The organism is Sphingopyxis sp. P1IMeth2 (genome assembly GCF_900185685.1).
Classification (GTDB): domain Bacteria; phylum Pseudomonadota; class Alphaproteobacteria; order Sphingomonadales; family Sphingomonadaceae; genus Sphingopyxis; species Sphingopyxis terrae_A.
In genome coordinates, this window is record NZ_FYAT01000012.1 from 226,826 (window position 1) to 283,707 (window position 56,882).

The window sequence follows — 56,882 nt, forward strand, 5'->3', positions numbered from 1 at the left end:
CAAGAACATCGACGAGGCGGTGCGCTTCGTCGGCTTCGACGATTGATCGCAAGCGCCCCGCCTTTCGAGAGCCCTCTGTAACGTTGGAGCCGCAGGCGCCGAATGACGGCCATGCGCATCCTGATCGTCCACGCCCACCCTGAACCCCGCAGCTTCAACGGCGCGCTAACCGATAGCGCCCGCGCATTATTGCCGACAATCGGTCACGAACTGGTCGTGTCCGACCTCTATGCCATGGAGTGGGATCCGGTATCGGATCGACGCAATTTCAGGATACGCGCCAATCCGGAGCGATACGATCAGCAGGCCGAAGAGCGTTTCGCCGCATCCGCCGGCAGTTTCTCAAGCGACCTGCGCGCAGAGATGGACAAATTGCTGTGGGCCGACACGGTAATCTTTCAATTCCCCATCTGGTGGCTGGGAATGCCGGCAATCATGAAAGGGTGGATCGACCGCGTGTTCGCCGTGGGCGTCGCCTATGGCGGCGGCAAATGGCTTGACCAAGGGCGCCTGGCGCCGCGGCGAGCGATGCTGTCGGTTACGACCGGCGGCGGGGCGGCACCCTATTCGGATGACGGACTCTACGGCCCGATCGATCCCATACTCTATCCGATCCATCACGGAATTTTGCGGTTCTCGGGTTTTCAGGTGATCGAACCATTTATCGTATACGGTCCATCGCGAATGACCGAGCTTCAGCGCGCGGCGACGCTTGCCCAGTATCGGTTGCGACTGATGAACCTCGCGTCGGCGCCCACACTCCCTGTCATACACGCCGCCGACTATGAGAATTTCGTCCGACGCCAGGGCTAGGTCAGGACCGGTTGCCGCATCATGCCCCAGAAATGGGGGCCGCCGCCCGCAACGTCCCATTCGGCCTCGATCACGAAGCCAAGCCGCTCGTACAGCGGCACATTCTCGGGCGTCGCCGTTTCCAGCCAGCAAGGAAGGCCATCGGCATCGGCCACCGCCGTCTGCGCCCGGATGATCCGCCCGCCGTGCCCCTTTCCCTGATGATCGGGGCGCACGCCAACATAATGGAGATACCAGAAGCGCCGCCCTTTGGGCCGGTGCGCGTCGATGCTGCCCTGAACCTTCAGTCCGCGCGGGAGCGCCGTGCCGAAGGTTGCGATGAGTGGCAGCACGGTGCGCAAGAATTCCAGCCCGCCGCTGTGCGCTCGTCCCGGCCCACGCCACAGCGCCGCCGCCTCGCCCGCATCGGATCGCAGCGCTACGCCCGCGCGCATATCTGCGGGGACGAGCGTGCGGAACAGTCCGCGCAAGGCCCGCGCGCGATGGGCGGGGTCCGGCAGTATCCACGACAAGGCGGGATCGGTCTGGAATGCCTGCGCCAGCGTTTCGCCCACAACCGCTGCATCGCCGAGCCGCGCCGTCACGATTGCCTGCTCCATCGCCCACTCTCCCCCTGTTGCGCGCATGGGGATAGCAGTTTTTCAGCGCCGCGCGAGGCCCGCGCGGATCGCATATCCACGATAGAGCCGATCGCAGTTGACCCGTGCGGCGTCGGCCTCCCCCGCCAGGTTCGCGACCGCGATCGGCAGATCGGCGCGCGGCGCGACGTGAAAATGCGACAGCCAGCCGAACAGCAATCGGCGCCACAGGCCGGGCAATTCGTCCTGCTGGCCGAAATCGACAATCTCAAGCCGTCCACCCGGTGCGACGCAGCGCGCCGCTTGGGCGAGTGCCGCCCGCCAGTCGGGGATCATCGAAAGCGCATAGCTGATGAAGACGCGGTCGAAGGTAAGACGACCGAACAGCGCCACCGGGTCGAAATCGCACGCGTCGCCCCGAACGAGCGATGCCGCAATCCCGGCCTTTGCAAGCGATGCGTTGGCCTTTTCCAACATGGCCGCCGATATATCGATCCCGAACAGCTCGGCCTCGGGCCATGCCCGTCCGACGGCGATCAGATTGCGGCCCGTCCCGCAACCGATCTCGAGCACGCTGCCACCCGCCGGCGGCGCCAGATCGGCGATCAGCGCATCGCGGCCGAGCAGATAATATTTGCGCGTAGCATCATAGATGTGGCGCTGACCGCGATAGACGCGGTCCATCAACGCCCCATGGCCGCTCATATGCCGGCGTCCCGAAGCACATAGAGATGCACGCCGCCATATATCGCCGAGCGATCGCGGCGCGTGAAGCCCGCCGAGTCCTCGGCCCGATAGTCCCAGCGGCGCAGCAGATCGTCGGGCAGGCGCCCCGGCAGCAGGCTGGGTTCGGCCGCGGTGCGGAACAGCACGCGCGCGCCCGGCCGCGCGGTGCGCGTAACCTCGGTCCACAACGCCGCAAGCTGCGCGTTGCTCATCCAGTCCTGCGCGTCGAGGAAGACATAACGATCGAAGCTCGCGGCGTCCGACGCTGCCAGCATGTCGGTCATATTCGCGTGGAGCATCCCCACGCGCCCCGCCCGCGCCTTGACCGCATCATAATGGCGGGCCTGAAGATAGGGCGGCAGCGGCGCCCTATCATCCTTGGCGTAGCCGCGCCCGAACGCCTGCCAGGCGAAATAATTTTCGGCGAGCGGGAAATCGCAGGCCAGCTTTTCGAGCCGCGCGCGCAGGACGTCGGCCATCGGCTTGCCGCCCGCCAGGGCATCATATTGCGCCGGCGGAATGCCGAGCCCGAAAAGAGATGACCGCTGTGCCGTGACCCAGCGAATGAAGCCGCGGTCGAAAAAGGGCGCGAATTTCGCGTCGAAGATTGCCCGCTGTTCGGCGACGCTTTCCGCGGTCAGCAACACACGCGGATCAACGCCGTTCAGCCGCGCCGCCAGATGCGCAAGGCCGATGAAACTGCCGAGCAGGCCGCGCCGATAGACCCCGCGTGCGAAGCCCCCGATCCGGCGCCGTCCCGCGAGATCGCGCCCCTCCCAATAAGCCCGGCTGACCGCGTCGAGATGCGGCGCGATATAATGCTGGTAGTCGGCGATATTCAGCTTGCTGTCGGCATCGCCGAAAAAGCGGCGAAGGCTGGCATGATCAGGCAGACGCTCGACCGCCGTGCGCTTCAGATGATTGAGCGCGACATGCGCGGTGTTGAGATCGACCGCGACGATCTCGCCGGGGTCGGCGGTCAGATAGGAGAAGACGTTACAACCGCCGCTTGCGATCGTCGCGATCCGGTTGCCCGGTTCGATCGCAAGCGCCTCCATGTCGACCACCGGGTCTTCCCATATCTGGGCATAGACAAGGCCCTTGAAGGCCAGCGCAAAGGCGCGGTCGAGCAGGCGCTGTTTCTGGTCGGCATCCTCGCGCACGACGGCGGTGGCGATCTTGAGGTTTGCTTGGCTGGCCATCGGTCATGGTCTCCCGGAAAAGCAATGCATCCGGGGCCGCGCATGGCAGCCTATGTTGCGATTCCCGCGTCGTTTCGATGACAAATCGGCGACACGGACGAAAATTATGATCCTATCCCGACATCCCGGCAGAGGTCGGGCTGCCGGGATGGAGGCCAATTAGTCGCGGCAATAGCCCTCGCCGCTTTTCACGATCAGGCATTCCTTCTTGCCCGCCAGATATTTGAGGCCGGTATCGTCGCCGTTGCCGCGATGCAGGCTCAATTCCTCGTCGCCGCGCTTGAACTTGATGCCATGCTCGCTGTCCCAACCGTCATATGTGCCCTTGGTGTCGAGATCGGATTGCATCTCCAGCTTGTAATGCTCGGGTTCGGTCGGGGTGATGGTGACGTACATGCCCTCTACCCCCGTCCACTTTCCAGCCCAACTGGCAAAGCGGTGCGGTGCAGTAGCCGGATCGCTCCCGGCTGCGGTGTCAGCAGCATCGGCCGGCATTGCGGTTTCGACCGGAACCTCGGTCGTTTCGGTCTGTGTCGGGGCGGGCGCTTCGGCCTTCTGACAACCCGCGAGCAGGGCCATCGCCGCGGCGCTGGCCAGAACCATGGTCTTCGTCATCTTGCGTCTCCTTCGCCTTCGTAAACGCGCCAGCGCCGACAAATATCCTTGATGGCTCAGCCGGCAATGATCTCGGCATATTTTTGCGGATCGACATTGCCGCCCGACAGTGTCACCAGCGTCGCCTCGCCCGGCTCGACCTTTCCCGCAAGGACCGCCGCCAGCGCCGCCGCGCCGCCGGGTTCGACGACGAGATGAAGCTTTTCGAACGCAACGCGCATCGCGCGGCGCACTTCATCGCGCGTCACGACCACGCCGCGCACGCCCCGCGCCTGCAGCACCGCAAAATTGATCGGCCACGTCTGCGGCGTCTGCAACGCGTCGCATTCGGTCGGCGCCGCCAGATCCTCGACCGACAAGATTTTGCCGGCGGCGAGGCTGCGGGTTACATCGTCCCATCCTTCGGGTTCGACAGCGACGATCTCGGCATCGGGACAGGCGAGCGCCAGTCCCGCCGACAAACCGCCGCCGCCGCAGCAGGCGACGACCTTGTCGGGCCCCACAATGCCGCGCGTGGCCAGCTGAGCGCGCGCCTCGATCCCCACGCTCCCCTGCCCTTCGATGATCCACGGGTCCCCATAGGCATGGACGAGCGTGCCGCCGCGCTCGTCGAGCAACCTTGCGGCGACCGCATCGCGCGATTCGGTAACGCGGTCATAAAGCACGACGTCCGCGCCGAGCGCGCGTGTTGCCGCGAGCTTCATCTGCGGCGCGTTGTTTGGCATCACAATCGTCGCCTTGATCCCCAGCCGCTTCGCCGCCCAGGCGACACCCTGGGCATGGTTGCCGCTCGATACGCCAACCACACCTGCCGCCGCCTGATCTGGGGTCAGGTCGGTCAGCCGGTGCCACGCGCCGCGAATCTTGAACGCGCCGACCGGTTGCAGGCATTCGGCCTTGCACCATATCGTTCGGCCGCCAACATCGAGCGGCAGGAGCGGCGTTTGCGGCAGGAGTGCAGCGACTTTCGCCGCCGCGCGTTCCACTCCGGCGAGGCTCGGCGCGCGGTCAGGGCTGGGCAAGGGATCGGGGCTTTGCTGTGTCATGGCTTCGTCCTATAGGGCGCGGCATACAAGACAAGCGGCGATGATCGCCGCGACAGGAGATTTTCGAATGACCAAGGTTCTGGTGATCGGCGCCGGTGGCGTCGGATCGGTTGCGGTTCACAAGATGGCGATGAACCCCGATATCTTTCCCGACATCACCCTTGCCAGCCGCCGCAAGTTCAAATGCGATGCGATCGCCGAATCGGTCAAGGAACGCACCGGCGTAACGATCAAGACCGCCGAGGTCGACGCCGACCATATCGACGCGACCGCCGCGCTGATCCGCTCGGTGGGGGCGACGCATGTCGTCAACCTTGCCCTTCCCTATCAGGATCTCACGATCATGGAGGCGTGCCTGTCGACCGGCGCGCACTATCTCGACACTGCCAACTACGAGCCGCGCGACGAGGCGAAGTTCGAATATCACTGGCAGTGGGCCTATGACGACCGGTTCAAGGACGCCGGCCTGATGGCGCTGCTCGGCTCGGGCTTTGACCCGGGGGTGACGAGTGTGTTCACGACCTGGCTTCGCAAGCATCATTTCGACCGCATCGACACGCTCGACATTCTCGACTGCAACGGCGGCGACCATGGTCAGCATTTCGCGACCAACTTCAATCCGGAGATCAACATCCGCGAAGTGACCGCGGTCGCGCGCCACTGGGAAAATGGCGACTGGGTCGAAACACCGCCGATGTCGGTGAAGCAGCAATTCGACTTCGAGGCGGTCGGCCCGAAGAATATGTACCTCATGTATCATGAGGAAATCGAAAGCCTCAAAACCCATCTGCCCGAGATCAAGCGCATCCGTTTCTGGATGACCTTCGGCGATGCCTATATCCAGCACCTGACCGTGCTTCAGAATGTCGGCATGACGCGGATCGACCCGGTGATGTATGAAGGCAAGGAAATCATCCCGCTGCAGTTCCTGAAGGCCGTTCTCCCCGAACCGTCGAGCCTCGGCGAGACGACGAAGGGCAAGACCAATATCGGCGTCATCGCAACCGGCCTTGGCAAGGACGGCAAGGAAAAGACGCTCTATCTCTACAATATCTGCGATCATGAAGACGCCTATGCCGAGACGGGCAATCAGGCGGTCAGCTATACGACCGGTGTCCCCGCGATGATCGGCGCGGCGATGATGGTCACCGGCACCTGGTCCGGCAAGGGGGTGTTCAACATGGAACAGATGGACCCCGACCCCTTCATGGACATGCTGATGAAGCACGGCCTGCCCTGGCAGGTGAAGGAACTCGACGCGCCGCTGGATTTCTGACGCCACGTCTTTCAATTTCGTCATTCCCGCGACAGCGGGAACCCGGTAGCAACGTCTGAACTGGGTTCCCGCTTTCGCGGGAACGACGAGGGTTGGATCATCGATGAGACTTCGAATAGCCGCACTTGCTCTGCTCGCGGCCTGCGTCGCCCCCGCTGCCGCCCAAACCGACGACGCCTATGCTCCCGCGCGCGCCATTGTTGCCGACATCGGCAAGATCGTCACGCCGAACGGTGTGCAGGAGACGTTCGAAGCGACGCTGGGCGGCGCGCGGCAGGTTGTGAACGTGCGCGGCGCGGACCGCGACAACCCGATTCTCGTTTTCGTTCACGGTGGCCCCGGCGCCGTCGAAATGCCTTTTGCATGGGCATTCCAGCGGCCGTGGGAGGACGTTTTCACGGTCGTCCAGTACGACCAGCGCGGCGCCGGGCGCAGCTATCCGCTGAACGATCCGGTGGCGCTCGCGCCGACGATGACGCCCGAGCGTTACCGCGACGACGCCATCGAATTGATCGAACTGCTGAAGACACGCTATGGCAAGCGCAAGGTCGTCCTGATGGGCCACAGTTGGGGCTCGATCGTCGGCCTGTCGGTTGCGGTCAAACGCCCCGATCTGCTCTACGCCTATGTCGGCGTCGGCCAAGGCATAGATTTTCGCGAGGGCGAGAAAGCCGGCATGGCCTGGACACGTGCAAAGGCGCTGGCCGCCGGGAACAAGGAGGCCGTTGCAGCGATCGACGGCCTCGCGCCCTATCCGCAGGGCAACTTCACGATCGAGAAAGCCGATGGCTGGCGCAAATATGCGATCCCCTACGGCTCGCTGATCTACAACAAGCCCGATCTGAAATATTATTTCCAGACCCCACGGCTTTCGCCCGAATATTCCGCCGCCGACGTTCAGGCGTGGGGCAAGGGCAGCGAATTTTCGGTAAAGACGCTGTGGCCGCGTCTTGCCGATGTGAGCTTCCGGGGTGTGCACAGGATGGACGTCCCGGTGATCTTCCTGCTCGGCCGCCACGACTATACCGTTCCTTCACCGGTCGCCGCCGACTGGTTCGCGCAGGTCAAGGCGCCGTCGAAGACGCTCGTGTGGCTCGAACATTCTGCGCATATGCCGATGGTCGAAGAGCCGGGACATTTCTTTGCCGCATTGCTGAACGACGTGCTGCCGCTGACGAAAGAGAAGAAATGATCGCCTATCTTCTGCCGATCGGCCTGCTGTTCGTCTCGAACATCTTCATGACCTTCGCCTGGTACGGCCACCTCGGCGACATGTCGCGGCCGATCTGGCTCGCGGTGCTGCTCGCCTGGGGGCTGGCCTTCTTCGAATATTGCCTGGCCGTTCCGGCGAACCGGATCGGCTATAGCGTCTACACCGCCGCCGAACTCAAGACCTTGCAGGAAGTGATCACGCTCATCATCTTTGCGGGCTTCGCGGTCTTCTGGCTCGGCGAGAAGCTGACGGTGAATCATCTCGTCGGCTTTTCACTGATCGCGGCGGGCGCCTTTTTCATCTTCAAGGGGCCGATCGCGGCCTGACAGGAACGATATCATGGAAACCCGTGCCGGCGACCCCGGAGCCTTCGCCCATTTTGACCTAAACCGCGTCCCTTCACCGGCCTTCGTCGTCGATGCGGCGAAGGTTCGCGCGAACCTGTCGGTCCTCCGCCACATCGGCGACGCGTCGGGCGCGCGGGTGCTTGCCGCGCTCAAGGCCTTTTCGATGTGGCCGCTCGGCCCGACGGTTGCGCACTATCTCGACGGGGTGTGCGCCTCGGGGCTTTACGAAGCCAAGCTCGGCCGCGAGGAATATGGCGGCGAGGTTGCAACCTATTGCGCAGGCTACAAGGAAGTGGATCTGCCCGAAATAGCGGCGCTGTCCGATCATCTGATCTTCAATTCGCCGGGACAGATTGCACGCTTCCGTCCGCTGCTCGCCGAATTGCGCGCCAAGGGTGTGACCTTCGATGTCGGGCTGCGCATCAATCCGCAGCATAGCGAAGGCGATGTCCCCAAATATGACCCCGCGGCGCCGTGCAGCCGGCTCGGTTTTCCGATCAGCCAGCTTTTGCCCGAACATATGGACGGTGTGGATGGCGTGCATATGCACACGCTGTGCGAGCAGGATTTCCCTCCGCTCGCGCGCACCTGGGCGGCGGTCGAACCGATGCTGCGTCCCTTTTTCCGCCAGCTCAAATGGATCAATTTCGGTGGCGGCCACCATGTGACGCGCGCCGACTATCAAACGGATGACCTAATCGCCTTCCTGAAGCAGGTGCGCGCATCGACCGACTGCGACGTGATGATCGAACCCGGCGAAGCCGTCGCGCTTGATGCGGGCATCCTCGTCGGAGAAGTCCTTGACCTGTTCGACAATGGGATGGCGATCGGCATCACAGACATTTCCGCAACCTGCCACATGCCCGACGTCATCGAGGCGCCCTATCGCCCGGCGATGCTGGGGGAGGAAAGCACGGGCAAGCCGGTTCGGCTCGGCGGCCCGTCCTGTCTCGCCGGCGATGTGATCGGCGATTACCGGCTGCCCGGTGGCGCGCGCATCGGCCAGCGCTTCGCCTTCCTCGATCAGGCGCATTATTCGATGGTGAAGACGAACAGCTTCAACGGCGTCCCGCTGCCATCTATCTGGCTGTGGGATAGCGAGAGCGACGAACTGACGGAGATACGGCGCTTTTCCTATGAGGATTTCAAAGCGCGGCTCGGCTGAACGCCAGAAGTTAACGCGCGGTCCGATATGGGTCTTTACAGGGGGGACCCCCCGCCATATATGCGCACCCCGCTGCCCCAGGGGGACTTCCAATAACCGCAAGGCAGCCTTTGATGTTTAACGTTAATTTTGGGGGTCCCTTGAGTTGCACCAGCATCATAGCGCCCACGGGCTGATTCAGGCACTTTCGCCGGTCGAACCTGTTACGCTTGTCCGCCCGCACGCCGCGCGGCGCGCAGCGCGTTTCTTCATCGAGCGATTTCCCGGCACGACCATGTATGCGGTCAAGGCGAATCCGTCGCCCGATCTGCTGCGCGTGCTGTGGGATTCGGGCGTCACCCATTTTGACGTCGCCTCGATCGCGGAAGTGCGTCTCGTTGCCCGCACGCTGCCCGGCGCCACCTTGTGTTTCATGCACCCGGTCAAGGCCGAAGAAGCCGTCCACGAAGCCTATTTCAAATATGGCGTGCGCACCTTCTCGCTCGACACGATGGACGAACTTCAAAAGATCGTCCGCGCGACCGAGGGCGCGCAGGATCTCAACCTGCTCGTCCGTCTGCGCGTCTCGTCCGATCATTCGAAGCTGAGCCTCGCCGCCAAATTCGGTGCCGAGCCCGAAGATGTCGCCGAACTGCTGATGGCGACCCGTCAGGCGGCCGATGCTCTGGGCATCTGCTTCCACGTCGGCAGCCAGGCGATGACGCCGCACGCCTATGCGCAGGCGATGGAACGTGTGCGCGCGGCAATCGTGGCGGCCGCGGTGACGGTCGATATCATCGATGTCGGCGGCGGCTTTCCGTCGTCCTATCCGGGCATGGAGCCTCCGCCGCTCGACGCCTATTTCGACACGATCCACCGCAGCTTCGAGAGTCTGCCGATCAGCTATTCGGCCGAGCTGTGGTGCGAACCGGGCCGCGCGCTGTCGGCTGAATATAGCTCGCTGATCGTGCGCGTGGAAAAACGCCGCGGCGAAGAGCTTTATATCAACGACGGTGCCTATGGCGCGCTGTTCGATGCCGCGCATGTCGGTTGGCGCTTCCCCGTTTCGCTGATCCGCGAGACGGCGAGCGACGAGATGACGGCGTTCAGCTTCTATGGTCCGACGTGCGACGACCTCGACCATATGGCGGGCCCCTTCTATCTCCCGGCCGATGTGAAGGCCGGCGATTTCATCGAGATCGGCATTCTCGGCGCCTATGGCTGCGCGATGCGGACGCGGTTCAATGGCTTCGGTGCCGAGGAAACCCACGTCGTCAGCGACGAACCGATGGTGAGCCTCTACACCGGCGAAGTCGAGCAGGAACGCCGCAGCGCGACGGTGACCAAGCTCTTCTGAGCCAGCGGAAAAAGCCAAACGAAAAAGGGCTGGCGCAGCGATGCGCCAGCCCTTTTTTCCATTGCGCCCGCAGGTCGGGCTACCGCGCTTTCGCCTTTTGCCCCAACGCCTGCAGTTCGGCCTTGCTGACCTGATTGTCGCGGTTGCTGTCGGCGGCATCGAACATCGGCATCGGCCCGCCGACGAACTCGGCGCGCGAGATGCGACCGTCGCGATTCTTGTCGAAATCGCGGCGCAGCTGCGTCATGCGGTCGCCATCCCAGCGCGACCGCGCCAGCGCGGGCAAGTCGTCCCTGCTGAAATAGCCATCGCCGTTGCGATCCATCTTCGCCCAGCGGCCGACGCGATAGTGCTGAAACTCTGCGCGGCTTACGGCGCCGTCGCCATTGCGGTCGGCGTCGCGCAATTCCTGCGCAGCGCGTTCGAAATCGCCGCCGGGCGCGGCCAGCGCACCCATTGCCGGAAGAAACGCCGCAAAGGCGGCAAGCGGCAAGACAGTCCTGATTCGCATAAATATCCTGATAGCGTCTCGATGCCGTTACGGGAGGGGCGATGGGGACGCCCCTCCCAACCGGGGTGGGTCTGGAGGGGGGAGGCCCCGGTTAACGGCAGGGGATGACGGCGCCCGACGCGTCGGTGCAAGTTCCGCTGTGAACAGGCTTGCCCGTCGCGGGATCGATCGTCGTCGATCCCGAATAGCTGGTGCCGGTTGCCGAATTGGTGGCGCTCGTCGAACGACCGCCCGACCAGCTTCCGTCGGCTGCGCGCGCGACGGCGCCGCTGCTGTCGAAGGTGCCGCGCGCGCCGGTGGCCGACGCGCTGCCGCTGTGGGTCAGCGAACCGTCGGGTTTTACCGTCGTCGTCGACTGGCGCCTGCCCTTGCTTCCATTGGCACCGCGGAACGCACCGCCCGAGCGCGTGGTCACCGATCCATCGCCGTTCTGTACAGCGCCGCGGCCGCGGATCACGCCGCCCTTCGGCCCTGCGCTGCCGGCGACGACGCCGTTCGAACCGCGGGCGCGGAACGAACCCTGCCGAGCATCGGCGGTGGTAACGGCGGCAAGCGCAGCGGTCGCGACGAAGGCGGTCAAAATGCGGGAGGGGGTGTTCATCGGTTTCATCCTTCCTGATGGTGAAGACCAGCGTCCAATGCCCCTGCCCTGTATCGCGGCGATGTCGGCCAAACGCGACTGTGCGGCAAAATGCGACACAGGTGCCGCTTCGACATGCTTTGTCACATCTTTGGTTCTGGCGACGGTGCCACCGGGCTGGCATGTCGGGTCCATGGACGCCAAGCCACCCCGCATCCTGATTGTCGACGACGATCCCGAACTGCGCGCATTGCTCCAGCGCTTTCTGGCCGAGCATGGTTTTGCCGTACGCGCGGCCGACGGCGGCAAGGCGATGGATATCAGCCTGACGCGCGATCCGGCCGATCTGATCGTGCTTGATCTGATGATGCCGGGCGAAGACGGGCTGGCGATCGTGCGCCGGCTGCGCGAGCGCGACGAGACGATCCCGATCATCATGCTGACCGCGCGCGGCGATCCGGTCGATCGCGTGCTCGGCCTGGAAATGGGCGCCGACGATTATCTCGGCAAACCCTTTCTCCCGCGCGAACTGGTCGCGCGCATCAATGCGCTGCTTCGCCGTCTTTCGACTGACCGGGCAACGCTGCGCGACGAGGTGGTGACCATCGGGCCCTTCGTCATCAACTTTTCCGCCATGTCGGTGCGCCGCGAAGATCAGGCGCTGACGCTCTCGTCGCGCGAATTCGCACTGCTCGCCGCGCTCGCGCGGAGCGCCGGACGGCCGCTCAGCCGCGCGCAGTTGATCGACCGCGCGCTCGGGCGCGACGCCGAAGTGACCGACCGGGCGATCGACGTGCAGATCGGCCGTCTCCGCAAGGCGATTGGCGATGATGCCGCCAATCCCCGCTTCATCCGGACAATATGGGGCGTCGGCTATGTGCTGGCGCCGGGCACCGATGCTTAGGCGGCTGTTCAGTCGCAACGTCGCGATGCTGATCGGCGTCGTGCTCGCGGGGCAACTGCTCGCCGGGCTGCTGGTGCAGATATGGGTGATCGGCCCGCAAACGACACGCGTCGCCGACGTGACCGCCGACATGATCCATGCGCTGTCGACGACAGTGGGAAATCTGCCAGCCGATCGCCGCGCAGCCGTGATCGCCGACCTCAGCGACGGATCGCATTTGCTGATCCGCCCCGTTTCCGCTCCCCCGACCGACGGGCAGCGTTTTCCCACCTTCATCGAATATAGGTTCATGCGGGCGCTCGCCGCGCGCCTGACGACACAGCACAAGCTCGACTGGATTACCGACACGCGCGGGCGGCTGTGGATCAGGCTTGCGCTCGGCCCCGATGATTATTGGGTGAGCGTGACACCGCCGCGTCGGCGCAGCGCGATGACCAGCCTGCTCGCCGCGCTTGCGGCGGCCTTCCTCGTCGCGACAATCGCCGGCCTGTTCCTGCAGCGCCGGCTCGATCGCCCGCTGCGCCGTCTCGCCGCTTCGGTCGACGCCTATGACCCCGAACGCCTGTCGCCGCTCGTTGCGACCGACGGCCCGGCCGAGGTCGCGGCGGTTGCGACCGCCTTCAACCGGCTGACCCAGCGCCTGGCCCGCAACGATGCCGACCGCGCGTTGATGCTGGGCGGCGTCAGTCACGACCTGCGCACCCCGCTTACCCGTCTTCGCCTGTCGCTCGAGATGATCCGCGGCGACGACGAGCTCAAAAATGTCGCGGTGCGGCAGGTCGACCGCATCGAAGCCATGCTCGGCCAATTTCTCGATTTCGCGCGGGGGTTCGAATCCGAAACGATCGCGCGCACCGATCTCGCGCCGCTGCTGCGCCAGATCGTCGCCGATTGCGGGGCAACGGACGGCGCGACAATATCGCTCGGCGACAATATCGTCATCCGTACGCGCCCGCACGCGCTGGCCCGTGCTGTCGCCAACCTGCTCGGCAACGCGCTGCGCCACGGCGCCGCACCGATATCACTTACCGCCCGGATCGCGGGCGACCGGCTGCGCATCGTGGTCCGCGATGCCGGGCCGGGGCTGTCCGCCGGCCAGGCCGAAGCGATGCTGCGCCCCTTCGCCCGCGGCGATAGCGCACGCGGCGGCGACGGTGCGGGGCTCGGGCTGGCGATCACCGACCGCGCGGTCCGGGCGATCGGCGGACGCTTGCACTTTGCCCGCGACAGTGAGGGCTTCGCCGCGACCATCGACCTTCCGCTCGCAATAGACAATTGATCCGCTGGCGGATTTGCCCTTCCGTTTTGTTCCGCAACCATTCTATCGTGGCGGCGCAAAGCAGATGGGAGGACAAGCAATGCGGACGTCATCAGCACGATCGAGATGGCGGCGTGCGCAGGCAGGGCGCGCGCGGGCATGACCATGTTGTCAGGCATCCGCATCATCGACCTGACCACGGTCATCTTCGGCCCCTATGCCACGCAGATGCTCGCCGATCTTGGAGCGGAGGTCATCAAGGTCGAGGCCCCGGGCCTCGGCGACGTATCGCGCTATCTGGGGTCCGCGCGCAGCGACCCGACGATGGGATCGATCCATCTGACCGTCAATCGCGGCAAGCGCTCGATCGCGCTCGATCTCAAGCAGCCCGCCGATGCCGCCGTGCTGCGCGATCTGATCGCCGGGGCTGACGTCTTCTTCCACAACGTCCGCAGCAAGGCGATCGAGCGGCTCGGTTTCGACTATGCGAGTTGCAAGGCGCTGAAGGACGATATCATCTACGTCCATGGCACCGGCTTCGGCCAGAATGGCCCCTATGCCGACCTCCAGGCTTATGACGACGTCATCCAGGCGGCGACGGGGACGACCAGCCTCTTGCCGCGCGTCGATGGCGACCCGCGGCCCCGCTATTTTCCCTCGCTGATCGCCGACAAGATCGCAGGCCAGTTCGGCGCGCAGGCGATTCTCGCCGCGCTGGTCCACAAATTGCGCACTGGCGAAGGCCAGGCCGTCGAAGTCCCGATGTTTGAATGTTTCGCGGCCTTCATGCTCACCGAACATCTGCGCGATGCCGCGCTCGACCCGCCGATCGGACCTGCCGGCTATCCGCGCCAGCTCGATCCGAGCCGCCAGCCCTTCCCCACCGCCGACGGCTATCTGGCGATCGTACCCTATACGCCCGAATCGACCGCGCGGCTGATGACCTTGCTGGGCAGCGAGGCGCTGCTCGTAAGTCCGGCGTTCGAGGCGGCGCGCGCCGCCGGAACCCATATGTCGCTCGTCTATGCCGAAATCGCGCGCAAGACGCCGGCGAAGACCAGTGCCGAATGGCTGGAAATCTTTGCCGCCAACGATATCCCGGCGATGGTGGCGCGCGATCTCGACGATGTGATCGACGATCCGCATTTGCGCGCCTCGGGCTTCTTCCACCGGCGCGAGCATCCCGACGTCGGCTCCTTTTTCGAGATGCGCTCGCCCGTGCGCTATGGCTCCGCGCCGCATGTCGAACCCCGCTTCGCGCCGCGGATCGACGGCGACGGAGCCGCGATCCGCGACGAATTGGCGCGCGGCGCTCCCTGACATCAGTTTCCGTTGCATATTGCGACGCACGCCCTAGCATCGCGCGCAGGCGGCCAGGTCGTGAACGAGCCGCGAGGACAAGGGGGACTTTATGCCAGGAAATCTGCTGGCGGCCGGCGCGGTGCTCGTGCTCTGGACGCTCATCATGCTCGTCTGGGTTGCGGCAACGCGCTTCCCGGCGATGGCGAAGGCCGGAATCGACGTCAAAACGGCGCAGCCCGGCGGTCGCGGCGCCGATCTGGAGCCGGTGTTGCCGCCCGGCGTGAACTGGAAATCGCACAATTACACGCATCTGCTCGAACAGCCGACGCTCTTCTATGCGGTGATCGTCTTTCTGCACCTGTCGGGTGGTGACACGGCGCTGACGCAGGGCTTCGCCTGGGCTTATGTCGTGCTGCGCATCGTGCACAGCCTGTGGCAGGCGACGGTCAACCGGGTTCCGGTGCGTTTCGCGCTGTTTGCACTATCGACATTCTGCCTGCTCGCGCTGTCGGTGCTGGCCGTTATCGCAACCTTGGGCTGAGGGGGATATCATGGACACGAATGCAATATTGGGGCCGGTCGCGACGCTCGCGCTCTGGTCGATGGCCATGTGGGTGTGGATGTATGCGACGCGCATCCCCGCGATGAACCGCGCCAAGATCGACGCGAAGAATCTGGTCGGTACGACCGGGCGCGGGCTCGACGAGGTGCTTCCGCCCGAGGTGCAGTGGAAAGCCCATAATTATAACCATCTGATGGAACAGCCGACGGTCTTCTATGCCGTCGCGCTAGCGCTCGCGGTCGGCGGCATGGGCGGCGGGCTGAATGCCCAGATCGCCTGGGCCTATGTCGGCCTGCGTATCGTCCACAGCATTGTGCAGGCGACGGTCAACCGCGTGATGTGGCGCTTTGCCATCTTCGCGCTCGCCAGTCTCGCGCTGATCGCGCTATGTCTGCATGCCTTCATGGGTTTCGTGCTGCATTGATCAGCGACTGAACCGCGCGGCCAGTTCCACATGGGTCGACCAGCGGAACTGGCCGACGGGTTGCACCCAGTCGAGTCGATAGCCGCCCGCGACAAGCAACTTCGCGTCGCGGGCAAAGCTCGCCGGATTGCAGCTGACATAAGCGATCACGGGCGTCGCCGCGGCGGCAAGCTGCTTCACCTGCTCCTCGGCGCCGGCGCGCGGCGGGTCGAGGATCACGGCGCCGAAGCGGTCGAGCTCCGCAGGCACCAGCGGCCGCCGGAACAGGTCGCGATGCTCGGTCGCGACCAGCGCCCGCGCGCGGTTTGCGGCCCCCGTCAGCGCAGCGATCGCATCGCGCGCGCCCTCGGCGGCGTAGACTTTCCGTCCCGCCTGCACCGATAGCGCGAAGGTGCCCACGCCCGCGAACAGATCGGCCACCGCAGGCGCATCGCCGATTGCCTCGCGCACCGCGCCGAGCAGAGCCGCTTCGCCCGCAGTCGTCGCCTGCAGAAAGGCAAAGGGCGGCACTTCCACGGCAATGTCGCCGAAGCACACCGTCGGCGGTTCGGGTTGCCACAGGATTTCGAGCCCGTCGCCCTGATCGATGGCGAACCGCGCGAGCGCATGGGCGCCGGCAAAATCCTGCAGCGCCATCGCGGCATCGAGCCCCTCGGCCTTCACGCCTTCGAGGATGAGTTCGACGCCCTGATCGAGCCGTTGCAGCTTGACCTTCACCGGGCGCCGCTGCGGCGCGATAAGTCCGAGCAGATCGCGGATCGGAGCGATCAGCGCGAAGAGTTCGGGCGCGAGCAACGGACATTCGCGCATGTCGACGATCTGATTGCTCTGCGCGGCGTTGAAGCCGATCGCGACCTGTCTGCCCGCCTTGATCGCGGTGAGGACCGCGCGGCGGCGGCTATGGGGCGGCGACAGACGCGCGAGGCGGACATCGCCCGCCGTCACCTGCTGACCGGCGAGCGCCCCGGCAACGCGCTCGCGCACGAAATCCGCAAGCGCCGCCTCGCTGACATGCTGGAGCTGGCAGCCGCCGCATTTGCCGAAGTGTCGGCAGACCGGAACCGCGTGGTTCGGCCCGGCGACGAGCGTTCCGTCGGCGGCCACTTTGTCGCCCGGAACTCCGCCCGCGACATGGCGACCGTCGGCGGTTACGCCGTCGCCGCGCGCGGCGATGCGGACAATCAGGTCGGTTTCGGTCACGGGTGTAGCTTTCGTCAGAACGGCGCGGCAACAAGATCGTCGGCGACAAGGCCGGCGCCTATACGCCGCGCCTGCGCAATATGCCAGCCGACGGCTGCGACCGCGGCATCGAAGGGGTCGCCGCCGCGCGCCAGCATCGCGCCGCACGCCCCCGCCAGGACATCGCCGGTCCCCGCCGTCGCAAGCCAGGGGCTCCCGGGCCAGGCCGCGCATATCCGCCCATCGGGCGCGGCGACCACCGTGTCGGCGCCCTTGTAGATCACGACGGAGCGCGCCCGTGCCGCCGCGGCACGCGCTCGGTCGATCTTGCTGCCGGTCGCTTCCGGAAAGGCGCGCGCGAACTCGCCCGCGTGCGGGGTCAGGATCGCGCTCCTGTCTCCGCCTTCGAGATTCGGAAGCGCGGCCGGGATCGCCGCCGCATCGAGCACCACCGGCGTCCGGCTTGCCAGCGCGGCGGCTAGTTGTTCATCGAGTGCATCGCCGGCGGGAAAGCCGGGGCCGATGACGAACGCGCCGACACGCGGATCGCCGAGCCGCCGGGCAAAGGCGTCGCCCTCTTCGGCGATGATCGCCGACAGCGGCGCCGGGCGATCGCTTTCGAGCACGACATAGCCCGCCCCGGCGCGCAGCGCCGCCGACGCACTCAGCGCCGCCGCGCCCGGCATCGGACCGGACGCGACCAGGACCATGCCGCGGCTATATTTATGCGCATCGGCGGCGGGCGCCCCGCGCGTCGGAGCAGGCAGCGTCTGCATATGGCGGTCCGCCGCAATCCCGATCGGTGCCAGCAGACAGCGCCCGCAGGCGGGTGCGGTCGGCAGCAGCACATGCGCGGGCTTGAGCGCGCCGAGCGCCAACGTCACGTCGGCAGCGAGCGGCGGCAGCCAGTCGGCGTCGCCGTCGCTCGCAACCCCGCTCGGCACATCGACGGACAATATCCGCCGCTCGGAAAAGCGCCGCAACATCGCTGCCAGATCATCGGCCAGCGGCCGCGTCAGCCCGGCGCCGAACAGCGCGTCTACGATCAATGGCGCCGCAGCCGTTTCGTCGCTCAGGCTTTCGACGGGTCCGTCCCAGGCATCGCGCGCGGCCTTGGCCAGATCGGTGGTGGGCAGGCCAAGCGCGGCAACCCTCACCGCCGCGCCGCGCGCCTTGAGCCGGCGCGCCGCGACATATCCGTCGCCGCCATTATTGCCCGGCCCGCAAAGGATCAGGATCGGCGCGCCTGCCGTCATGCGCCAGGCGAGATCGGCGACCGCGGCGCCCGCGCGCTCCATCAAATCCCCAAGCGACACGCCCGCGCGCACCGTCGCGGTCTCGGCCTCGCGCATCGCGGCAGCGGTCAGGATCGGTGCATCGGCGGGAACGGACATGCCCTTTCCTACCATGCGAGCGGGAAAAGTCGCGCTACTTCGCTCCGCCGGTGTTGGCAGGCAGCCGGTAGCGGTCGGGGCCAACCGCAACCTCTATCACCCCGTCGCCGATCACCGTCACCTTCGCCGGATCGACGCCATCGGCCGAAACGACCCCGCGGCCATCGGTTGTCACCTGCAGGCGGCGGTAGCCGCTGTCGCTGCGGCCGACGATCAGGATGGTGCCGTCGGCGCTGCTCATTTCGGCGATGGTGCAGGTGCGGTCGAACAGCTTGGCGCCGCCAAGCGCGCAGTCGATCCGTCCGCTGATCGCGGCGTCCTTCGACCCCTGCGCTTCGGCCTCTGCCAGCGCGCCATTGTCGGGACCGGCATTGCAGCCCGCCAGAACGAGCAGCAGCCCTGCCCCCGCGATAGATTTCATCCCTTGCCCTTCAACTGCGACAGGTCGCGCACGGCGCCGCGCGCCGCACTCGTCGTCATCGCAGCATAGGCCTGAAGTGCTACCGAAACCTTGCGCGGGCGCGCCTTTTCGGGTTGCCAGGCAGCCTCACCTTTGGCCTCCATCGCGGCGCGTCGCGCCGCCAGTTCGGCGTCGGGGACCGCCAGCGTGATTGTGCGGCTCGGGATGTCGATCTCGATCCTGTCGCCATTTTCGACCAGTCCGATCGTGCCGCCTTCGGCCGCCTCGGGCGACACGTGGCCGATCGACAGCCCCGACGTGCCGCCGGAAAATCGCCCGTCGGTGATCAGTGCGCATGCGGCGCCCAGCCCCTTCGATTTGAGGTAGCTCGTGGGATAGAGCATTTCCTGCATCCCCGGCCCGCCCTTGGGCCCTTCGTAGCGGATGACGACGACGTCGCCCGCCTCGACCTGTCCGGTCAAAATGCCCGCTACCGCCGCATCCTGGCTTTCATAGACCTTCGCCGGGCCGGCAAATTTCAGAATCTTCTCGTCGACCCCGGCGGTCTTCACGATGCAGCCGTCGAGCGCGAGATTGCCCGACAAGACGGCGAGGCCGCCATCCTTGCTGAACGCGTGGGTGGCTGAGCGGATCACGCCATTTTCGCGGTCGAGGTCGAGCGAATCCCAGCGCCGGTCCTGACTGAACGCCGTCTGCGTCGGCACTCCCCCGGGAGCCGCGAGGTAGAAGGTCTGCACCGCCGGATCGTTGGTGCGCGCAATGTCCCATTTATTGAGCGCGTCGCCCAGCGTCGCGCTGTGCACCGTCGGCAGATGCGCGTGGAGCAACCCCGCGCGTTCAAGTTCGCCAAGGATCGCCATGATCCCGCCCGCGCGGTGAACATCCTCCATATGGACGTCGCTCTTCGCAGGCGCGACTTTCGACAGGCACGGCACGCGGCGCGACAGCCGGTCGATGTCGTCCATCGTGAAATCGACCTCTGCCTCATGCGCGGCGGCAAGCAGGTGGAGCACGGTGTTCGTCGATCCGCCCATCGCGATGTCGAGGCTCATCGCATTTTCGAACGCCTCGAAACTCGCGATGCTGCGCGGCAATACCCGCTCGTCCCCTTCTTCATAATAGCGGCGGCACATGTCGACGATCATCGCGCCGGCGCGCAGGAACAGGGCCTTGCGATCGGCATGCGTCGCGAGCTGCGATCCATTGCCGGGCAGCGACAGGCCCAGCGCTTCGGTCAGGCAGTTCATCGAATTGGCGGTAAACATGCCCGAACAGCTGCCGCAGGTCGGACAGGCGGACCGTTCGACCGCCGCAACCTCTTCGTCGCTATAGGCTTCGTCGGCTGCGACGACCATCGCATCGACCAAGTCGAGCGCGACCTCCTTGCCCTTCAGAACCACCTTGCCGGCCTCCATCGGCCCGCCCGACACGAACACCACGGGAATATTGATCCGCAGCGCCGCCATCAGCATCCCGGGCGTAATCTTGTCGCAGTTGGAGATGCAGATCATCGCGTCGGCGCAGTGCGCGTTGACCATATATTCGACGCTGTCGGCGATCAGGTCGCGGCTCGGCAGCGAATAGAGCATGCCATCATGCCCCATCGCGATGCCGTCATCGACCGCGATGGTGTTGAATTCCTTGGCGACACCGCCCGCCGCTTCGATCTCGCGCGCGACCATCTGCCCCAGATCCTTGAGGTGGACGTGGCCGGGCACGAACTGGGTGAAGCTATTGACCACCGCGATGATCGGCTTGCCGAAGTCGCTGTCCTTCATTCCCGTTGCGCGCCACAGGCCGCGCGCGCCCGCCATGTTGCGGCCGTGGGTGGTGGTTCGCGAACGATAAGAAGGCATTTTAGCGTCTTTCTGATAATTTTATTTCATAAAATGGCGACAGAAGGCGCCTCTACACGCCTAACGCGGTAGAATCAAACCCAGTTTCCGGCCCATATTGGACAGCCGCTGCGCCCAGAGCGCATGCCCCGGCGGATCGCCGACCAGGTCCTGCCGCATCTCGATCCCGACATAGGGGATGTCATTCGCCTCGGCGTGGCGGTTCATCGTCGCGTTGAGCAGCTTGCCCGAATAGGGAAGCTGGTCGCCGACGATCAGCCCCTCGTCGCCGAGCGCTGCGATCGCTGCGGCCGCCAACCGCGCGTCCTCGTTATAGAGAACGCCGACATGCCACGGCCGCGCCTGCGCCGGATCGCTGGCGAGCGTGGGGGTGAAGCTGTGCAGCGAAAGGATCATCGCGGGCCGGCGCGCGGCGATCACCGCCGCGATATGATCGTGATAGGGGCGGAAAAAGCGCGCAATCCGTGCCTCGCGTCCGGCATGATCGAGCGCGTTGCCGGGGATCGCATGGCCGTCGCTGGCGATAGGCACCGCGCCCGGCGCATCCTCGTCGCGATTGCAGTCGACGACCAGCCGCGACACGCCGCCCAAAATCGCCGCGTCGACCGCGCCGTTCCGGACGAGCAACGCCGCGACTTCCGCAACGCCGATGTCGATCGCGATATGCTGCGACAGCAGCGCGGGGTCGATGCCGAGGTCGATGTCCGCCGGCACGGCCGCCGACGCATGATCGCCGATCAACAGCACCCCGCCGACGCGCGGCGTACCTAGTTGTTGCCACGCCTCGCTCATCGCAGCGCCCCCGTCATCTGCCACCAGCCGGGATGGCGCACGGCGATTGCCGCCGCCGCGGCATCGCGTTCGGCGGGCGCGTCGAACAGCGCGAAACAGGTTGCCCCCGATCCCGACATGCGCGCGAGCCACGGGCCCAGCCCGCCAAGCTCGGTCAATATGTCGGCGATCGCCGGGCATTGCGCGATCGCCGGGCGCTGCAAATCATTGCGCGCCGCAAACAATTGCGCGCGCAGGTCGGCGCCGGTGAACAGCGGGCCGCGATCAGTGCCGTCCCAGGCCGCGAACACCGGCCCGGTCGCGACGGGGGCGCGCGGATTGACCAGCAGCACCGGAGTCCCGCCCAGCGCCAGTTCGGGCACAGGGCTGAGTTCGGCGCCGGTCCCGACGCCAAGGCAGGTCGCGCTGGCGACGCAGGCGGCAATATCGGCGCCGAGCGTGCCGACGAGCCGCGCGAGCGCCGCATCGCCGACGTCGGGCAGAAAATGCGCCCGCACCAGCCGCGCCATCGCCGCCGCATCGGCCGAGCCGCCGCCGATCCCCGCCGCAACGGGCAATGTCTTGGTCAGGCGGACGGCAAGCGGCGGCACGCGAGCCGCGCCATAGCGATCACGCAGCAAGGCGAGCACGCGCAGCACCAGATTGTCGGCGCCGGCGCTCAGCCCGTCGCCGAACGGCCCTTCGATGGTCAGATCATCGGCGTCCGACACCGCCGCCGCAATCGCATCGCCGCCGTCGACGAACGCGAACAATGTCTCGATCTCGTGATAGCCGTCGGCGCGCCGCGCCCGCACGTGCAGCGCGAGGTTGATCTTTGCCCAGCCGGTCTCGTGGAACAGGGTCATGGCGCGATCAGGGCGCGGTCGTCTGCGGCGTAAGCCCGCCTTCGAGCTTTGCCGCGACGCGCGCCGCCATATCCTCTTCGGCGAGCAGTGCCGCGGCCCGCCACGTATAGCGCGCGCGGAAGCGTTGCCCCGCCTTCCAATAGGCGTCGCCCAGATGCTCGACAATCACGGCATTTTCGGGCTCGCCCTGCTGCGCCTGTTCGAGCAGTTCGACGGCCTTGTCGGTGCGTCCGGTCAGAAAATAGGCCCAGCCGAGCGAGTCGGTGATGCTCGCATTCTGCGGGTCGGCCTTCCATGCCGCCTCGATCTGGCCGAGCGCGCGATCGACATCGATCCGCCGCTCCAGCGCGGAATAGCCGACAAAATTCAGGATCGTCGGGTCGTTTGGGCGCAGCGCGAGCGCGCGTTGCATCAGCGGCGCCGCCCCGTCCCCATCCTTCGCCTGCAGCCGCAGTTCGGCGCGCGCCACAAGCAAGGTCGCACGCAGCGGAGCGCTGTCGTCGCCATCGCCGAGCGCGGCTTCGAGCCGCGTATAGGCCCGCTCGGCCGCCGCGGCATCGTCGCTCTGCCGCGCCAGATCGGCGAAACGGACGAGAAGGCTGCGCGGCGCATCGCCCGCGACGGCGTCCTCGGCCATCTTCACCGCCGCCGCACGATCACCCTCCTCCGCCGTCAGTTCGGCAAGGCGCATCCGCAACACCGGCGGCAGGGGTCCGCGAAGACCGGCAAGAAAGGCAGCGCCGTCGGCGGCACGATCGCTGCGCGCCAAGGCGTCGGCGAGCGCGCTGCGCGCGGTCCAGTCCTGATCGTTGAGCCAGGTCGCAGCGCGCGCGAAAGTCAGCGGCAGGCGTGCATTGCTCTTGGGTAACCGCGCAAGCGTGTCGGCGACGAGCGCCAGCCAGTGGGCGGCGCCGGCCCGCGGGTTAGTCACCGCCTGTTCGGGCAGCAAGAGCAGAGGATCCTCGCGCTCACCCGCCGCCAGTGCAATGCGCGACCGCAGCGTCCCCGCCGCATCCTTCTCCCGCGCAGCATCGAGGCTGGCGACAAGGCGCAGCGCGACGAGCTGGCTCAGCCGGTCGGTCGGGGTTGTTTCCAGGGCAGCGGCCACGGCGGCATCACTTTGTCCGGCCGCAAGCTGAACCAGCGCCGCTTCGAGCGCATAGGCGGGTTCGGGGCGCCCGCGCGTCGCGGCGGCCACCAGCGCGCGTTCGGGCTGGCGCGCGCGCTGCCCGGCATCAACCCATGCGCCCAGCGCCGGATCGATCAGGCGCGATATCGCATCGCCGCCCGACTTGTCGTCCTGCGCCGTCCCCAGAAGGGCGCGCGCGCCCTTCCAGTCGCTGCGCCGCATCGCGTCGACGACGAGCACGAGCCGCGCGTCGAACCGCTGCTCGCCGCTCGCCCACAGCGCCGCCGCTGCACTGCGCGCTGCGATGAGGTCGCCGGCGTCGATGGCGCGCTCGAGCATTTCGGCGCGCAAGCCCGGCAGATCGGGCGCCTGGCTTGCGAGCGATTGCAGCGCCGCCAGCGCCTCGGCGGGATTGCCTGCTTCTTCGGCAAGCCGCGCCCGGACAAGCGCGTCGAGCGCTGCCTGATCGGGATCGACCGCCGCCATCGCAGCGGGCGCCGCAGCCACCATCAGGGTGGCCGCCAGCGGCGCGAGAATCGATCGGCGAGCGAACTTACATATTGGGATAATTGGGGCCTCCGCCGCCTTCGGGGGTGACCCAGTTGATATTCTGGGTCGGATCCTTGATGTCGCACGTCTTGCAATGCACGCAATTCTGCGCGTTGATGACGAAGCGCGGTTCGCCCTCATCCTGACCGACAACCTCATAGACGCCGGCCGGGCAATAACGCTGCGCGGGCTCGTCATACATCGGCAGATTATATTCGATCGGGATCGTCGGATCCTTGAGCTGCAGGTGGATCGGCTGATCTTCCTCATGGTTGGTGTTCGAGAGGAACACCGAGGACAACCGGTCAAAAGTCAGCACCCCGTCGGGCTTCGGATATTCGGGCTTGGGCATCATATCGGCGCGATAGAGCGTCGTGTTGTCGGGGTGATGCTTCATCGTGAACGGCATGCGGATGCCGAAGCTTTCGAGCCACATGGTCATCCCCGACAGGACCGTCCCCGCCAGATCGCCGAATTTTTCGACCAGCGGCAGCACGTTGCGGACGACACTCAGCTCCTTCTTCACCCAGCTGTCGTCATAGGCGTCCTGATAGGCGGTCAGCGTATCGCCCGAACGACCGGCACTGACCGCAGCGAAAGCCGCTTCGGCCGCCATCATCCCCGACTTCATCGACGTGTGCGTGCCCTTGATGCGCGGCACGTTGAGGAAGCCGGCGCTGTCGCCGATCAGCGCGCCGCCCGGAAAGGCGAGCTTCGGCACCGACTGGTAGCCGCCGTCGCTGATCGCGCGCGCGCCGTATGAGATGCGCTTGCCGCCCTTCAAAATCTTCGCGATCTCGGGGTGCGTCTTCCACTTCTGCATCTCCTGGAAAGGGGAGATGTGCGGGTTGCGGTAGTTGAGCCAGGTCACGAAGCCCAGCGCTACCTGCCCGTTCGCCTGATGATAGAGGAAACCGCCGCCATTGGCGTTGGCATCGAGCGGCCAGCCCTGCGTGTGGATGACGCGGCCGGGGGCGTGATTTGCGGGATCGATGTCCCACAATTCCTTGATGCCGATGCCATAGACCTGCGGCTCGCAATCGGCGTCGAGTGCGAACTGCGGCTTCAGCATCTTGGTGAGGTGGCCGCGCACGCCTTCGGCAAAGAAGCTATATTTCGCATGGAGCTCAAGCCCCGGCGCATAGTCGGGCTTGTGGCTGCCGTCGCGCGCGATGCCCATGTCGCCGGTGGCGACGCCCTTCACCGACCCATCGTCGTTGTACAGGATTTCCGCGGCGGCAAAGCCGGGGAAGATTTCGACGCCCAGCCCTTCGGCCTGTTCGGCCAGCCAGCGACAGAGATTGCCGAGGCTGCCCGTATAGGTGCCCTTGTTGTGCATGAAGCCGGGCGTAATCAGATGCGGGACGGAGATTTTCTTCTTCTTCGTCAGCACCCAATGCTGATTGTCGTTCACCGGCACGTCGGCGAGCGGACAGCCCTGGTCGCGCCAGTCGGGAAGCAGCTCGTCGAGCGATTTGGGATCGATCACCGCTCCCGACAGGATATGCGCGCCGACTTCGGACCCTTTTTCGAGCACGCAGACCGACAGCTCACTGCCCGCTTCGTTCGCGAGTTGCTTCAGGCGGATCGCCGCCGAAAGGCCCGCCGGCCCTGCCCCGACGATCACCACGTCATAAGGCATCGATTCCCGTTCGCTCACCTCAAAGCCCTTTCTGCCGTCCCCGCCGCGATCATTCATCGTAAGCGGCGCTCATTCTGTCACGATTTGCGATGCCTTCCAATTGACGCGCGCGTCAACCTCCTGTTTCAACATTTTCATGGGTGGGCGGAATTCAGCCTTGCTGGCGGAAAGCTATTGCGACTGGTGGTCGCTGGCCGGCGTCGATGCGCTGGTCGGCGAGGTGCCGGCCGGCTGGCTCGACGTGCCCATCGCCAATGACGCTGCGGCACCGCGGCGAAGCCCCGTCCTTGCCGAACCCGAGGCCGCCCCGCTGCCCGCCGCGCTCCAGCGCGTCGAAGCGCCCCAAAATGACGAACCCAAGGGGCCGGTCGCCTTGCCGGGCGAATGGGACGAATTCCAGCTTTGGCTCGCCGAGCACCCCGACGTGCCGGGCAGCCAGTGGGACGCGCGCCGCGTGCTGCCGCAGGGAATGCCGGATTCGGCGCTGATGGTCCTCACCGCGTGGCCCGAGGTCGATGATCAGCGTGACGGGACGCTCTTTACCGGACCGGCGGGTCCGTTACTCGACGCGATACTGCGCGCGATCGGGCTGACGCGCGGCGACTGTTATATCGCCAGCCTCGCAGTGACGCGCCCGGCGGGCGGCCGCTGCGACGAAAGCGACGCTGCAGAGCTCGACCGACTGCTGCGGCACCATGTCGCGCTGGCGCGGCCGCAGCGGTTGCTGCTCCTCGGCAGCGACATGCTGCGCATTGCGACGGGACGCCCGCTCGCCGATGTGCGCGGAAAGTTACTCGATCTTAACCATGATGGCGGCAAAGTGGAGGCGGTGGCAATCGCGCATCCCGCGATGCTCCTCGCCCGGCCAGCGCACAAGGCGGCGGCCTGGGATAGTCTCAAACTGCTCAACCGGGGACGTTGACAGATGACAAAAGCGAAATGGGCGCTCGGCGCCTCGATCCTGATCTTCCTTGCGGCCGGAACCGTCCCGGCGATGGCCGCCGACGCGCCCGATCGCGATTTTTCGGCTCCGTCGCAAACGGTGCCCGAAATCCTGTCGGCGAAGCAGAAGCAATTCTACACGCAAGTGCTGACCGCCATTCGCGGACAGCGCTGGGCCGATGCGAAATCGATGCTCGACGGCGCCGACAAGGGCCCGCTCAACGATTTCCTGCGCGCCGAATTGCTGCTCGCGGCAAACAGCCCGCGCGCCGAAGTGTCGGACCTGATGCCGGTTCTCGCACGATCGCCCGAACTGCCGCAGGCCGACCGTCTGGCAAGCCTTGCCGCGAAGCGCGGCGCCACCGACGTGCCGGTCCTGCCCAACCAGAATCGCCTGAGCTGGTCGGGCAGCGCCCCGCGCCGGCTCGGCGCCGACAGCGTGGGCGGCGATCCGGTCGCCGCCGGGCTGGCCCGCACCATCCCTGACCGTATCAAGAACGACGATCCCGCCGGCGCCGAGGCGCTCTATGCAGCGGTCGCCGACCAGCTGACGCCCGAGGCGCGCGACGAATGGCGGCAGAAGATTGCCTGGTCCTATTATATCGAGAATGACGACGCCAATGCGCTTCGCCTCGCGGCGGAATGCAGCGCGAGCCAGGGCGCCTGGCCGGTGCAGGGCGCGTGGGTGCAAGGCCTCGCTTCGTGGCGCTTGCGCGACTATCGCACCGCACTGGGCGCCTTCGACCGCGTCGCCAAGGAAGCCCCCGACAGCGAGCAGCGCGCCGCCGCTTATTATTGGGCCTCACGCGCGGCGATCGCATCGGGCGAGCCGCAGCTTGTAGAGCCGCGCCTGCGCGCCGCGGCGAGCAATGAGGAAACCTTCTACGGCCTTCTCGCCGCCGAAACGCTGGGTCTGGAAACCAATATCCAGCGCGAGAATGTCCGCGCCGACCGCAGCGCCTTCCGCGCGCTCGAGGAACTGCCCAATGTCCGCGCCGCGGTTGCGATGGCCGAGATCGGCGAGGACGGCTACGCCGACACGCTGCTGCGCCAGCAGGCGCGCATCGGCGACCCGCGCCAGCACGAACAGCTCATTGCCCTGGCCCAGGCGCTCAGCCTGCCCGAAACCCAGCTCTATCTGGCCCACAACACGCCGCGGGGCCGCAAGCTCGCCGCCGCGACGCGTTATCCGCAGCCGCGCTGGGAGCCCAATGGCGGGTGGAAGGTCGATCCGGCGCTGGTCTTTGCCCACACGCTGCAGGAATCGCGTTTCCAGCGCACGGTGGTCAGCCCGGCGGGCGCCTATGGCTTGATGCAGGTGCGCCCCGGCACCGCCAAGGATCTGGCGCGGTGGCGGGGCGAAAGCGTCAATCCTGCCGATCTGCGCATCCCCGCGGTGAATATGGATTTCGGCCAGAGCTATCTGCAGTATCTGAGCAAGGATTCGTCGACCGGCGGCCTGCTGCCCAAGGTGATCGCCGCCTATAATGCGGGCCCCGCGCCGGTTGCGCGCTGGTCGACCGAAGTGCGCGACAATGGCGATCCGCTGCTCTTCATGGAATCGATCCCCTATTGGGAAACGCGCGCCTATGTCGGCATCGTGCTACGCAATTACTGGATGTACGAAGCCGAACAGGGCAAGCCGTCGATCAGCCGCGCCGCCCTCGCGCAGGGCAAATGGCCGCGCTTTCCCGACAGCAAGGACCGGGTACGGCTGACCTACGCCGGTCCCGCCGGTCTCGCCAATGCCGATTGATCCGGCGCGCCCGTTCAAGCCCGTTCGCATTGCCATACTGACGATTTCGGACAGCCGCAGCAGCGACGACGACACATCGGGCGACAAGCTCGCTGAACTGCTGACCGGCGCGGGGCACGAGCTTGCGGCGCGCGCGATCATTCGCGACGAAACCGATCTTATCGTATCGCGGTTGCACAACTGGATTGACGACCCTGCGGTCGATGTCGTCATTACGACCGGCGGCACGGGCCTGACCGGCCGCGACGTGACGCCCGAAGCGCTGCACCGCCTCGATGGCAAGGATATTCCGGGCTTCGGCGAACTGTTCCGCTGGATCAGCTTTCAGAAGATCGGCACCTCGACGATCCAGTCGCGCGCCTGCGCCGTCGTCGCACGCGGGACCTATATTTTCGCGCTGCCCGGGTCGACCGGCGCCGTCACCGATGCCTGGGAGGGCATTTTGGAAAGCCAGCTCGACAGCCGGCACCGCCCCTGCAACTTCGTCGACCTGATCCCGCGCCTCACCGAATAGCTCAAATGTCGCCACCGGCTTCACGCCGGCAACGATTTTTGTTCTTTATATGTTCTCGATGTTCCACTAGATTGCGACAGTGGAACCGACCCGTCCCCTTCCCCCGATTTCAGGCCGCGGCGCCCCGACCAACCTCCGCCCGACGCGGACCGGATCGCTCGACCGCGCGGCCGATGGCGACTGGCTCGACACGGCCGAAGACATCGACGGCACCGCGCCGGCGCTGCGCACCACCGTCACCGTCGAACATCCCAGGACGATCATCGCGCGCAACAACTCGCCCGATATCGGTTTCGACCGTTCGATCAATCCGTATCGCGGCTGCGAACATGGCTGCATCTATTGCTTCGCGCGCCCCACCCACGCCTTCCACGACCTGTCACCGGGGCTCGATTTCGAAAGCCGGCTCTTTGCCAAGCCCGATGCCGCCGCATTGCTGCGAGGGGAACTGGCCAAGCGCGGCTATGTGCCCGCCCCGCTTGCCATCGGCACCAACACCGACGGCTATCAGCCGATCGAACGCGAATGGGGCGTGACGCGCGCGGTGGTCGAGGTGCTGGCCGAAACGCGGCATCCGCTGATCGTCACGACCAAGTCCGATCGCATCCTTCGCGATATCGATCTGCTCGCCGACATGGCGCGCGACAATCTGGTCGGGGTAGCGATTTCGGTCACGACGCTCGATCCCGCAGTCGCCCGTACATTGGAGCCGCGCGCGCCGCATCCCAAGCGGCGGCTCGCGGCGATCCGCAAGCTGATCGACGCGGGCGTCCCGACGCAGGTCAATATCTCGCCGATCATTCCCGCTATTACCGATCACGAGATAGAGGCGATCATGGCTGCGGCGGCAGAGGCCGGCGCGATCCGCGCCTCCTATATCCTTCTCCGCCTCCCCCACGAAGTCGCGCCGCTGTTCCACGCCTGGCTCGACGCCCATTATCCCGACCGCGCCGCCAAGGTGATCCACATGGTGCAGGACATTCGCGGCGGCCGCGACAATGACCCCGACTATTTTTCCCGCATGAAGGGGCGAGGCGTTTGGGCGCAGCTCATCCGCACCCGTGTCAAGCGCGCGGCGCGCGAACATGGCCTCGACAAAAGCTTTCCGCCGCTCCGCAGCGACCTGTTCAGGCCGCCGGAACGCGACGGACAGATGGAATTGTTCTAACCGGCTGCAAAAGCCAATCGTCATTGCGAGCGAAGCGAAGCAATCCCCAGTTATTCGCTTGCCCTGTCGCGGTTGGCTGGAGATTGCTTCGTCGCTGCGCGCCTCGCAATGACACCCATAGGGGGTTACGCCTCCGCCAACGACTTCAGCTTGTAATCCTTGTAATCGTCGCGGATCTGGCGCTTCAGGATCTTGCCCGTCGCGGTGTGCGGCAGTTCTTCGACGAAGACGATCTCGTCGGGCAGCCACCATTTCGCGACCTTGTCCTTCAGATAATCGAGGATGCTCGCTTCGGTCGCCTCGGCGCCGGGTTTCCTGACGATCAGCAGGATCGGTCGTTCGTCCCATTTGGGGTGGAATACGCCGACCGCGGCGGCTTCCTGAACGCCGGGGGCGCCCACCGCGGCATTTTCGAGTTCGATCGACGAAATCCACTCGCCGCCCGATTTGATGACATCCTTCGCCCGGTCGGTGATTTGCATGACCCCGTCGGGATGGATCACCGAGACGTCGCCGGTATCGAACCACCCGTCGCTGTCGGCGGCATCGGCGTCAGCCTTGAAATAGCGCTGGATGATCCAGGGGCCCCGGCATTGCAGCCGCCCGCTCGTCACCCCGTCGCGCGGCAGGACATTATCCTCCTCGTCGACGATGCGCAGTTCGACGCCAAAGGGCGGGCAGCCCTGGCGGCAGACGATATCGACGCGCTCGTCGAAGCTCATTTCGTCCCAATTCCACGGCCGCTTGCCCATCGTTCCGATCGGCGAGGTTTCGGTCATGCCCCATGCGTGGCCGACGTCGATCCCCGCCTTCATGAAGCGTTCGATCATCGCACGCGGCGCCGCCGAGCCGCCGATGATGACGCGGTAAAGCTTGCCATAGTCGATCCCGGTCGCATCCATATGCGCGAACATCGCGAGCCACACCGTCGGCACGCCGGCGCTGTGCGTCACCCCTTCGGCGTGCATCAGTTCGCAGAGCACCTGCGCATCATTGGTCGCCGAAAAGACGAGCTTCGCCCCCACCGTCGCGGCGGCGAAGGGAATGCCCCAGCTGTTGGCGTGGAACATCGGCACGATCGGCAGGATGACGCTGCGGTTCGACATATCGAAGACATCGGGTTGAATCTCGGTGATCGCATGGATGACGTTCGAGCGATGTTCGTAGAGCACGCCTTTCGGATTGCCCGTCGTTCCGCTGGTATAGCAGAGGCCCACCGGATCGCGCTCGTCGAGATCGACCCATTCGAAGCCGCCGTCTTCGGCGTCGATCAGATCCTTGTAGGAAAGATAGCCGTCGCGCGCCGGCGCATCGAACAGCACGAAATGCTCGACGGTGGGAAGCTGATCGCGCAGCCGTTCGACGATCGGCAGAAATGCCGCGTCGAAGAAGAGAATGCGGTCCTCGGCATGATTGACGATATAGACAAGCTGTTCGTCGAACAGCCGCGGGTTCACCGTGTGCAGCACCCCGCCCATGCCGGCGGTCCCGTACCAGCTCACCAGATGATGGCCATGGTTCATCGCGAGCGTTGCGATACGGTCGCCCTTCGTCATCCCCAGCCGCGTCATGGCGGCAGCGAAGCGGCGGGCGTCCTTGCCGACCTCGCCCCAGCTCGACCGCGTCATGCTGCCGTCGGCCCAGCGCGAGACGATTTCACGTGCGCCATGTTCGCGCGCCGCATGATCGATCAGGCTTGTAACGAGCAGCGGCTGGCCCTGCATTCCCATATGCATCTCTCCCGTGTCTTTCGTCAGGGATAGGGCCGGAAATGCGCGGCGCGCAAGAGGGGGCGAGCCTAGCGGACGCGAAAATCGCGCGGCGGGACCAGCGAAAGCGCCACATCGGTTACGCCTGCAACCATTTGGAGCCGCGAGACGGTGTCTGGGCCGAGCGCGAAGCCGCGTCCCAGCTCGATCCGGATGTCCTCGCCCGTCAGCGGATCGGTCGTCGATACGATCACCCGCCCGCGCGCATCCTCGCGCCGTTCGAGATAGCGGAGCATCTCGCCCGGCGCCTCGGCGAGTTCGACGCGGCAATCGAGTTGCAGCGCGGCACTCGCCGCAATGTCGGCGAGCGACTGCGCCCCGCGCACCGTCACGCGCGGCGTTTCCTCGCCCTCGAGCAGATCGAGTTCGACGTTGAGCAGCGCGCAGCCGCCGTCGACCGCCAAGGCCTCCAATATCTTGCCCGTCTGCTCGTCGAAGCAGCTCGACTGAAATTGTCCGCTGCGGTCCGACAGCGTCAGGTTGAGGAAGCGATTGCCGCGCTGCGACACGCGCGGGCGCGCGCTTTCGACCATCGCCGCCATCACCATCGGGATGCGGGTTCCGGGCGTCATTTCGACCGTTTCGCAGATATTGCCGTAGGTCCGCGCACCGCGCGCCGCGATCACCGCCTCATATTGTTCGACCGGGTGAGCCGAGAAATAAAAGCCGAACGCGTCCTTTTCCTTCGCCATCCGCTCGGCAAGCGTCCAGGGTTCGGCAGCGGACAGCTGGAGCACCGGCGCGATCGCGACATCACCGCCGAACAACCCGCCCTGCCCCGTCGAGCGTTCGTGCGCCGAACTATTGGCGCAGGCCAGCAACGCCTCGGCTCCAGCAAAGGCGCGCGGTCGGTCGGGTTCGACGCAGTCGAACGCGCCGCCCCCCGCCAGCGCCTCGATCTGGCGGCGGTTGAGCAGCTTGGGGTCGATGCGCGCGGCAAAATCGTCGAGACTCGCAAAATCGCCCTTGGCTTGACGCTCGGCGACGAGAGCCTCCATCGCCTTTTCGCCGACACCTTTGAGCGCGCCGAGCGCGTAGCGGACCGCGAGCCCGTCTTCGCTGCGCCCGACCGAAAAATCGGCCTCGCTGTCGTTGATCGACGGCGGCGCGATCGCGATGTCGAGGCGGCGCATATCGTCGATGAAGATCGACAATTTGTCGGTCTGATGGCTGTCGAACGACATCGACGCGGCGAAGAATTCGTGCGGATAATGCGCCTTCAGCCACGCCGTCTGATAGGAGAGCAGCGCATAGGCCGCCGCATGGCTCTTGTTGAAGCCATAGCCCGCGAATTTGTCGATCAAGTCGAACAGCTCGTTCGCGGCCTTGGCGTCGATGCCATTATGCTCGCCGCAACCTTTGACGAAGGTGTCGCGCTGCGCGTCCATCTCCGCCTGCACCTTCTTGCCCATCGCGCGGCGCAACAGGTCCGCGCCGCCGAGGCTGTAGCCGGCCAGGATCTGCGCCGCCTGCATCACCTGTTCCTGATAGACGAAGATGCCGTAGGTTTCGGCGAGGATGCCTTCGAGCAGCGGGTGCGGATAGGCGATCGGCTCACGCCCGTTCTTGCGCGCGCCGAACAGCGGAATATTGTCCATCGGCCCTGGCCGATAGAGCGCGACGAGCGCAATAATGTCCCCGAAATTGGTCGGCTTCACCGCCGACAGGGTGCGCCGCATCCCTTCGGATTCCAGCTGGAACACCCCGACGGTGTCGCCGCGCTGGAGCAGCTCATAGACCGCGGGATCGTCCCAGCCGAGCGTATCGAGATCGACATCGATCCCGCGCAGCGCGAGCAGGCGCCGCGCTTCCTTGAGCACCGACAGCGTCTTGAGGCCAAGAAAGTCGAACTTCACCAGCCCCGCCGTCTCGACATATTTCATGTCGAACTGCGTGACCGGCATATCCGAGCGCGGATCGCGATAGAGCGGGACAAGCTGGTCGAGCGGCCGGTCCCCGATCACGACCCCCGCCGCGTGGGTCGAACTGTGCCGCGGCAGGCCTTCGAGCTGGCGCGCCATGTCGAACAGGCGGCGGACGCCGTCATCCTGCTTATATTCGGTCATCAGCTCGCTGACGCCGTTCAATGCGCGTTCGAGCGTCCAGGGATCGGTCGGATGGTTCGGTACCAGCTTCGCGAGCCGGTCGACCTGCCCATAGCTCATCTGGAGCACGCGGCCGGTGTCCTTCAGAACCGCGCGCGCCTTCAGCTTACCGAAGGTGATGATCTGCGCGACGGTGTCGCGACCGTATTTCTCCTGCACATAGCGGATCACCTCGCCGCGGCGGGTTTCGCAGAAGTCGATGTCGAAGTCGGGCATCGACACGCGCTCGGGATTGAGGAAGCGTTCGAACAGCAGCCCGAGCTTAAGCGGGTCGAGGTCGGTGATGGTCAGCGACCAGGCGACGAGGCTGCCCGCACCCGATCCACGCCCCGGCCCCACCGGAATATCGTGCGCCTTCGCCCATTTGATGAAGTCGGCAACGATCAGGAAGTAGCCCGGAAAGCCCATCTGCGTGATGACGTCGACCTCGAAGTCGAGCCGCGCGACATAGGCCTGCTTTTCTTCCTCGGTAAGGTCCGGATAGAGCGCAAGCCGTTCGGCCAGCCCTGCGTGGGCATCGACCTTGAGCTGCGCCGCCTCGCCCTCGCGGTCGCCGGCAAGGCTCGGCAGGATCGGTTTGCGCGTGGGCGCCATGAAGGCGCAGCGCTGCGCGATCACCAGCGTGTTGCGGATCGCCTCGGGCAGGTCGGAGAAACTGTCCTCCATCGCCTCGGCCGATTTCAGCCAGGCTTCGGGGTTGGACGAGCGGCGATCCTCGCTTTCGACATAGGCCGACTGCGCAATGCACAGCATCGCATCATGCGCGGGATGAAATTGCGGATCGACGAAATTGGCGGGATTGGTTGCAACCAGCGGCAGCGCGCGCGCATAGGCCAGCTCGATCAGCGCCGCCTCGGCGGCCTTTTCAGTCGCATCGCCCCGCCGCGACAGTTCGATATACAACCGCCCGGCGAACAGCGCTTCCAGCTGCTCGACATACTCGTCGGCAGCCGTCTTCTGCTCGCCGGCCAGCAAGCGCGCCAGAGCGCCCTCGCCGCCCCCGGTCAGGCAGATGAGCCCGTCGGTCTTGCCGGCGAGGTCCGAAAGCAGGACATGCGGCTCCTGCTCGACCGGTCGGCCGAGGTGCGCCGCCGACACCAGCGCGCAAAGATTATTGTAGCCCGCATCGTCCTGCGCATAGAGCGCAATCCAGTCGATCAGCGGTGCGCCGCTCGCCAGCCGCTGCCCCGGCCGCGCCACGCTCAGCAGCGCACCGACGATCGGCTGGACACCCGCCGCCTTGCACGCGTCGCCAAAGGCCATGACACCGTACAGCCCGTTGCGATCCGCGACCGCTATCGCCGGAAAACCCCGCTCGCGCGCCGCTTTCGCGATCGCCTTGGGCTCGATCGCCCCCTCCAGCATGGTGAAACTGGAAAAGACGCGCAGGGGAACAAAGGGGCTGTAGGCCATCGGATGACGCTAGGCACATGTGACGATTCGGGGAAGCGTCCGTGTGCAAAATATGCACATTGGCCGCGCACCCGACCCGTTCGTTCTGAGCTTGTCGAAGCACCGTCCTATTCTTCACCGCCGCAAAGTGAAGAACGACCCTTCGACAAGCTCAGGTCGAACGGCTTTGGCTTGGGGGTTCCTAACCCAGCAATTCCTCGATCTCCTTGCGCAGCTGCTCGGGCTTGGTTGTCGGCGCATGGCGCGAGACGACCTTGCCGTCGCGGTCGACGAGGAATTTGGTGAAATTCCACTTGATCCCGCTGCCGAGCAGGCCGGTCTTTTCCTTCTTCAGATGCTTGAAGATCGGATCGGCGTCGTCGCCGTTGACGTCGATCTTCGCCATCAGCGGGAAGCTGACATCGTAGGTCAGCGAGCAGAAATTCTTGATTTCCTCGGCATCGCCCGGCTCCTGCGCGCCGAACTGGTTGCAGGGGAAGGCCAGAACCTCGAACCCACGATCCTTGTAATCGCGGTAGAGCTCCTCCAGCCCTTCATATTGCGGGGTAAATCCGCATTTGGAGGCGGTGTTGACGATCAGCAGCACCTTCCCCTTGTAGTCGGCAAGCGCTTGCGATCCGCCGCCCGGCAGTTTCGCTGAAAAATCGTAGAGCCCCATATTCGCTTCCCCTTCGGCTGGGCGTCGGCAATCGCTTCCAGCTTTGCCTACGCCTCGATCTGTCCTTCGTGCAAGCGCCACACGCGATCCATCCGCGCCGCCAGCCGTTCGTTATGCGTCGCAACCAGTGCGGCAGAACCATGATCGCGGACGAGTTTGACGAACTGGTCGAACACGCGGTCCGCCGTCGCTTCGTCGAGATTGCCCGTGGGTTCGTCGGCGAGCACGAGCAGCGGCCGGTTCGCCAGCGCGCGCGCCACCGCAACGCGCTGTTGCTCGCCGCCCGACAGCTTGCTCGGCTTGTGGTGCAGACGCTCGGCGAGTCCGAGCCGGCCGAGCAGGTCGGCAGCGCGCTCTTCGGCTTCGGCCTGGCGCGCGCCGCGAATGAGCTGCGGCAGCACGACATTCTCGACCGCGCTGAAATCGGGGAGCAGATGGTGGAATTGATAGACGAAGCCGATCTTCTCGCGCCGCGTGGTTGTCCGCGCGCTCTGATCGAAGCGCGTCACATCCTCGCCATCGATGCGGATTGTGCCCTCGAAACCGCCTTCAAGCAGGCCGACCGCCTGCAGCATCGTCGACTTGCCCGATCCCGACGGGCCGAGCAGCGCGACGATTTCGCCGCGCTTCAGCGCCGCATCGATACCGCGCAGCACATGGATGGTAACGTCGCCCTGCGTAAAGCTGCGCTTCAGGTCGACAAGCTCGAGGACGACATCATTCATAGCGCAGCACCTGCACGGGATCGGTATTCGCGGCCTTGAGCGCCGGATAGAGCGTCGCGAGGAAGCTGAAGACGATCGCCATCACCGCAATGCCGACGATTTCGAACGGATCGGGCTTCGACGGCAATTCGGTCAGAAAGCGGATCGACGGATCCCACAGCGGCTGCCCGGTGATGAATTCCGCTCCGCGCAGCACGCCGGCGCGGAAGTAAAGCAGGCTGAAGCCGATGATCATGCCGACAATGGTTCCCGCAACGCCGATCGACAGGCCGATCGCCATGAAGATGCGCATCACCGCATCGCGCGGCGCGCCCATGGTGCGCAGGATTGCCATGTCGCGCGTCTTGGCGCGGACGAGCATGATGAGCGAAGAGATGATGTTGAAAGCGGCAACGAGCACGATCAGCGACAGGATCACGAACATCGCGACGCGCTCGACCGACAGCGCCTCAAACAGACTGCTATTCATCGACCGCCAGTCCGAAATCACCGCCTGCGCCGCGACCTTTTCGGCCAGCGGCTGCAGTATCTCGCCCACCTTGTCGGGATCGGTCGTCTTGATCTCGATCATTCCCACCTGATCGCCGGTGAGCAGCAGCAGCTGCGCATTCTCCATCGGCATCACGACATAGGCCTTGTCGAAATCATAGACGCCGATCTCGAAGATCGCCGACACGCGATAGGCAATCTCGCGCGGCACCGTTCCGAACGGCGTCGACCGGCCTGCGGGATTGATGATCGTGATCATCGACCCGACCGTCGCGCCCAGATTACGCGCCAGTTCGCTGCCGATCGCGACATTGTCGGTGCCAGGCTTCAGCGAATCAAGGTTGCCCTGCAAAACCTTGCCGTTGAGCACGCCGTTGCCGCGAATGTCGGCGACGGTCATCCCGCGCACCAGCACCCCCTCGACGCGCCCGTTGAAGGTGGTGAGCAAGGGTTGCTCGATCAGCGGGGTTGCCGACACGACGCCCGGCGTCGCCTTCACCTCCTTGAGCAGATCGCGCCAGTCGTCGAGACGGCCGCCGAAGCCCTGCACCACCGCATGGCCGTTCAGCCCGACGATCTTGTCGAACAGGTCGGAGCGGACACCGTTCATCACGCTCATCACGATAACCAGCGCCGCGACCCCCAGCATCACCGCGGTAAAACTGAACGCCGCCGCGACGAAGATGAAGCCTTCGCCACGTTGCGGAAGCAGATAGCGTTTGAAGATGGCGCGTTCGTAAGGACGCAGGATCATCGGGCGGACGCCCCTTCATGCGCGGTGCGCGTTGCGGTCATGCCGCCGCTTTAGGGGGCGTCCGGGCCGCTGGCAATGGTCACCGTGGGGCACAATTCGCTGCGAATGATTCGCAGAATATGTTGCCAAACGGCCACAGGGCGGTGCAAAAGCGCCGCAGCCTGTCGACGAATGGGTGACAAAGCCCGGCGCGGCGCATAGCCCAATGGCTTCTGGTTCAACGCGGCGCAAGGCCCGGTTCCAGGGAGTGCAGGCCGGTCGCCTGGCCTGTGCACAAGGGGGATGGCGACGTTCGTCACAGGCGCCCGGGTCTCGCATGAGGCCCGGGCGTTGTGATTCCGGGCCATCGTGCTGCCGGACCTCCGCGCCGCCCTAATTTGCGCCCGCACAGCTTCTCCACATCGTCCATCGCCAGCTTCACCCCAGCCAACCCACAAGAGGTGCCAGCTTTTCCGCCGAAGCTGGAGTAGAAATTCCCGATATGGGGATAGGAAGCGGACGAGAGACCGTCCCATTCGGCATTGGCGGCTAAGCCTTGATGCCATCCAGTATCGACTGTGCTTCGGCCCGGATTTGCTCCATTTCAGCTGCTGCGAGCATGGCCTCGGCATCACCGGAAGTTACATCGACGAGGTCGCAAAATCTTTCCGCAAGAGCCATGATCCGCGCATCCCAATGACCGAATACCGGTCTTCCGGACTTGAAATTCAGCGCCAAGTTGCTGCTGAACCGAATGGAATGGCATAGCTCTTCAGGAACGCATACTACGCTCTGGTCTCGCCCCATCCAGTAGTATTCTTGAAAGCCTTTGTCGTTTAGCTCTCTAAGAGCCTCTAAAACTATTCCCTTGTTTGGTTTAAACATGTCGGGGAATGCCTGCTACGATGATCGGTAACGACATCTTGGCAAATTGAGCCAAAGTCCGCAATGTCGGTCTTTTGCAGTCATCAATCATAGTCGTCCAAGCTATCAACAATGATCAATTAAAATAGCAACACGCTAACCCGTTCATTTACGGCCAAAAAGTCGCTCTACGTCCGCCATCTGCAGTTTCACCCAGGTCGGACGGCCGTGGTTGCACTGGCCCGAATGGGGCGTCACTTCCATCTGGCGGAGCAAGGCGTTCATTTCGGCGACATTGAGCGGACGCCCGGCGCGCACCGACCCATGACACGCCATCGTCGCCGCCACGAGTTCGAGCCGCTCGGAGAGGCCCAGCGCTGCGTCATAGCCCGCCAAATCGTCGGCGATATCGGTGACGAGTTTGTGGCAGTCAATCGCGCCCAGCATCGCGGGCGTCGCGCGCACCATCACCGCCGCGGGGCCGAAGCGCTCTATCTCGACCCCCAGCGCGGAAAGCTGACCCGCAGCCGCTTCGAGGCGATCGCACGCCGGCTCGTCGATCTCGACGATCTCGGGCAGCAGCAAGCCCTGCGACGGCACCGCCTGCCCCGCCATGCCGCGGCGCAATTGTTCGAGCACCAGCCGCTCGTGCGCCGCATGCTGGTCGACGATGACCAGACCGTCCTCGGCCTCGGCAACGATATAGGTGTTGGCGATCTGTCCGCGCGCGATGCCTAGCGGATGGTCGGCGGCGACCGGCGGCGGCGCTTCGGCCACTTCGGCTCGCCCTGCGATCGGCGCGGCGGCGCCCGCAAAGGTCATCATCCGGTCATAGACGCGCGCCGCGTCGGCGGGCGGCGGCGCGGCATCGGCGCCGAACAGATGCACCGCGCGCTCGCTGCGCTGGCCGAACAGAAATCCGGTCGTCGGCGCCGGTGCGGCCGGTTCCTGCTGCCACGCCGCGAGCGCGGCTTCGGCAGGGCGCTGGACGCTGCGAAACCCCTGTTCGTCGAGCGCGCGGCGCAGCCCGCCGACGATCATCCCGCGCACAAGCTGCGGATCGCGGAACCGCACTTCGGTTTTCGCCGGATGGACGTTCACATCGACCTCGCTCGTCGGCAGATCGAGGAAGAGCGCGACGACCGGATGGCGATCACGCGCGAGCAGATCGGCGTAGGCGCCGCGCAATGCCCCGACGAGCAGCCGGTCCTTCACCGGACGGCCGTTGACAAACAGATATTGATGGTCGGCGATACCGCGGTTGTAGGTGGGCAGGCTGATCACGCCGCCGAGCCGGACCTCGCCGCGCTCGACATCGACTCCGATGCTGTTCGCCGCCAGGTCGCGCTGGGTCAGTGCCGCGACACGGCTGAGACGATCCTGGCCGCCCTGGACGTCGAGCACGCGGCGCCCGTCATGCTCGACGGTAAAACCGACGTCGGCGCGCGCCATAGCCAGACGTTTCACGACATCGAGGCAGGCGGCATATTCGCTGCGCGCGCTACGCAGAAACTTGCGCCGGGCAGGCACGCGCGCGAACAGATCCTCGACCATCACCCGCGTGCCCTTGGCGAGCGCCGCCGGCCCTTCGGCGATGAGGCTGCCATTATCGATCACACGGCGCCACCCGTCCGCGCCCGCAACGCGGCTTTCAAGCGTCAACCGCGCAACGCTGGCAATCGACGGCAAGGCTTCGCCGCGAAAGCCCATTGTCGTCACTTCCTCGATCGCATCGGTCGGCAATTTCGAGGTCGCATGGCGCTCGAGCGCGAGCGCCATGTCGGACGCGGTCATCCCGCACCCGTCGTCATCGACTTCCAGCCGCAGAATTCCGCCCTCGGCGATTCGCACCGCAATGCGAGTCGCCCCCGCATCGAGGGCGTTTTCGACGAGCTCCTTGAGCGCTGCGGCGGGTCTTTCGACCACTTCACCGGCTGCGATCCGATTTACTAGCTTTTCCGGCAGGCGGCGTATTGACATGGGGGCTGTCCTAGCGCAGTCGGACGCAAATCGCGACCCATCCGCTCAGCCCTAATCATTTTGTCCAGCCACCCCGTCCGGGAAGAGCCGGAATCTCCCCCTGATTGGTCCTGTGCCGGTAGGCGCGCGGGTTCACATTCGATGGCGGCAGGACCAGACCGACCCGGCTGGCACGTGCCGATGACAGGAAGCAGTATCGATGTCCTTCTTTTCCCGTTTTCTGAAGTTCAATTCCCAAGACATGGCAATCGACCTCGGCACCGCGAACACGGTCGTTTACGTGCGCGGCAAGGGCATCGTGCTCAATGAGCCCTCGGTCGTCGCGGTCGAGACGCTGAACGGGATCAAGCGGGTCAAGGCGGTCGGCGACGATGCCAAGCTGATGATGGGCAAGACGCCCGACAGCATCGAGGCCATCCGCCCGCTGCGTGACGGGGTCATCGCCGACATCGATGTCGCCGAACAGATGATCAAGCACTTCATCACCAAGGTGCACGGCGGCAAGGCCAACGCGTTTCGCAGCCCCGAAATCGTGATTTGCGTGCCGTCGGGTTCGACCAGCGTTGAACGCCGCGCGATCCGTGACGCCGCATCGAACGCCGGGGCAAGCCAGGTGTGGCTGATCGAGGAACCGATGGCGGCCGCAATCGGCGCCGACATGCCGGTTACCGAACCGATCGGCTCTATGGTCGTCGACATCGGCGGCGGCACCACCGAAGTCGCGGTGCTCTCGCTGCGCGGCCTGGCTTACACGACCTCGGTCCGCGCCGGCGGCGACAAGATGGACGAAGCGATCGTCTCCTACGTTCGCCGCCATCACAATCTGCTGATCGGCGAATCGACCGCCGAGCGGATCAAGAAGGATTTCGGCATCGCGCGCGTGCCCGCCGACGGCGTCGGCATGACGATCCACATCAAGGGCCGCGACCTCGTCAACGGCGTGCCGAAGGAAATTTCGATCAATCAGGCGCAGATCGCCGAAGCACTGTCCGAACCGATCGGCACGATCGTCGAAGGCGTGCGCATCGCGCTCGAAAACACCGCCCCCGAACTCGCAGCCGACATTGTCGACCAGGGCATCGTGCTCACCGGCGGCGGCGCTTTGATCCGCGAACTCGACGAATTGCTGCGCGACGCAACCGGCCTGCCGGTGACGGTCGCGGAAGACCCGCTGACCTGCGTCGCGATCGGCACCGGCCGCGCGATGGAGGATCCCGCCTTCCGCGGCGTGCTGCAGCAAGCCTGATCGCGGACAGACGGTCCATGGTTCGCCCGGCACATCGGCGTCCGGGGCAATCCCGAAAGGCCCAGTACAGCCTGTTCGCCGCCTATGTTATTGCGATAACGGGCGCGCTTGCGGGGCTGCTTCTGGCGATCCTTTCGGTCGCCGACCCCGTCGGCTTTGCCGCCCTGCGCGTCGCCAGTCAGGAAATAACCGCGCCGATCGCGCGCGGCACGCGGTCGGTGATCGGGTCGATCTCGGGCGTCGACGACACTGTGTCGGCCTACGTCGGCGCGGGATCGCAGAACCGCCGCTTGCGCAAGGAACTGGCCGAGGCGCGCCGCCGTCTCGTCGCGACCAGCGCGCTCGAAGAGGAAAATCGCCAGCTCAAGTCGCTGCTCGGTCTGCAGCAGACCGATCGCTCGGCGCTCGCCCATGGCTATCTGCTCACCTCGACCTCGACGAGCAGCCGCCGCATCGCGCTGCTCAGCCTCGGGCGCAACCGGGGTGTTTTGGCGGGCCAGCCGGTACGCGGCGCCGACGGCCTGATCGGCCGCGTGCTGACCGCCGGGCCATCGGTGTCGCAGGTGCTGCTCCTTACCGACGTCGAAAATGTCGTGCCGGTGCGCCGGGCGCGTGACGGCCTGCCGGCGCTCGCAACGGGCCGCGGCAACGGCGATCTCGACGTTCGCACGCTCAACATCGCGAACAATCCCTTCAAACCCGGCGACATCCTTGTGACGTCGGGAACCGGCGGCCTTTATCCTCCGAACATTCCGGTCGCCATCGTCGTGCGGCGCCAGGACGATGGCGCGCTCGCGCGTCCGCTGGCCGACCCGGCAAAGGTCGATGCGGTAGCGGTGCTGCGGCCCTATACGCCCGATAATATCGAGGCGCAGGCGGTGCCCGCCCAATCCTCCACGGCGGCCGGCGCGCCATGAACCGGCACGGACAGCGGATCGGCGAGCCAGCCTCGCGCTGGCGGATGCAGGTCGTGCCGATCGCGACGGTGATGATCGCGTCGGCGCTGCCGTTGATGCTGCCGCTCGTCGCCAGTTCGCCCGTGCTGCCCCCGCTCGGTCTCCTCTTCTTCCTGAGCTGGCAACTTCTGCGTACCGAAATGTGGCCGGTGTGGATCGGTCTGCCGCTCGGCCTGTGGGACGATCTGTTCAGCGGCGCGCCGATCGGCACAGCCATCGCGCTGTGGACCGCCGCGAGCATCGCGATCGCCTATCTCTCGCAGCGCATCTATTGGCGCGGCTTCCTGCACGACTGGGCGATCGGCGCGCTGCTCGTCGCCGCTGTTCAGGCGCTTGCGGTGCTTATCACCTTTCCACACGCTCCCGCCGGGCATATGCTCGGCCTCGTGCTGCCGCAGATCATCATTTCGGTGCTGCTGATGCCGCTGTTCCTCCGCCTGACCGGCAAGTTTGACAATTTCCGTCTCAAGCGCCGATAATCGCCCGCCTCCCGCCCCCGCCTTAGCCTTCGCCCCAGATTGCCAACGAATTTCCGCTTTCATGTCCCGCAAGAAAAGTCCGCCCATTACCGAAGCCTGGAGGGGCCTCACCTTCACGCGCCGCACCCTTGTCGTCGGCGGCGGACAAATCGCCGTGGGCGCCGCGCTCGCGGCGCGGATGGGCTATATCTCGATCATCGACAATGATCGCTATGTCCTTGAATCCGAAAGCAACCGCGTCAATCTGACGCTCATCCCGCCGCGTCGCGGCTGGATCGTCGACCGCCACGGCAAGGCGCTTGCCAACAACCGCGTCTCGCTCCGCATCGACATCATTCCCGATCGCATGCACAGCAAGGAACTGGTGCTGGGCCAGCTCCGCACGTTGTTGCAGCTCGACGGCGACGCAATGGCGCGCATCGAACGCGACCTCAAGGCGGCATCGGGATTCCAGCCGGTTGCGGTTGCGGAGGACGTGACCGAGCAGCAATATGCATCGATCCTCGTCCGCCTCCCCGACCTCCCCGGCATTGCCCCGACGCGCGGTTTTGCCCGCAACTATCCCACCGGCGCCGCGGTCGGCCACCTGATCGGCTATGTCGGCGCCCCGACCGCCGAGGAATATGAAAAGGTCAAGGATCCGCTCTTCATCACCCCCGGCTTCAAGACCGGCAAGGACGGGCTGGAGAAATATTTCGAGGAATTGCTGCGCGGCAAGGCCGGCGCCAAGCGCGTCGAAGTCACCGCGCGGGGCAAGGTCGTGCGCGATCTCAGCACCCAGCCCGACACGCAAGGCAAGACCGTCCACCTGACCATCGACGCCGATCTGCAGGAATATGCCGCGCGCCGCATGGGCCCCGAATCAGGGGCGGCGGTCGTCATCGACTGCCTCAATGGCGACATCCTCGCCTTCGTTTCGATGCCGTCTTTCGATCCGAACAGCTTTTCGGACGGGATCAGCAATGCCGAATATGGCTGGCTGCGCGCCGACGATCACCAGCCGCTGATCAACAAGGCGACCCGCGGCCTCTACCCCCCGGGATCGACGCTGAAGCCGATGGCCGCGATCGCCGCGATCGAACATGGCATGGACCCGAGCGAACGCCACACCTGCATCGGCGGCTATCGCCTCGGCAACCGTTTCTTCCGCTGTCTCGGCACCCACGGCAGCGTCGACATGCCGACCGCGATCATGAAAAGCTGTAACAGCTATTTCTATTGGGTCGCCGACCGGCTGGGCTATGACGCCATCGCGCCGACCGCGAAGATGATGGGGCTGGGCGAGGAATTCCAACTTGCCGGAAGCAACCAGCGATACGGCACGATTCCCGACAGCGCGTGGAAGATGAAAAAATACGGCCAACCCTGGTCGGCGTCCGATTCGCTGAATGCGGTGATCGGCCAGGGCTATGTCAGCGTGAACCCGCTCCAGCTCGCCGTCATGGCGTCGCGTATCGCCTCGGGCCGCAAACTCTACCCCCGCCTCGTCAGCCGGCAATTCTCGAACGAGCCTTTGCCCTTCTCAGCCGAAGCCTTTGCGACCGCGCGCGAGGGGATGAACCGCGTCGTCAACGCCCCCGGCGGAACCGCGGGGCGCAGCCGCCTGCCGCTCGACGGCATCCAGATGGCGGGCAAGACCGGCACGGCCCAGGTTCGCGGCCTCAACACCGGCAACGGCAAGGGCGGCACGTGGAAATTTCGCGATCACGGCCTGTTCATTTGCTTCGCGCCGGTCGAAAATCCGCGCTATGCCGCGTCGGTCATCATCGAACATGGCATGGGCGGCAGCCGCGCGGCGGCGCCCGTTGCCAAGGACATCTTCACCTTCCTCTACGACCGTGAAAAGGCGATGGAGGCACTGACCGCCTTTGAGGCCGGCTGGGGCGGCACGATCAAGGAGCGGATGGACCGCGACTATGCTGCGTGGAAGGCGGGTATCGCGCGCCCCGATCCGGGGCTCGCGCAATGATCCCGGTTCCGCCCGCCGTCCAGCGCATCCCCTGGAAGCTGATCGCACTCCTGTCGGCGATCACCGGCTTCGGCCTGCTCGTCCTCTATTCGGCCGCCGGCGGCAGCGTGACGCCCTGGGCGCTCCAACAGGGGGTGCGCTTCATCGTCTTCCTGCTCGTCGCGCTCGCGATCGGGCGCATGCCGATCCGCATTTTCGAAGATTTCTCTTACCTTGGCTATCTGGGCGTCGCGCTGCTTCTGCTTGCGGTCGAAGCGCTGGGTTTTGTCGGCGGCGGCAGTCAGCGATGGCTCAATCTCGGATTCATGAACCTCCAGCCGTCGGAACTGATGAAGGTCGCGATCGTCCTCGCTCTCGCGCGCTTCTACGCCCAATTGCCGCCGGGCAGCACGCGCACCTTCAACGCCTTGTGGCCCGCGCTGGTGATGATCGGCATCCCCGCCGCGCTCGTGATGCTCCAGCCCGACCTCGGCACGGCGCTGGCGATCTGCGCCAGCGCGGCGATCGTGATGTTCGTCTCGGGCCTTCCGCTGTGGTGGTTCGGCAGCGCCGCGCTCGCGGGACTGGCCGCGTTGCCGATCCTCTTTTCGATGCTGCACGACTATCAGCAGAAGCGCGTGCTGATCTTCCTCGACCCCGAAAGCGATCCGCTGGGCGCCGGCTATCACATCAGCCAGTCGAAGATTGCGATCGGATCGGGCGGACTGTTCGGCAAGGGCTTCCTCAACGGGTCGCAAAGCCACCTCGATTATTTGCCCGAAGGGCATACCGACTTCATCTTCGCCACCATGTCGGAGGAATGGGGGCTGGTCGGCGGGCTGTTGCTGCTCCTCGGCTTCTTCTTCCTGCTGCGCTGGTCCACGCGCGTCGCGCTCGACGCGCGGACGCGCTTCGGCCAATTGACCGCGACCGGCCTCACCATGACGATCTTTTTCTACATCGCGATCAATCTGGGAATGGTGATGGGGCTGGCGCCGGTCGTCGGTATCCCGTTGCCGCTCTTCTCCTATGGCGGATCGTCGATGCTGACGATCATGACCTGCATCGGCATCATCCTCGCGATCGAGAGTGACAGCAAGAAGCGGCACAGCCGGCTGAGCTGACGACGCCAGCGGCGCCGCGACCGCGCGTGCCGCTTATTCGTGCCGCAGCGCGTCGATCGGATCGAGCTTCGACGCCCGGCGCGCCGGATAATAGCCGAATGTTATCCCCATCAAGGCGGAGAATAGGAAGCTCATCACATTGACGACCGGATTGAAGATGAAGGGCACGTCGATCACGCTCGCCATCCCCCAGGACAGGATGAAAGCGAAGGCGATGCCGACCGCACCGCCGAAACAGCACAGCACGACGGCCTCGGTCAGAAACTGGAGCTGCACCTCGCGCGCCAGCGCCCCGATGGCGAGACGGATGCCGATCTCGCGCGTCCGTTCGGTGACCGAGACAAGCATGATATTCATGATCCCGATCCCGCCGACAAGCAGGCTGATCCCCGCGATCACCGCAACCATCGCGGTCAACGCGCCGGTTGCCGCACCGAGCGCCTGATTGACCTGCGCGGTATCAACGATGTTGAAGTCGTTGGTGGCCGCGCCCTGCAACAGGCGCCGCTCGCGCAGCAGGCCGACGAGCGAATCCTGAATGGCGGTGCTGGCGTAGGCGCTGTCATATTTGATCACGAAATATTGGATATCGTCGCTGCCGGTGAAGCGGCGCTGCGCCATTTTCAGCGGGACCATCACGACATTGTCGCTGTCCTGATCGGGACCGCCGCCCTCGCCGCGTTCCTTGAGAACGCCGATCACGGTGCAGGACACGTTGTTCAACCGGATATTTTCGCCGAGCGGACTGCTCCCGGCGACGAATATCGCCTTTTGGACCTTGGGCCCGATCAGGCACATATTCTTGCCCGCGCTTTCCTCCTCGTTCGTGAACGCGCGGCCGCTTTCGATCTCAATCGACCGGGCGCGCAGGAAGTCATTGCCGACGCCCTGCACGGTCGTGCGCCAGCTCTGCCCGTTATGAAAGGCCGTGACGCTGGACGACACGCTGCCCGACACATCGACGACGCCGGCGATCTGCCTGCTCACTGCATCAACATCGGCTTGCTTGAACGGCCGCGGCCTGCCGCGATCGCCCTGCACGGGAAAGACGATCAGCACGTTAGACCCCAGCGAGGATATCTGGTCCTTGATCGATGCCGTGACGCCATTTCCGAGCGTCACCATCGTGATCACCGCCGCGACGCCGATGATGATGCCGAGCGTCGTCAGGAACGAACGCAGCAGATGGCGCCGTATCTCGCGAAAGGCGAGCAGGAGCGTTGCGCCGAACATCAGGCGGGTTCCTCGCTGCGGGTGCGCCTGCCGCGTTCGACCCGTTCGACCAGCCCGTCGCGAAAGCGCACGATGGTGTTGGCAAAGGCTGCCATTTCCTCCTCATGCGTGACCATCAGGATGGTGATGCCTTCGCCGTTCAGGCGCGTGAGCAACTGCATGATCTCGATCGAGCGTTCGGTATCGAGATTGCCCGTAGGCTCGTCGGCGAGCAGCACGTCGGGCTGGGTGACGAGCGCCCGGGCGATCGCCACCCGCTGCTGCTGGCCGCCCGACAATTCGGCCGGCGTGTGATCCGCCCAGGGCGCAAGACCCACCTGATCGAGCGCGCGCATGGCTGCGGCGTGGCGCTCGCTCTTCTTTTCGCCGCGATAGAGCAGCGGCAGTTCGACATTTTCGACCGCGCTGGTGCGGGCAAGGAGATTGAAGCCCTGAAAGACGAAGCCCAGATAACGCCGCCGCAGCAGGCTGCGCTGATCGCGATCGAGCGCCTGCACCTCGACCCCGCGAAAGCGGAACACGCCGCTCGTCGGGACATCCAGGCAGCCGAGGATGTTCATCGTCGTCGATTTGCCCGAGCCCGACGGCCCCATCACCGCGACGAAATCGCCGCGCTCGATCCGCATGTCGACGCCCTTGAGCGCCTGAAAGGCCGCCTCGCCCCGGCCGAAGGTCTTCGTTATCCCTTCGAGTTCGATCAGCGGGATCTCGGGGGGCGTCACTGGCCCGTCGCCCCCTTGCCCGTCACCACCTTCATGCCGGGCCGAAGCCCCTTGGCCGTCACGGCGGTCAGGCGGCCGTCGCTCTGCCCCGTCACAACGTCGACGGGCTTCAGCGTCCCGTCGGCCTGAAGCACCCAGACGCGCTGCTGGCTGCCCACGCCGATCGTCGCGCGCTGTTCATTCTTTTCCAGCCCGATTTCGGGATTGAGCACGCCGCCCTTTTCCTTTTCCTTCGCATCGGGCTGAAAGCGCAGGGCCCCGTTCGGAACCAGCAATTGTTTGCCGGTGCTGCCCGTCGCAATGGTCGCCGTCGCGGTCATCCCCGGACGCAGCAGCCCGTCGCCGTTGGCGACCGCCAGCCTCGCCTCATAGCTGACGACCGCATTGGCGGTTGCGGTGGCCGTCTGCTGGCTCGCCTGCGAAGCCGTGTTGCTCGACGCCTGATCGACGCGCTCGACGACCGCGGGAAAGCGACGACCGGGATAGGCATCGACCGTGAAGTCGGCCTTCTGTCCGGTCTGGACCTGTCCGACGTCGGCTTCATCGATCTCGACGCGAAGCTGCATCGCCGACAGATCTTCGGCGATGATGAACAGGGTCGGGGTGTTGAAACTTGCCGCGACAGTCTGCCCGGGCTCGACCTGGCGCGCGAGCACGACACCCGAAACGGGCGAACGGATCTCCGCGCGGTTGCGGTTGGTCACCGCCGACGACAATTGCGCCTCGACAGCGCGGACATTCGCCTGCGCCGCGGCAACGACGGCGGTATCGCGCTTCACTGCCGCGCGACCCTGATCGAGTTCGACCCCTGAGGGAACCTTGCCGCCCGAGATCTTGAACACATTTTCCAGCCGCGCGAGCTGCGCCTTGTCGACGTCAAGCGTCGCCTGCGCCTGCGCCACCTGCGCGCGCGCCGCGTTGAGATTGGCCTCGGCCTGGGTGATCTGGTCCTCGATCACGTCGGTGTTGATCTGGGCGAGGACCTGCCCCTTGGAGACGCGGTCGTTCACATCGACATAAATGTGATCGATCTTGCCCGACACTTCGGACCCGACCTCGACCTGATTGGTCGGCCGCAGATTCCCGGTCGCCGTGACGCTGAGCGTCAGCGACTTCTCGGTCACCGGCTCGGTGATATATTTGGCCTCGCCTTTCCCGCGCGAACAGGTTGCCATCGCCAGCAATATGAAGAGTATCAGCGCCGCCGGCAGCCAGTATTTCATCCAGCGCCGCCACTTGGGGCGCGGCTTCGCGCCAAGAAAATCCTCGAGTTCCTGCGTCGCAGTGCCGGTATCGGTCATTCGCTAGTCCCCTGTGTCCGAACGCCGGCATCCGGATCGAGATTGGTCCCGTCCCAACCGCCGCCGAGCGCCTGGTTGAGGCTGATAAAGGCGTTGGCCCGCTCGGCCTCGCTCGCCGCCAGCGCGTTGCGGGCCGCGAGCAACTGGTTCTCCGCAGTCAGCAAAGTCTGAAAGTCGATCAGGCCCGCCTGATACTGGCTGCGCGCCAGCAGCGCGGCATTGCTCGCCGCATCGCGCGCCGCTGCGAAAAGGACAACGCGCTCGCCCGCCGCGCGCTGGGCGGCGGCGGCGCTCTCGACATCTTCCAGCGCGCCAAGGATCGCCTTTTGCCATGCCGCAAGCGAAGCCTGCGCGGCTGCATTGGCGGCGTCGACACCCGCGCGCGCGCGGCCGCCGTCAAAGATCAGCTGGCTGATCCCCGCAAAGAGCCGCCCGGTTATCACATCGAACAGATTGCCGATCCCGAACGAGGCGGTGCCGAGGTTGCCGGTAAGGTTGACCAGCGGCAGCATCTGCGCGCGTGCAACGCCGATGCGCGCCGTGTCGGCGAGCAGCGTCGCTTCCGCCTGGCGGACGTCGGGGCGGCTGCGCAGCACGGCGGCCGGCGCATCGAACCCCACCGCGTCCGGCGGAGCCGGAATTGCTTTTGCTTCGCCCTCGATCGCCGTCCGCACCGGGCCGGGTGCTTCGCCGATCAGGGTCGAAATGCTGTTCGCCGCCTGCGCGAGATCGCGTTCAAGCGCCGGAATGCTCGCCGCAGTCTGGGCCCGCTGCGCGGCGGCCTGCTCGACATCGAGGCTCGATACGAGGCCGGCCTCGCGTCGCCAGCGCGCGATCTGGAGATTATCGTCCTGAATGGTCAGCGTTTCGCGCGCGATCGCGAGTTGTACCGCGAGCGTTCGCGCCGAAACGGTGGTCTGCGCCACCTGTCCCACGATCAGGCGCTGCAGGTCGGCAAGGCCATAGCCTGCGGCGGCAAGATCGGCCCGCGATGCGGCGACATTGCCGCCGATGCGTCCGAAAAGATCGATCTCCCACTGCGCGTCGGCGCCGAGCGAATATTGCAGCCGCTCGTCGGCCAGATCGCCGACATCGCGCTGCACGCCTCCGGAGGCCGTGACCTGCGGGAAATAGCCCGCGCGCGCTGCGCGCACACCCGCACGCGCCTGCACCAGGCGCGCCGCCGACTGGGCAATATCGCGATTATTCTCCAGTGCGCGCGCGACATAGGAATCGACCAGCGGATCGTTCAGCCGCGTCCAATAGGACGCAGTGGCGGCCGGGCGGCTTCCCGATTCGACCGACCATTGCTCGGGAACGGGAAGGCCCGGCCCGGACGGATATTCGGTCGGCGCCGAAACGCAGCCCCCAAGACCGCCCGCCATCAGGGCTATTGTCAGCCAGCGCCGTCCCGTCTGCATGCGCCCCTCAAAGTCCCACCGCGGATGCAAAAATTACCGCGCTTGCCGGACGGCAGACCATAAATTGCTGGAATACGCAAGCTTTCGGGCGCCGCGCAAGCCACCCGATGCCTCCATTTTGGTCGCCGACGCTCCCCCATTCCCGACATTTCCCGGCGCCGCCGTCCGACGCCCTCAACGCAAAAGCCCGATCGCACGCCTTACCCAAGCAACGTAAATTGCCTTTTGCGAAAAAATATTGCCGAAGCCCATTGCCATGCCTGAACGAGCATGATAGCGGGCCGCTCTCTTCGCAGCACAAAGCCTTTTTGGCCGCCGCGAAGTCCGCCGAAAACCGGCATGTGGACGCATAGCTCAGTTGGTAGAGCAGCTGACTCTTAATCAGCGGGTCCTAGGTTCGAGCCCTAGTGCGTCCACCAAACTTTCTAATAAAATCAAAGCTTTGAGAGCGGATCGTAGCGTCTTCTTGAGTCTCCTGACACCCGGGTGCCGCTATGGGTGTCATATGGGTGTCATCGCGACACCGATCGTTAGCGAACATTGACGGCCGTAGACGGACATGAGAATTTATCTCGATGCAGATTCGGCGTTCTCAACAAGCCGCCCTCTGAGAGCCATGCCCTCACCCGATTCAATGCCGAACCTTTCGGCCTGCCAGAACGAGCGGCTCGAATTGGCGCCTTTCATCTCAAACGGACATTATTCGTCAACCAGACGGTCAGACAACATATGAGCAAAGGGGCCGGTTGCGGTCGGGCGGCTTGTATATGATAATGTCGAAAAGCAGTCGTTCAGCATTTGCAATCAATCGCGATTGAGAAACCCCCTAGTAGATTTGTGCACTGCAACGTAAAGCCGCGATCATGAGGATCGCGATCATCGACACCAGCGCCGGACGAGCGGCCGTCATATCTGACGGTTTGCGCGAGGCCGGTCTCGACGATCTGGTGCTGATCGATCCTGCCGGCGCGCTCGTCGCGCAGGTCGAAGCGGCGAAGCCCGAAGTCATCCTGGTCAATCTGGAGAATCCCAGCCGCGACCTGCTCGAGGATTTCTTTGCCATGTCGCGCGCGCTCGCGCGGCCGATCGCGATGTTCGTCGACCAGAGCGACGCCGAGGCGACCGGCGCCGCGATCGACGCGGGCGTGTCGGCCTATGTCGTCGACGGTCTGTCGAAACAGCGAATCAAGCCGGTGATCGATCTTGCCGTGCGTCGGTTCCAGGCCTTTTCACGGCTTCAACGCGAACTGGACGACGCGAAAAACGCCCTCGCCGAGCGCGCGACGATCGATCGCGCCAAGGCCATATTGATGAAGCGCCGCCAGATCGACGAGCCCGCCGCCTATGCGTTGCTGCGCGGACAGGCGATGCGGACGAACCGGCGGATCGGCGAAATCGCCGAAGCGATCGTCACCAGCGAGGCCTTGATGGGAGATATGGAGTGACCGTCGAACGCTTCCGCATCGGGTTCCTGCCGCTGGTCGATGCCGCGCTGCCGATTTTGGCGCACGAGCTGGGCTTTGCCGCGAAGGAAGGCCTCGAACTCGAGCTGGTTCGCGACATGACCTGGGCGACGGTGCGCGACCGGCTGCTCTATGGCCATACCGACGCCGCGCACATGATCGCGCCGCTCGCCATCGCGACCGCGCTGGGCCGCGACCGGCCGGCAGTGCGGATCGCGGTCCCCTTCGTGCTGGGACTGAATGGCAATGCCGTGACCTTTTCGACCGCGCTCGCACGCAACGTCGGGCTGGGCGAGACGCTGGGCGACCCGGCCGAGATCGGCGCCGCGCTGCAATCGGTCGCCGCCGCACGGAAAGCGGCTGGCAAGCCGCTGCGCTTTGGAGTCGTCCACCGCTATTCCAGCCATAATTACATGCTGCGCTATTGGCTGGCCGGCGTGGGTATCCGCCCCGACACCGATATCGAGATCGTCGTGACCAGCCCACCCTTCGCCGCCGATGCGCTGGCGGCGGGCGAGGTCGACGGGATCTGTGTCGGCGAGCCGTGGAATTCGATCGCGGTCGATCGCGGGGTCGGCCAGATCGCGCTGGCGACCGCGCAAATCTGGCGTCGCGGGGTCGAGAAGGTATTGGCGATGCGTCACGACGTCGCCGAGAGCCGCCGCGACGCTGTCGAAGCGCTGGTCCGCACGCTCCACCGCGCCGCCGAACAGTTCGTCGAGGCCGATGCCGCCGAGGAATGTGCAAAGATTCTGGCGCGGCAGGAATATCTGGATGCGCCGCGCGACGCCATCCTGCGCGCGATCACCGACCGCATCCGCGTCACGCCGGGCGGCGAACCGATCCACTATCCCGATTTCATGTTCCAGTACCGCGAGGCAGCGAACTTCCCGTGGCGCAGCCAGGCAGCGTGGCTCTATTCGCAGATGATCCGCTGGGACAGCAACCGCTTTTCTGACGCCGACGCCGCGACCGCCGCCGCGGTGTTTCGCCCCGACATCTACCGCACCGCGCTGACGGGGACCGGCGCGCCGCTTCCCGGCGCCTCGTCGAAGCTCGAAGGCGGGCTCGAGGAGCCGATCGGCGCCGGGTCGGTGCAGGGTCGCCTGGTCCTCGGCAGCGACCGATTTTTCGACGGGCGCGCCTTCGATCCCGATGACATTCAGGGCTATCTGGCTGGACTGGATTGATCGCGCCGTGCCCCTGCGCAGGCAGGGGCCCATCATCAAGCTTCGAGGTTGCAGCCACCGGTTCTGAAAGGCCGATGCGGCGGGAGATGGACCCCTGCCTGCGCAGGGGCACAAATCTACTTATGTTGCAGTGCAAAATAATCGCTTGCGGCGAGCGGGCGAATCAGGCAGGTTAAGCTCACTCGGCAAGGCTGCCGGGGCAGGATAAAGCGGCGACGGCTCCAACGATGGGGCCGGTCCGCGAGGCGGATGGGAAGCCTTTTCCCATATTCCGACATGGCAATGAAGCCGTCAGGATGCGCCCGCATGGCCGCCGTCCTGGCGGCTTTTTTATTGCCCGTCGCACGAAGGGACGGACGATGACGACAGCAAAATCGAACTTCTGGTCCAGCGGGCATTGGCCGACGCTGGTGGCCGCTTTTCTCTATTTCGACCTCGCCTTCATGGTGTGGGTGATCCTCGGCCCCCTCGCCCCCGCGATCTCCGAAGACCTGGGGCTGACCCCAGCGCAAAAAGGGCTGATGGTCGCGGTGCCGACGCTGGCGGGAGCGGTCCTCCGCGTCGTCAACGGCCTGCTCGTCGACCGCATCGGACCAAAGCGCGCAGGCGCGATCAGCCAGATCGTGGTCATTGCCGGGCTGTTCGCCGCGTGGTTCATGGGCATCCACAGCTTCGCCGGGACGCTCGCGCTCGGCGTCATCCTCGGCTTCGCGGGGGCAAGCTTCGCGATCGCGCTGCCGCTCGCCAGCCGCTGGTATCCGCCCGAGCATCAGGGCAAGGCGATGGGGCTTGCCGGCATGGGCAATTCGGGCACGGTGCTCGCCGCGCTGTTCGCGCCCGGCCTGGCCAAGCTGTTCGGCTGGAACGCCGTCCTCGGCCTCGCCTGCATCCCGCTCACCATCGTCTTCTTTGTCTATGTGCTGATGGCAAAGGACGCCCCGAACGCCCCCGCTCCCAAGAAGCTGGTCGATTATTTCGAGCCGCTGAAGAGCGCCGACGCCTGGTGGTTGATGGCGTTCTATTCGGTGACCTTCGGCGGTTTCGTCGGCCTCGCTGCCTCGCTGCCCATCTATTTCACCGACCAGTTCCACCTGACCCCGATCGTCGCGGGCTATTGCACTGCGGGCTGCGTCTTTGCCGGATCGCTAGTGCGCCCGATGGGCGGCGCGCTCGCCGACCGCATCGGCGGGGTCAAGGCGCTGATGATGGTCTTCGTCGTCGCCGCGCTGGCGCTCGCCGGGGTGCCGCAGGCGGCGACGCTGCCTGCCGCACTCACCCTCTTCGTCATCGCGATGCTCGCGCTCGGCACCGGCAACGGCTCGGTGTTCCAGCTCGTGCCGCAGCGCTTCTCGACCGAGATCGGCGTGATGACCGGGCTCGTCGGCATGGCGGGCGGCGTCGGCGGCTTCTACCTCGCCTCCTCCTTGGGCTTCGCCAAGCAGTGGAGCGGCAGCTTCGGCCCCGGCTTCTACATCTTCGCGGGGCTCGCGGTGCTCGCGCTGGTCGGGCTGATCTTCGTCAAGGGCCAGTGGCGCGCGACCTGGGGCGCAGCCGAAGGCGTGCGGATCTAGTCATGACCCGCACCCTTGCAATCTTGCTGGCGCTTGCGCCGGCCGGGGTGGCGCACGCCCAGAGCGTCACCCTCCAGCCCCTCGGCGAGGCGCGACTCCGTTATGAGAGCGTCGATCAGGATGGCCTGCCCGCTGACGCCGATGCCCTGACCCTGCGCCTGCGCGCCGGGATCGAGGCGAAGGCCGGCGACTGGTCGGCGCTGGTCGAGGGCCAGGGAACGCTGGCTGTGGTCGATGATTATTTCGACGGCCTTCACGGCCCCGGCAATCGCCCGCTGGTCGCCGACCCCGATAATATCGCCCTCGCCCGCGCACAGCTTCGCTACAGCCGGCCGGCGTTTGCGCTCACCGCAGGGCGCCAGCGCCTCGCCTATGACGACGAGCGCTTCGTCGGAAGCGTCGGCTTTCGCCAGAACGGCCAGAGCTTCGACGCGGTGCGCGCCGAAGTCACGCCGATCAAAGGCGTTAAGGCCGACCTCGCCTATGCATGGAGCGTCCGCACCATCTGGGGCATCGACGGTACCGGCACGCGGCAACAGGCGGTCTCGGGCAACAATCTCTTCGGCAATGTCAGCGTGGCGACCCCGGCCGGCAAGCTCGCCGCCTTTACCTATCTCGTCGATCAGGACGAGGCAGCGGCGCAGGGTTTCCGCCTGTCGAGCCAGAGCTATGGCATCCGGCTCGACGGCAGCCGGCCGGTCGGCAAGGCGAAGGTCGCGTACCAGCTGAGCTATGCGCGCCAGTCCGACTGGCACCGCAATCCCAACGACTATTCCGCCGACTATTGGCTCGCCGACGTGGCGGTCGATTTCGGAGGCCCCCGGGTCGGCGTCGGATATGAAATACTCGGCGCCGACGACGGGGCAGCTCTCACCAGCTTCCAGACGCCGCTCGCGACAGGCTTCAAGTTCCAGGGTTGGGCCGACAAGTTCCTGATCACTCCGCCCGACGGCGTGCGCGACCTCTATGCAAGCGCGGGTTGGGGCTGGAAAGCCGTCGGACCCCTCAAGGCCGTGACCTTGCAAGCGGTCTATCACGACTATCGCAGCGACCGCGCCAGCCGCGCCTATGGCGACGAGATCGACCTGCTGGCGAGCGCGAAGCTCAGCAAATGCACCGCCTCGGCGCGCTACGCCAATTACGCCGCCGAAGGCTTCGCGACCGACACCCATAAATTCTGGCTGCAACTGGACTGGACGCTCTGATGGAACATCGCCCTCTCAAAGCCCAAACTGACACGCGCGAGCATCTGGTCGTCATCGGCAACGGCATGGCCGGCTGCCGCGCCGTCGAGGAACTGCTCGCGCGCGATCCCGCCCGCTACCGCGTCTCGATCTTCGGTGCCGAACCGCGCGTCAATTACAACCGCATCATGCTCTCGCCCGTACTCGCGGGCGAGAAATGCTTCGACGACATCGTGATCAACGATGCCGGCTGGTACGCCGAC

52 protein-coding genes and 1 tRNA gene (2 of these 53 running past the window's edge) are annotated in these 56,882 nt (G+C 65.4%); 27 read left to right on the top strand and 26 right to left on the bottom strand.

What is annotated here, in order from left to right:
- On the top strand, positions 1–46 hold the end of the coding sequence (locus tag P1IM2_RS07895; protein ID WP_186402062.1) for a nitroreductase family protein. 644 nt of this gene lie to the left of the window's left edge; the window shows 46 of its 690 coding nt (coding positions 645–690); its start codon lies off the left edge, out of view; it ends in the stop codon at positions 44–46.
- Between the two features lie 56 nt (positions 47–102).
- Positions 103–813 (top strand): NAD(P)H-dependent oxidoreductase, encoded by a 711-nt coding sequence (locus P1IM2_RS07900; RefSeq protein WP_186402063.1) that lies wholly within the window; start codon positions 103–105, stop codon positions 811–813.
- On the opposite strand, the gene P1IM2_RS07905 is transcribed toward P1IM2_RS07900, so the two are convergent.
- The 5 genes from P1IM2_RS07905 to P1IM2_RS07925 all read right to left on the bottom strand — a co-directional run bounded on the left by P1IM2_RS07905 (position 810) and on the right by P1IM2_RS07925 (position 4,980).
- Entirely contained in the window at positions 810–1,412 is a 603-nt protein-coding gene (locus P1IM2_RS07905) for a GNAT family N-acetyltransferase (RefSeq protein ID WP_186402064.1), read from the bottom strand. The genes P1IM2_RS07900 and P1IM2_RS07905 overlap by 4 nt on opposite strands.
- Positions 1,413–1,454: 42 nt before the next feature.
- On the bottom strand, positions 1,455–2,096 hold the full coding sequence (locus P1IM2_RS07910) for a class I SAM-dependent methyltransferase (protein ID WP_186402065.1): 642 nt from the start codon (positions 2,094–2,096) through the stop codon (positions 1,455–1,457).
- Positions 2,093–3,319 (bottom strand): DUF3419 family protein, encoded by a 1,227-nt coding sequence (locus tag P1IM2_RS07915; protein WP_186402066.1) that lies wholly within the window; start codon positions 3,317–3,319, stop codon positions 2,093–2,095. The genes P1IM2_RS07910 and P1IM2_RS07915 overlap by 4 nt, the downstream gene beginning before the upstream one ends.
- 159 nt (positions 3,320–3,478) lie before the next feature.
- Entirely contained in the window at positions 3,479–3,934 is a 456-nt protein-coding gene (locus tag P1IM2_RS07920; RefSeq protein ID WP_186402067.1) for a hypothetical protein, read from the bottom strand.
- A gap of 56 nt (positions 3,935–3,990) precedes the next feature.
- On the bottom strand, positions 3,991–4,980 hold the full coding sequence (locus P1IM2_RS07925; protein WP_186402068.1) for a threonine/serine dehydratase: 990 nt from the start codon (positions 4,978–4,980) through the stop codon (positions 3,991–3,993).
- A 67-nt stretch (positions 4,981–5,047) separates the two neighbouring features.
- On the opposite strand from P1IM2_RS07925, the gene P1IM2_RS07930 reads away from it, so the two are divergent.
- From P1IM2_RS07930 to P1IM2_RS07950, 5 genes are all read left to right on the top strand, one after another.
- Complete coding sequence (locus P1IM2_RS07930) at positions 5,048–6,256, top strand: saccharopine dehydrogenase family protein (protein WP_186402069.1); 1,209 nt, start codon at positions 5,048–5,050, stop codon at positions 6,254–6,256.
- 103 nt (positions 6,257–6,359) lie between these two features.
- Positions 6,360–7,448 carry an alpha/beta fold hydrolase gene (locus P1IM2_RS07935; RefSeq protein ID WP_062902607.1) on the top strand — a complete coding sequence of 363 codons (1,089 nt, stop codon included), beginning with the start codon at positions 6,360–6,362 and terminating at the stop codon, positions 7,446–7,448.
- Positions 7,445–7,795: a DMT family protein gene (locus P1IM2_RS07940; RefSeq protein WP_003043688.1), complete on the top strand. Its 351-nt coding sequence runs from the start codon at positions 7,445–7,447 to the stop codon at positions 7,793–7,795. Before P1IM2_RS07935 ends, P1IM2_RS07940 begins: the two co-directional genes overlap by 4 nt.
- A 13-nt stretch (positions 7,796–7,808) precedes the next feature.
- Positions 7,809–8,981 (top strand): carboxynorspermidine decarboxylase, encoded by a 1,173-nt coding sequence (locus P1IM2_RS07945; RefSeq protein WP_186402070.1) that lies wholly within the window; start codon positions 7,809–7,811, stop codon positions 8,979–8,981.
- A gap of 145 nt (positions 8,982–9,126) precedes the next feature.
- Positions 9,127–10,317: a type III PLP-dependent enzyme gene (locus tag P1IM2_RS07950; protein WP_062902609.1), complete on the top strand. Its 1,191-nt coding sequence runs from the start codon at positions 9,127–9,129 to the stop codon at positions 10,315–10,317.
- Positions 10,318–10,396: 79 nt separating this feature from the next.
- Here the strand turns inward: P1IM2_RS07950 and P1IM2_RS07955 are convergent, their stop codons facing one another.
- Together P1IM2_RS07955 and P1IM2_RS07960 are read right to left on the bottom strand one after the other, a co-directional pair.
- Positions 10,397–10,828 (bottom strand): EF-hand domain-containing protein, encoded by a 432-nt coding sequence (locus P1IM2_RS07955; protein ID WP_062902610.1) that lies wholly within the window; start codon positions 10,826–10,828, stop codon positions 10,397–10,399.
- A gap of 91 nt (positions 10,829–10,919) precedes the next feature.
- A complete protein-coding gene (locus P1IM2_RS07960; protein ID WP_186402071.1) occupies positions 10,920–11,429 on the bottom strand; it encodes a hypothetical protein in 510 nt (169 codons plus the stop codon).
- A gap of 172 nt (positions 11,430–11,601) precedes the next feature.
- On the opposite strand from P1IM2_RS07960, the gene P1IM2_RS07965 reads away from it, so the two are divergent.
- The 5 genes from P1IM2_RS07965 to P1IM2_RS07985 all read left to right on the top strand — a co-directional run bounded on the left by P1IM2_RS07965 (position 11,602) and on the right by P1IM2_RS07985 (position 15,858).
- Positions 11,602–12,312: a response regulator gene (locus P1IM2_RS07965; protein ID WP_186402072.1), complete on the top strand. Its 711-nt coding sequence runs from the start codon at positions 11,602–11,604 to the stop codon at positions 12,310–12,312.
- Positions 12,305–13,591, top strand: coding sequence for an ATP-binding protein (locus P1IM2_RS07970; RefSeq protein ID WP_234178767.1), 1,287 nt, complete (start codon positions 12,305–12,307; stop codon positions 13,589–13,591). The genes P1IM2_RS07965 and P1IM2_RS07970 overlap by 8 nt, the downstream gene beginning before the upstream one ends.
- 138 nt (positions 13,592–13,729) lie before the next feature.
- On the top strand, positions 13,730–14,890 hold the full coding sequence (locus P1IM2_RS07975) for a CaiB/BaiF CoA-transferase family protein (protein ID WP_186402074.1): 1,161 nt from the start codon (positions 13,730–13,732) through the stop codon (positions 14,888–14,890).
- A 91-nt stretch (positions 14,891–14,981) separates the two neighbouring features.
- Entirely contained in the window at positions 14,982–15,413 is a 432-nt protein-coding gene (locus P1IM2_RS07980; RefSeq protein ID WP_058811540.1) for an MAPEG family protein, read from the top strand.
- 10 nt (positions 15,414–15,423) lie between these two features.
- A complete protein-coding gene (locus tag P1IM2_RS07985; protein ID WP_186402075.1) occupies positions 15,424–15,858 on the top strand; it encodes an MAPEG family protein in 435 nt (144 codons plus the stop codon).
- On the opposite strand, the gene P1IM2_RS07990 is transcribed toward P1IM2_RS07985, so the two are convergent.
- The 8 genes from P1IM2_RS07990 to P1IM2_RS08025 are packed head-to-tail and all read right to left on the bottom strand — an operon-like array spanning position 15,859 to position 25,683.
- Entirely contained in the window at positions 15,859–17,058 is a 1,200-nt protein-coding gene (locus tag P1IM2_RS07990) for a class I SAM-dependent RNA methyltransferase (RefSeq protein ID WP_186402076.1), read from the bottom strand.
- A gap of 14 nt (positions 17,059–17,072) precedes the next feature.
- Positions 17,073–18,431 carry an NAD(P)H-hydrate dehydratase gene (locus P1IM2_RS07995; RefSeq protein ID WP_186402077.1) on the bottom strand — a complete coding sequence of 453 codons (1,359 nt, stop codon included), beginning with the start codon at positions 18,429–18,431 and terminating at the stop codon, positions 17,073–17,075.
- Positions 18,432–18,465: 34 nt separating this feature from the next.
- The gene (locus P1IM2_RS08000; protein WP_058811537.1) at positions 18,466–18,852 is read right to left on the bottom strand and encodes a hypothetical protein; all 387 of its coding nucleotides are present in this window, start codon (positions 18,850–18,852) and stop codon (positions 18,466–18,468) included.
- Complete coding sequence (gene ilvD / locus P1IM2_RS08005) at positions 18,849–20,708, bottom strand: dihydroxy-acid dehydratase (protein WP_186402078.1); 1,860 nt, start codon at positions 20,706–20,708, stop codon at positions 18,849–18,851. The genes P1IM2_RS08000 and ilvD overlap by 4 nt, the downstream gene beginning before the upstream one ends.
- 60 nt (positions 20,709–20,768) lie before the next feature.
- Positions 20,769–21,500 (bottom strand): N-formylglutamate amidohydrolase, encoded by a 732-nt coding sequence (locus P1IM2_RS08010; protein WP_186402513.1) that lies wholly within the window; start codon positions 21,498–21,500, stop codon positions 20,769–20,771.
- Entirely contained in the window at positions 21,497–22,345 is an 849-nt protein-coding gene (locus P1IM2_RS08015; protein WP_186402079.1) for a 4-(cytidine 5'-diphospho)-2-C-methyl-D-erythritol kinase, read from the bottom strand. Before P1IM2_RS08015 ends, P1IM2_RS08010 begins: the two co-directional genes overlap by 4 nt.
- Before the next feature lie 7 nt (positions 22,346–22,352).
- Positions 22,353–23,984, bottom strand: a complete 1,632-nt coding sequence (locus P1IM2_RS08020; RefSeq protein ID WP_186402080.1) for a tetratricopeptide repeat protein — start codon at positions 23,982–23,984, stop codon at positions 22,353–22,355.
- 43 nt (positions 23,985–24,027) lie between these two features.
- Positions 24,028–25,683 carry an electron transfer flavoprotein-ubiquinone oxidoreductase gene (locus P1IM2_RS08025; protein ID WP_186402081.1) on the bottom strand — a complete coding sequence of 552 codons (1,656 nt, stop codon included), beginning with the start codon at positions 25,681–25,683 and terminating at the stop codon, positions 24,028–24,030.
- A gap of 118 nt (positions 25,684–25,801) precedes the next feature.
- Here P1IM2_RS08025 and P1IM2_RS08030 point away from each other — a divergent pair, with 118 nt between their 5' ends.
- From P1IM2_RS08030 to P1IM2_RS08045, 4 genes are all read left to right on the top strand, one after another.
- A complete protein-coding gene (locus P1IM2_RS08030; protein ID WP_234178763.1) occupies positions 25,802–26,587 on the top strand; it encodes a uracil-DNA glycosylase family protein in 786 nt (261 codons plus the stop codon).
- Between the two features lie 3 nt (positions 26,588–26,590).
- Positions 26,591–28,363: a lytic transglycosylase domain-containing protein gene (locus P1IM2_RS08035; RefSeq protein WP_062902620.1), complete on the top strand. Its 1,773-nt coding sequence runs from the start codon at positions 26,591–26,593 to the stop codon at positions 28,361–28,363.
- Complete coding sequence (moaB, locus tag P1IM2_RS08040; RefSeq protein WP_186402082.1) at positions 28,353–28,877, top strand: molybdenum cofactor biosynthesis protein B; 525 nt, start codon at positions 28,353–28,355, stop codon at positions 28,875–28,877. The genes P1IM2_RS08035 and moaB overlap by 11 nt, the downstream gene beginning before the upstream one ends.
- Before the next feature lie 79 nt (positions 28,878–28,956).
- A complete protein-coding gene (locus P1IM2_RS08045) occupies positions 28,957–30,045 on the top strand; it encodes a PA0069 family radical SAM protein (protein ID WP_186402083.1) in 1,089 nt (362 codons plus the stop codon).
- Positions 30,046–30,170: 125 nt separating this feature from the next.
- Here P1IM2_RS08045 and P1IM2_RS08050 read toward each other — a convergent pair whose 3' ends face one another.
- The 7 genes from P1IM2_RS08050 to mutL all read right to left on the bottom strand — a co-directional run bounded on the left by P1IM2_RS08050 (position 30,171) and on the right by mutL (position 40,781).
- A complete protein-coding gene (locus tag P1IM2_RS08050; protein ID WP_409574530.1) occupies positions 30,171–31,775 on the bottom strand; it encodes a long-chain fatty acid--CoA ligase in 1,605 nt (534 codons plus the stop codon).
- Positions 31,776–31,843: 68 nt separating this feature from the next.
- Positions 31,844–35,332, bottom strand: coding sequence for a DNA polymerase III subunit alpha (gene dnaE, locus P1IM2_RS08055; RefSeq protein WP_186402085.1), 3,489 nt, complete (start codon positions 35,330–35,332; stop codon positions 31,844–31,846).
- 181 nt (positions 35,333–35,513) lie between these two features.
- Positions 35,514–35,990 (bottom strand): glutathione peroxidase, encoded by a 477-nt coding sequence (locus P1IM2_RS08060; RefSeq protein WP_186402086.1) that lies wholly within the window; start codon positions 35,988–35,990, stop codon positions 35,514–35,516.
- 47 nt (positions 35,991–36,037) lie between these two features.
- Entirely contained in the window at positions 36,038–36,715 is a 678-nt protein-coding gene (locus P1IM2_RS08065) for an ABC transporter ATP-binding protein (RefSeq protein ID WP_186402087.1), read from the bottom strand.
- Entirely contained in the window at positions 36,708–37,958 is a 1,251-nt protein-coding gene (locus tag P1IM2_RS08070) for a lipoprotein-releasing ABC transporter permease subunit (RefSeq protein ID WP_062902626.1), read from the bottom strand. The genes P1IM2_RS08065 and P1IM2_RS08070 overlap by 8 nt, the downstream gene beginning before the upstream one ends.
- A gap of 528 nt (positions 37,959–38,486) precedes the next feature.
- Complete coding sequence (locus P1IM2_RS08075; RefSeq protein ID WP_186402088.1) at positions 38,487–38,822, bottom strand: hypothetical protein; 336 nt, start codon at positions 38,820–38,822, stop codon at positions 38,487–38,489.
- A gap of 144 nt (positions 38,823–38,966) precedes the next feature.
- Positions 38,967–40,781 (bottom strand): DNA mismatch repair endonuclease MutL, encoded by a 1,815-nt coding sequence (mutL, locus tag P1IM2_RS08080; protein WP_186402089.1) that lies wholly within the window; start codon positions 40,779–40,781, stop codon positions 38,967–38,969.
- Between the two features lie 199 nt (positions 40,782–40,980).
- Here mutL and P1IM2_RS08085 point away from each other — a divergent pair, with 199 nt between their 5' ends.
- From P1IM2_RS08085 to rodA, 5 genes are all read left to right on the top strand, one after another.
- A complete protein-coding gene (locus P1IM2_RS08085; RefSeq protein WP_003043744.1) occupies positions 40,981–42,027 on the top strand; it encodes a rod shape-determining protein in 1,047 nt (348 codons plus the stop codon).
- 17 nt (positions 42,028–42,044) lie between these two features.
- Positions 42,045–42,944 carry a rod shape-determining protein MreC gene (mreC, locus tag P1IM2_RS08090; protein ID WP_062902629.1) on the top strand — a complete coding sequence of 300 codons (900 nt, stop codon included), beginning with the start codon at positions 42,045–42,047 and terminating at the stop codon, positions 42,942–42,944.
- The gene (mreD, locus tag P1IM2_RS08095) at positions 42,941–43,462 is read left to right on the top strand and encodes a rod shape-determining protein MreD (RefSeq protein WP_062902630.1); all 522 of its coding nucleotides are present in this window, start codon (positions 42,941–42,943) and stop codon (positions 43,460–43,462) included. The genes mreC and mreD overlap by 4 nt, the downstream gene beginning before the upstream one ends.
- Positions 43,463–43,523: 61 nt before the next feature.
- Entirely contained in the window at positions 43,524–45,431 is a 1,908-nt protein-coding gene (mrdA, locus tag P1IM2_RS08100; protein ID WP_062902631.1) for a penicillin-binding protein 2, read from the top strand.
- Complete coding sequence (gene rodA / locus P1IM2_RS08105) at positions 45,428–46,534, top strand: rod shape-determining protein RodA (protein WP_186402090.1); 1,107 nt, start codon at positions 45,428–45,430, stop codon at positions 46,532–46,534. The genes mrdA and rodA overlap by 4 nt, the downstream gene beginning before the upstream one ends.
- 33 nt (positions 46,535–46,567) lie before the next feature.
- Here rodA and P1IM2_RS08110 read toward each other — a convergent pair whose 3' ends face one another.
- From P1IM2_RS08110 to P1IM2_RS08125, 4 genes are read right to left on the bottom strand one after another with little or no spacing between them, the layout of a single operon-like run.
- Positions 46,568–47,767, bottom strand: coding sequence for an ABC transporter permease (locus P1IM2_RS08110; RefSeq protein ID WP_062902633.1), 1,200 nt, complete (start codon positions 47,765–47,767; stop codon positions 46,568–46,570).
- The gene (locus P1IM2_RS08115; protein WP_003043762.1) at positions 47,767–48,489 is read right to left on the bottom strand and encodes an ABC transporter ATP-binding protein; all 723 of its coding nucleotides are present in this window, start codon (positions 48,487–48,489) and stop codon (positions 47,767–47,769) included. The genes P1IM2_RS08110 and P1IM2_RS08115 overlap by 1 nt, the downstream gene beginning before the upstream one ends.
- A complete protein-coding gene (locus P1IM2_RS08120) occupies positions 48,486–49,790 on the bottom strand; it encodes an efflux RND transporter periplasmic adaptor subunit (protein ID WP_186402091.1) in 1,305 nt (434 codons plus the stop codon). Before P1IM2_RS08120 ends, P1IM2_RS08115 begins: the two co-directional genes overlap by 4 nt.
- Entirely contained in the window at positions 49,787–51,211 is a 1,425-nt protein-coding gene (locus tag P1IM2_RS08125; protein WP_186402092.1) for an efflux transporter outer membrane subunit, read from the bottom strand. Before P1IM2_RS08125 ends, P1IM2_RS08120 begins: the two co-directional genes overlap by 4 nt.
- A gap of 343 nt (positions 51,212–51,554) precedes the next feature.
- Here P1IM2_RS08125 and P1IM2_RS08130 point away from each other — a divergent pair.
- The 6 genes from P1IM2_RS08130 to nirB form a co-directional block, all read left to right on the top strand.
- Positions 51,555–51,630 (top strand) — tRNA-Lys (locus tag P1IM2_RS08130).
- A gap of 444 nt (positions 51,631–52,074) precedes the next feature.
- Positions 52,075–52,656 (top strand): ANTAR domain-containing response regulator, encoded by a 582-nt coding sequence (locus P1IM2_RS08135; protein ID WP_186402093.1) that lies wholly within the window; start codon positions 52,075–52,077, stop codon positions 52,654–52,656.
- Complete coding sequence (locus P1IM2_RS08140; RefSeq protein ID WP_186402094.1) at positions 52,653–53,864, top strand: CmpA/NrtA family ABC transporter substrate-binding protein; 1,212 nt, start codon at positions 52,653–52,655, stop codon at positions 53,862–53,864. The genes P1IM2_RS08135 and P1IM2_RS08140 overlap by 4 nt, the downstream gene beginning before the upstream one ends.
- Before the next feature lie 359 nt (positions 53,865–54,223).
- A complete protein-coding gene (locus P1IM2_RS08145) occupies positions 54,224–55,435 on the top strand; it encodes a nitrate/nitrite transporter (protein ID WP_186402095.1) in 1,212 nt (403 codons plus the stop codon).
- Positions 55,436–55,437: 2 nt separating this feature from the next.
- A complete protein-coding gene (locus tag P1IM2_RS08150) occupies positions 55,438–56,640 on the top strand; it encodes an alginate export family protein (RefSeq protein ID WP_186402096.1) in 1,203 nt (400 codons plus the stop codon).
- A protein-coding gene (nirB, locus tag P1IM2_RS08155; RefSeq protein WP_186402097.1) for a nitrite reductase large subunit NirB crosses the window boundary here: on the top strand, positions 56,640–56,882 show its beginning. 2,235 nt of this gene lie beyond the right edge of the window; 243 of the gene's 2,478 nt are visible here — the first part of the coding sequence; the start codon lies at positions 56,640–56,642; the stop codon falls past the right edge of the window. Before P1IM2_RS08150 ends, nirB begins: the two co-directional genes overlap by 1 nt.

Coding starts and splice junctions, on each gene's coding strand:
- P1IM2_RS07900 (WP_186402063.1), top strand. CDS start 103: ATGACGGCCATGCGCATCCTGATCGTCCACGCCCACCCTGAACCCCGC.
- P1IM2_RS07905 (WP_186402064.1), bottom strand. CDS start 1,412: ATGGAGCAGGCAATCGTGACGGCGCGGCTCGGCGATGCAGCGGTTGTG.
- P1IM2_RS07910 (WP_186402065.1), bottom strand. CDS start 2,096: ATGAGCGGCCATGGGGCGTTGATGGACCGCGTCTATCGCGGTCAGCGC.
- P1IM2_RS07915 (WP_186402066.1), bottom strand. CDS start 3,319: ATGGCCAGCCAAGCAAACCTCAAGATCGCCACCGCCGTCGTGCGCGAG.
- P1IM2_RS07920 (WP_186402067.1), bottom strand. CDS start 3,934: ATGACGAAGACCATGGTTCTGGCCAGCGCCGCGGCGATGGCCCTGCTC.
- P1IM2_RS07925 (WP_186402068.1), bottom strand. CDS start 4,980: ATGACACAGCAAAGCCCCGATCCCTTGCCCAGCCCTGACCGCGCGCCG.
- P1IM2_RS07930 (WP_186402069.1), top strand. CDS start 5,048: ATGACCAAGGTTCTGGTGATCGGCGCCGGTGGCGTCGGATCGGTTGCG.
- P1IM2_RS07935 (WP_062902607.1), top strand. CDS start 6,360: ATGAGACTTCGAATAGCCGCACTTGCTCTGCTCGCGGCCTGCGTCGCC.
- P1IM2_RS07940 (WP_003043688.1), top strand. CDS start 7,445: ATGATCGCCTATCTTCTGCCGATCGGCCTGCTGTTCGTCTCGAACATC.
- P1IM2_RS07945 (WP_186402070.1), top strand. CDS start 7,809: ATGGAAACCCGTGCCGGCGACCCCGGAGCCTTCGCCCATTTTGACCTA.
- P1IM2_RS07955 (WP_062902610.1), bottom strand. CDS start 10,828: ATGCGAATCAGGACTGTCTTGCCGCTTGCCGCCTTTGCGGCGTTTCTT.
- P1IM2_RS07960 (WP_186402071.1), bottom strand. CDS start 11,429: ATGAACACCCCCTCCCGCATTTTGACCGCCTTCGTCGCGACCGCTGCG.
- P1IM2_RS07965 (WP_186402072.1), top strand. CDS start 11,602: ATGGACGCCAAGCCACCCCGCATCCTGATTGTCGACGACGATCCCGAA.
- P1IM2_RS07970 (WP_234178767.1), top strand. CDS start 12,305: ATGCTTAGGCGGCTGTTCAGTCGCAACGTCGCGATGCTGATCGGCGTC.
- P1IM2_RS07975 (WP_186402074.1), top strand. CDS start 13,730: ATGACCATGTTGTCAGGCATCCGCATCATCGACCTGACCACGGTCATC.
- P1IM2_RS07980 (WP_058811540.1), top strand. CDS start 14,982: ATGCCAGGAAATCTGCTGGCGGCCGGCGCGGTGCTCGTGCTCTGGACG.
- P1IM2_RS07985 (WP_186402075.1), top strand. CDS start 15,424: ATGGACACGAATGCAATATTGGGGCCGGTCGCGACGCTCGCGCTCTGG.
- P1IM2_RS07995 (WP_186402077.1), bottom strand. CDS start 18,431: ATGTCCGTTCCCGCCGATGCACCGATCCTGACCGCTGCCGCGATGCGC.
- P1IM2_RS08000 (WP_058811537.1), bottom strand. CDS start 18,852: ATGAAATCTATCGCGGGGGCAGGGCTGCTGCTCGTTCTGGCGGGCTGC.
- ilvD (WP_186402078.1), bottom strand. CDS start 20,708: ATGCCTTCTTATCGTTCGCGAACCACCACCCACGGCCGCAACATGGCG.
- P1IM2_RS08010 (WP_186402513.1), bottom strand. CDS start 21,500: ATGAGCGAGGCGTGGCAACAACTAGGTACGCCGCGCGTCGGCGGGGTG.
- P1IM2_RS08015 (WP_186402079.1), bottom strand. CDS start 22,345: ATGACCCTGTTCCACGAGACCGGCTGGGCAAAGATCAACCTCGCGCTG.
- P1IM2_RS08020 (WP_186402080.1), bottom strand. CDS start 23,984: ATGGTGGCTGCGGCGCCCGCTGCGATGGCGGCGGTCGATCCCGATCAG.
- P1IM2_RS08030 (WP_234178763.1), top strand. CDS start 25,802: ATGGGTGGGCGGAATTCAGCCTTGCTGGCGGAAAGCTATTGCGACTGG.
- P1IM2_RS08035 (WP_062902620.1), top strand. CDS start 26,591: ATGACAAAAGCGAAATGGGCGCTCGGCGCCTCGATCCTGATCTTCCTT.
- moaB (WP_186402082.1), top strand. CDS start 28,353: ATGCCGATTGATCCGGCGCGCCCGTTCAAGCCCGTTCGCATTGCCATA.
- P1IM2_RS08050 (WP_409574530.1), bottom strand. CDS start 31,775: ATGGGAATGCAGGGCCAGCCGCTGCTCGTTACAAGCCTGATCGATCAT.
- dnaE (WP_186402085.1), bottom strand. CDS start 35,332: ATGGCCTACAGCCCCTTTGTTCCCCTGCGCGTCTTTTCCAGTTTCACC.
- P1IM2_RS08060 (WP_186402086.1), bottom strand. CDS start 35,990: ATGGGGCTCTACGATTTTTCAGCGAAACTGCCGGGCGGCGGATCGCAA.
- P1IM2_RS08065 (WP_186402087.1), bottom strand. CDS start 36,715: ATGAATGATGTCGTCCTCGAGCTTGTCGACCTGAAGCGCAGCTTTACG.
- P1IM2_RS08070 (WP_062902626.1), bottom strand. CDS start 37,958: ATGATCCTGCGTCCTTACGAACGCGCCATCTTCAAACGCTATCTGCTT.
- P1IM2_RS08075 (WP_186402088.1), bottom strand. CDS start 38,822: ATGTTTAAACCAAACAAGGGAATAGTTTTAGAGGCTCTTAGAGAGCTA.
- mutL (WP_186402089.1), bottom strand. CDS start 40,781: ATGTCAATACGCCGCCTGCCGGAAAAGCTAGTAAATCGGATCGCAGCC.
- P1IM2_RS08085 (WP_003043744.1), top strand. CDS start 40,981: ATGTCCTTCTTTTCCCGTTTTCTGAAGTTCAATTCCCAAGACATGGCA.
- mreC (WP_062902629.1), top strand. CDS start 42,045: ATGGTTCGCCCGGCACATCGGCGTCCGGGGCAATCCCGAAAGGCCCAG.
- mreD (WP_062902630.1), top strand. CDS start 42,941: ATGAACCGGCACGGACAGCGGATCGGCGAGCCAGCCTCGCGCTGGCGG.
- mrdA (WP_062902631.1), top strand. CDS start 43,524: ATGTCCCGCAAGAAAAGTCCGCCCATTACCGAAGCCTGGAGGGGCCTC.
- rodA (WP_186402090.1), top strand. CDS start 45,428: ATGATCCCGGTTCCGCCCGCCGTCCAGCGCATCCCCTGGAAGCTGATC.
- P1IM2_RS08110 (WP_062902633.1), bottom strand. CDS start 47,767: ATGTTCGGCGCAACGCTCCTGCTCGCCTTTCGCGAGATACGGCGCCAT.
- P1IM2_RS08120 (WP_186402091.1), bottom strand. CDS start 49,790: ATGACCGATACCGGCACTGCGACGCAGGAACTCGAGGATTTTCTTGGC.
- P1IM2_RS08125 (WP_186402092.1), bottom strand. CDS start 51,211: ATGCAGACGGGACGGCGCTGGCTGACAATAGCCCTGATGGCGGGCGGT.
- P1IM2_RS08135 (WP_186402093.1), top strand. CDS start 52,075: ATGAGGATCGCGATCATCGACACCAGCGCCGGACGAGCGGCCGTCATA.
- P1IM2_RS08145 (WP_186402095.1), top strand. CDS start 54,224: ATGACGACAGCAAAATCGAACTTCTGGTCCAGCGGGCATTGGCCGACG.
- P1IM2_RS08150 (WP_186402096.1), top strand. CDS start 55,438: ATGACCCGCACCCTTGCAATCTTGCTGGCGCTTGCGCCGGCCGGGGTG.